The organism is Streptomyces sp. NPDC056600 (genome assembly GCF_042792855.1).
GTDB lineage: Bacteria > Actinomycetota > Actinomycetes > Streptomycetales > Streptomycetaceae > Streptomyces.
On sequence record NZ_JBHTVQ010000022.1, the window covers coordinates 1 to 56,817 of the forward strand.

At 73.4% G+C, this 56,817-nt stretch carries 50 protein-coding genes (1 of these 50 only partly in view); 19 read left to right on the forward strand and 31 right to left on the reverse strand.

Annotated elements, in window-relative coordinates:
* Positions 1–68 precede the first annotated feature (68 nt).
* Positions 69–422, reverse strand: a complete 354-nt coding sequence (locus tag ACFRAV_RS13690; protein WP_382554825.1) for a hypothetical protein — start codon at positions 420–422, stop codon at positions 69–71.
* Between the two features lie 377 nt (positions 423–799).
* Between ACFRAV_RS13690 and ACFRAV_RS13695 the strand changes: the two genes are divergently transcribed.
* Positions 800–1,927 (forward strand): NlpC/P60 family protein, encoded by a 1,128-nt coding sequence (locus tag ACFRAV_RS13695; protein WP_382554828.1) that lies wholly within the window; start codon positions 800–802, stop codon positions 1,925–1,927.
* Positions 1,928–1,978: 51 nt separating this feature from the next.
* Here ACFRAV_RS13695 and ACFRAV_RS13700 read toward each other — a convergent pair whose 3' ends face one another.
* A complete protein-coding gene (locus ACFRAV_RS13700; protein ID WP_382554831.1) occupies positions 1,979–2,731 on the reverse strand; it encodes a LuxR C-terminal-related transcriptional regulator in 753 nt (250 codons plus the stop codon).
* The gene (locus ACFRAV_RS13705; RefSeq protein ID WP_382554833.1) at positions 2,728–4,056 is read right to left on the reverse strand and encodes a PspC domain-containing protein; all 1,329 of its coding nucleotides are present in this window, start codon (positions 4,054–4,056) and stop codon (positions 2,728–2,730) included. The genes ACFRAV_RS13700 and ACFRAV_RS13705 overlap by 4 nt, the downstream gene beginning before the upstream one ends.
* Before the next feature lie 178 nt (positions 4,057–4,234).
* On the opposite strand from ACFRAV_RS13705, the gene ACFRAV_RS13710 reads away from it, so the two are divergent.
* The 3 genes from ACFRAV_RS13710 (at position 4,235) to ACFRAV_RS13720 (ending at position 6,613) form a co-directional block, all read left to right on the forward strand.
* On the forward strand, positions 4,235–5,668 hold the full coding sequence (locus ACFRAV_RS13710) for a PspC domain-containing protein (RefSeq protein ID WP_382554836.1): 1,434 nt from the start codon (positions 4,235–4,237) through the stop codon (positions 5,666–5,668).
* Positions 5,655–5,963 (forward strand): hypothetical protein, encoded by a 309-nt coding sequence (locus ACFRAV_RS13715; RefSeq protein ID WP_382554838.1) that lies wholly within the window; start codon positions 5,655–5,657, stop codon positions 5,961–5,963. The genes ACFRAV_RS13710 and ACFRAV_RS13715 overlap by 14 nt, the downstream gene beginning before the upstream one ends.
* Before the next feature lie 278 nt (positions 5,964–6,241).
* Complete coding sequence (locus ACFRAV_RS13720; RefSeq protein WP_382554840.1) at positions 6,242–6,613, forward strand: chorismate mutase; 372 nt, start codon at positions 6,242–6,244, stop codon at positions 6,611–6,613.
* A gap of 537 nt (positions 6,614–7,150) precedes the next feature.
* Here the strand turns inward: ACFRAV_RS13720 and ACFRAV_RS13725 are convergent.
* The 6 genes from ACFRAV_RS13725 to ACFRAV_RS13750 form a co-directional block, all read right to left on the reverse strand.
* Positions 7,151–9,016 (reverse strand): GMC oxidoreductase, encoded by a 1,866-nt coding sequence (locus ACFRAV_RS13725; RefSeq protein WP_382554981.1) that lies wholly within the window; start codon positions 9,014–9,016, stop codon positions 7,151–7,153.
* A 289-nt stretch (positions 9,017–9,305) separates the two neighbouring features.
* The gene (locus ACFRAV_RS13730) at positions 9,306–10,940 is read right to left on the reverse strand and encodes a succinic semialdehyde dehydrogenase (protein WP_382554843.1); all 1,635 of its coding nucleotides are present in this window, start codon (positions 10,938–10,940) and stop codon (positions 9,306–9,308) included.
* Positions 10,941–11,104: 164 nt separating this feature from the next.
* A complete protein-coding gene (locus ACFRAV_RS13735) occupies positions 11,105–12,883 on the reverse strand; it encodes a protein kinase (RefSeq protein WP_382554844.1) in 1,779 nt (592 codons plus the stop codon).
* 70 nt (positions 12,884–12,953) lie between these two features.
* The gene (locus ACFRAV_RS13740) at positions 12,954–16,010 is read right to left on the reverse strand and encodes a serine/threonine protein kinase (RefSeq protein WP_382554847.1); all 3,057 of its coding nucleotides are present in this window, start codon (positions 16,008–16,010) and stop codon (positions 12,954–12,956) included.
* 161 nt (positions 16,011–16,171) lie between these two features.
* Entirely contained in the window at positions 16,172–18,190 is a 2,019-nt protein-coding gene (locus ACFRAV_RS13745; RefSeq protein ID WP_382554848.1) for a serine/threonine-protein kinase, read from the reverse strand.
* Positions 18,191–18,372: 182 nt separating this feature from the next.
* Entirely contained in the window at positions 18,373–20,079 is a 1,707-nt protein-coding gene (locus ACFRAV_RS13750) for a glycerol-3-phosphate dehydrogenase/oxidase (RefSeq protein ID WP_382554850.1), read from the reverse strand.
* Positions 20,080–20,425: 346 nt separating this feature from the next.
* Between ACFRAV_RS13750 and ACFRAV_RS13755 the strand changes: the two genes are divergently transcribed.
* The gene (locus tag ACFRAV_RS13755; RefSeq protein WP_382554852.1) at positions 20,426–21,646 is read left to right on the forward strand and encodes a nucleotide sugar dehydrogenase; all 1,221 of its coding nucleotides are present in this window, start codon (positions 20,426–20,428) and stop codon (positions 21,644–21,646) included.
* Positions 21,647–21,760: 114 nt separating this feature from the next.
* The gene (locus ACFRAV_RS13760) at positions 21,761–22,363 is read left to right on the forward strand and encodes a hypothetical protein (RefSeq protein ID WP_382554854.1); all 603 of its coding nucleotides are present in this window, start codon (positions 21,761–21,763) and stop codon (positions 22,361–22,363) included.
* An 81-nt stretch (positions 22,364–22,444) separates the two neighbouring features.
* Here the strand turns inward: ACFRAV_RS13760 and ACFRAV_RS13765 are convergent, their stop codons facing one another.
* The 4 genes from ACFRAV_RS13765 to ACFRAV_RS13780 all read right to left on the reverse strand — a co-directional run bounded on the left by ACFRAV_RS13765 (position 22,445) and on the right by ACFRAV_RS13780 (position 26,894).
* A complete protein-coding gene (locus ACFRAV_RS13765) occupies positions 22,445–23,569 on the reverse strand; it encodes a GuaB3 family IMP dehydrogenase-related protein (RefSeq protein WP_382554856.1) in 1,125 nt (374 codons plus the stop codon).
* Positions 23,570–23,685: 116 nt separating this feature from the next.
* The gene (guaB, locus tag ACFRAV_RS13770) at positions 23,686–25,191 is read right to left on the reverse strand and encodes an IMP dehydrogenase (RefSeq protein WP_382554857.1); all 1,506 of its coding nucleotides are present in this window, start codon (positions 25,189–25,191) and stop codon (positions 23,686–23,688) included.
* A gap of 222 nt (positions 25,192–25,413) precedes the next feature.
* Positions 25,414–25,989, reverse strand: coding sequence for a sigma-70 family RNA polymerase sigma factor (locus ACFRAV_RS13775; RefSeq protein WP_108954763.1), 576 nt, complete (start codon positions 25,987–25,989; stop codon positions 25,414–25,416).
* Positions 25,990–26,282: 293 nt separating this feature from the next.
* Entirely contained in the window at positions 26,283–26,894 is a 612-nt protein-coding gene (locus ACFRAV_RS13780) for a response regulator transcription factor (protein WP_003948568.1), read from the reverse strand.
* A gap of 403 nt (positions 26,895–27,297) precedes the next feature.
* Between ACFRAV_RS13780 and ACFRAV_RS13785 the strand changes: the two genes are divergently transcribed.
* Positions 27,298–27,666: a WhiB family transcriptional regulator gene (locus ACFRAV_RS13785; RefSeq protein WP_382554858.1), complete on the forward strand. Its 369-nt coding sequence runs from the start codon at positions 27,298–27,300 to the stop codon at positions 27,664–27,666.
* Between the two features lie 101 nt (positions 27,667–27,767).
* On the opposite strand, the gene ACFRAV_RS13790 is transcribed toward ACFRAV_RS13785, so the two are convergent.
* Complete coding sequence (locus ACFRAV_RS13790; protein ID WP_382554860.1) at positions 27,768–28,772, reverse strand: LysR family transcriptional regulator; 1,005 nt, start codon at positions 28,770–28,772, stop codon at positions 27,768–27,770.
* Between the two features lie 82 nt (positions 28,773–28,854).
* Here ACFRAV_RS13790 and ACFRAV_RS13795 point away from each other — a divergent pair, with 82 nt between their 5' ends.
* From ACFRAV_RS13795 to ACFRAV_RS13805, 3 genes are all read left to right on the forward strand, one after another.
* The gene (locus tag ACFRAV_RS13795; protein WP_382554862.1) at positions 28,855–29,523 is read left to right on the forward strand and encodes an MOSC domain-containing protein; all 669 of its coding nucleotides are present in this window, start codon (positions 28,855–28,857) and stop codon (positions 29,521–29,523) included.
* A gap of 62 nt (positions 29,524–29,585) precedes the next feature.
* Positions 29,586–30,362 carry an SDR family oxidoreductase gene (locus ACFRAV_RS13800; RefSeq protein WP_351110600.1) on the forward strand — a complete coding sequence of 259 codons (777 nt, stop codon included), beginning with the start codon at positions 29,586–29,588 and terminating at the stop codon, positions 30,360–30,362.
* A gap of 145 nt (positions 30,363–30,507) precedes the next feature.
* Positions 30,508–30,690: a DUF6243 family protein gene (locus tag ACFRAV_RS13805; RefSeq protein WP_351110602.1), complete on the forward strand. Its 183-nt coding sequence runs from the start codon at positions 30,508–30,510 to the stop codon at positions 30,688–30,690.
* Between the two features lie 107 nt (positions 30,691–30,797).
* On the opposite strand, the gene ACFRAV_RS13810 is transcribed toward ACFRAV_RS13805, so the two are convergent.
* The 3 genes from ACFRAV_RS13810 to ACFRAV_RS13820 form a co-directional block, all read right to left on the reverse strand.
* Entirely contained in the window at positions 30,798–31,199 is a 402-nt protein-coding gene (locus ACFRAV_RS13810; protein ID WP_382554866.1) for a GNAT family N-acetyltransferase, read from the reverse strand.
* A gap of 17 nt (positions 31,200–31,216) precedes the next feature.
* Positions 31,217–32,647: an NAD(P)-binding domain-containing protein gene (locus ACFRAV_RS13815; protein ID WP_382554869.1), complete on the reverse strand. Its 1,431-nt coding sequence runs from the start codon at positions 32,645–32,647 to the stop codon at positions 31,217–31,219.
* Positions 32,648–32,715: 68 nt separating this feature from the next.
* The gene (locus ACFRAV_RS13820; RefSeq protein ID WP_382554872.1) at positions 32,716–32,880 is read right to left on the reverse strand and encodes a hypothetical protein; all 165 of its coding nucleotides are present in this window, start codon (positions 32,878–32,880) and stop codon (positions 32,716–32,718) included.
* Positions 32,881–33,064: 184 nt separating this feature from the next.
* Between ACFRAV_RS13820 and ACFRAV_RS13825 the strand changes: the two genes are divergently transcribed.
* Together ACFRAV_RS13825 and ACFRAV_RS13830 are read left to right on the forward strand one after the other, a co-directional pair.
* A complete protein-coding gene (locus ACFRAV_RS13825) occupies positions 33,065–33,499 on the forward strand; it encodes a hypothetical protein (protein WP_382554873.1) in 435 nt (144 codons plus the stop codon).
* 253 nt (positions 33,500–33,752) lie between these two features.
* Entirely contained in the window at positions 33,753–34,886 is a 1,134-nt protein-coding gene (locus ACFRAV_RS13830; protein ID WP_382554875.1) for a hypothetical protein, read from the forward strand.
* 294 nt (positions 34,887–35,180) lie between these two features.
* Here the strand turns inward: ACFRAV_RS13830 and groL are convergent, their stop codons facing one another.
* Complete coding sequence (gene groL, locus ACFRAV_RS13835) at positions 35,181–36,809, reverse strand: chaperonin GroEL (protein ID WP_382554878.1); 1,629 nt, start codon at positions 36,807–36,809, stop codon at positions 35,181–35,183.
* 197 nt (positions 36,810–37,006) lie between these two features.
* On the reverse strand, positions 37,007–37,315 hold the full coding sequence (gene groES / locus ACFRAV_RS13840) for a co-chaperone GroES (protein ID WP_031477499.1): 309 nt from the start codon (positions 37,313–37,315) through the stop codon (positions 37,007–37,009).
* 291 nt (positions 37,316–37,606) lie between these two features.
* Here groES and ACFRAV_RS13845 point away from each other — a divergent pair, with 291 nt between their 5' ends.
* Entirely contained in the window at positions 37,607–38,809 is a 1,203-nt protein-coding gene (locus ACFRAV_RS13845; protein ID WP_382554880.1) for a methyltransferase domain-containing protein, read from the forward strand.
* 470 nt (positions 38,810–39,279) lie between these two features.
* Here ACFRAV_RS13845 and ACFRAV_RS13850 read toward each other — a convergent pair whose 3' ends face one another.
* Complete coding sequence (locus tag ACFRAV_RS13850; RefSeq protein ID WP_382554883.1) at positions 39,280–40,482, reverse strand: LCP family protein; 1,203 nt, start codon at positions 40,480–40,482, stop codon at positions 39,280–39,282.
* A gap of 104 nt (positions 40,483–40,586) precedes the next feature.
* Positions 40,587–41,636 carry a LacI family DNA-binding transcriptional regulator gene (locus tag ACFRAV_RS13855; RefSeq protein WP_351110629.1) on the reverse strand — a complete coding sequence of 350 codons (1,050 nt, stop codon included), beginning with the start codon at positions 41,634–41,636 and terminating at the stop codon, positions 40,587–40,589.
* Between the two features lie 219 nt (positions 41,637–41,855).
* Here ACFRAV_RS13855 and ACFRAV_RS13860 point away from each other — a divergent pair, with 219 nt between their 5' ends.
* Genes ACFRAV_RS13860 through ACFRAV_RS13875 form a run of 4 tightly spaced genes read left to right on the forward strand, consistent with a single transcriptional unit; the run spans position 41,856 to position 47,289 of the window.
* Complete coding sequence (locus tag ACFRAV_RS13860) at positions 41,856–43,169, forward strand: ABC transporter substrate-binding protein (RefSeq protein ID WP_382554887.1); 1,314 nt, start codon at positions 41,856–41,858, stop codon at positions 43,167–43,169.
* Positions 43,166–44,071 carry a carbohydrate ABC transporter permease gene (locus ACFRAV_RS13865; protein WP_382554890.1) on the forward strand — a complete coding sequence of 302 codons (906 nt, stop codon included), beginning with the start codon at positions 43,166–43,168 and terminating at the stop codon, positions 44,069–44,071. The genes ACFRAV_RS13860 and ACFRAV_RS13865 overlap by 4 nt, the downstream gene beginning before the upstream one ends.
* Before the next feature lie 5 nt (positions 44,072–44,076).
* Complete coding sequence (locus tag ACFRAV_RS13870) at positions 44,077–44,940, forward strand: carbohydrate ABC transporter permease (RefSeq protein ID WP_382554892.1); 864 nt, start codon at positions 44,077–44,079, stop codon at positions 44,938–44,940.
* A gap of 18 nt (positions 44,941–44,958) precedes the next feature.
* Positions 44,959–47,289 carry a glycoside hydrolase family 3 N-terminal domain-containing protein gene (locus tag ACFRAV_RS13875; RefSeq protein WP_382554983.1) on the forward strand — a complete coding sequence of 777 codons (2,331 nt, stop codon included), beginning with the start codon at positions 44,959–44,961 and terminating at the stop codon, positions 47,287–47,289.
* On the opposite strand, the gene ACFRAV_RS13880 is transcribed toward ACFRAV_RS13875, so the two are convergent.
* From ACFRAV_RS13880 to tsaB, 6 genes are all read right to left on the reverse strand, one after another.
* Positions 47,286–48,110 (reverse strand): hypothetical protein, encoded by an 825-nt coding sequence (locus ACFRAV_RS13880; protein WP_382554894.1) that lies wholly within the window; start codon positions 48,108–48,110, stop codon positions 47,286–47,288. The two genes, ACFRAV_RS13875 and ACFRAV_RS13880, sit on opposite strands and share 4 nt — an antisense overlap.
* A 153-nt stretch (positions 48,111–48,263) precedes the next feature.
* Positions 48,264–48,554, reverse strand: a complete 291-nt coding sequence (locus tag ACFRAV_RS13885) for a hypothetical protein (protein WP_382554897.1) — start codon at positions 48,552–48,554, stop codon at positions 48,264–48,266.
* 617 nt (positions 48,555–49,171) lie between these two features.
* Positions 49,172–49,429 carry a hypothetical protein gene (locus ACFRAV_RS13890; protein ID WP_382554899.1) on the reverse strand — a complete coding sequence of 86 codons (258 nt, stop codon included), beginning with the start codon at positions 49,427–49,429 and terminating at the stop codon, positions 49,172–49,174.
* Positions 49,426–50,592 (reverse strand): tRNA (adenosine(37)-N6)-threonylcarbamoyltransferase complex transferase subunit TsaD, encoded by a 1,167-nt coding sequence (gene tsaD, locus ACFRAV_RS13895; RefSeq protein WP_382554902.1) that lies wholly within the window; start codon positions 50,590–50,592, stop codon positions 49,426–49,428. Before tsaD ends, ACFRAV_RS13890 begins: the two co-directional genes overlap by 4 nt.
* A complete protein-coding gene (gene rimI, locus ACFRAV_RS13900) occupies positions 50,585–51,133 on the reverse strand; it encodes a ribosomal protein S18-alanine N-acetyltransferase (RefSeq protein ID WP_382554904.1) in 549 nt (182 codons plus the stop codon). The genes tsaD and rimI overlap by 8 nt, the downstream gene beginning before the upstream one ends.
* Entirely contained in the window at positions 51,130–51,783 is a 654-nt protein-coding gene (tsaB, locus tag ACFRAV_RS13905) for a tRNA (adenosine(37)-N6)-threonylcarbamoyltransferase complex dimerization subunit type 1 TsaB (protein WP_382554907.1), read from the reverse strand. The genes rimI and tsaB overlap by 4 nt, the downstream gene beginning before the upstream one ends.
* Positions 51,784–51,935: 152 nt before the next feature.
* Between tsaB and ACFRAV_RS13910 the strand changes: the two genes are divergently transcribed.
* Positions 51,936–52,481, forward strand: coding sequence for a hypothetical protein (locus ACFRAV_RS13910; protein WP_382554909.1), 546 nt, complete (start codon positions 51,936–51,938; stop codon positions 52,479–52,481).
* A gap of 174 nt (positions 52,482–52,655) precedes the next feature.
* The gene (locus ACFRAV_RS13915) at positions 52,656–52,853 is read left to right on the forward strand and encodes a hypothetical protein (protein ID WP_382554912.1); all 198 of its coding nucleotides are present in this window, start codon (positions 52,656–52,658) and stop codon (positions 52,851–52,853) included.
* A gap of 280 nt (positions 52,854–53,133) precedes the next feature.
* Here the strand turns inward: ACFRAV_RS13915 and tsaE are convergent, their stop codons facing one another.
* The 4 genes from tsaE to ACFRAV_RS13935 form a co-directional block, all read right to left on the reverse strand.
* Complete coding sequence (tsaE, locus tag ACFRAV_RS13920) at positions 53,134–53,706, reverse strand: tRNA (adenosine(37)-N6)-threonylcarbamoyltransferase complex ATPase subunit type 1 TsaE (protein ID WP_382554915.1); 573 nt, start codon at positions 53,704–53,706, stop codon at positions 53,134–53,136.
* On the reverse strand, positions 53,648–54,952 hold the full coding sequence (locus ACFRAV_RS13925; protein WP_382554918.1) for an alpha/beta fold hydrolase: 1,305 nt from the start codon (positions 54,950–54,952) through the stop codon (positions 53,648–53,650). The genes tsaE and ACFRAV_RS13925 overlap by 59 nt, the downstream gene beginning before the upstream one ends.
* A gap of 88 nt (positions 54,953–55,040) precedes the next feature.
* Positions 55,041–56,207 (reverse strand): alanine racemase, encoded by a 1,167-nt coding sequence (gene alr, locus ACFRAV_RS13930; RefSeq protein WP_382554922.1) that lies wholly within the window; start codon positions 56,205–56,207, stop codon positions 55,041–55,043.
* A gap of 445 nt (positions 56,208–56,652) precedes the next feature.
* Positions 56,653–56,817: the 3' end of an NAD(P)H-hydrate dehydratase gene (locus tag ACFRAV_RS13935; RefSeq protein ID WP_382554925.1), read on the reverse strand. It continues 1,320 nt past the right edge of the window; the window shows 165 of its 1,485 coding nt (coding positions 1,321–1,485); its start codon lies beyond the right edge, outside the window — the gene reads right to left on this strand; it ends in the stop codon at positions 56,653–56,655.

Here is a 56,817-nt window from a genome sequence, read left to right on the forward strand (position 1 = left end):
CACGCTCGATGCGTGCGGGCCGTCCGCGTACCTGCCTCACCGGCGTCACCGGCGTCATCGGCGCCGGATCACGTCCACAGCACCGCGATGAAGATGTTCACCATGGTCAACGCGCCCACCAGGGCGAACTGCCCCTTGTCCACCCGCTCCTCGTCCCGCTTCACGTAGACCAGGCCGAGGATCACGATCAGCAGCAGCAGCTTGATGCCGATCTTGATGTGGTTGACCGAGCCGCCCTGGGCCTCGTTGAGGCCGACCAGCACGATGCCGGTGACCAGCATGGTGAGGGCGCCGTGCAGCATGCCCGGGGTGAAGCGGGCGGTGCCCTGACCGATGGCCTTCATCTGGTGGAAGAAGCCGCCGAGAAGCGCGGCGATTCCGATGATGTGAAGACCGACGAATATGTGCAGGAGAACGTCCATGGCGGGGAGCCTAGCCACCGCCGTCGAGGGCCTCGGCGGCGGGCCGCCCGTAGCACCCCGTCCGTCACATCCGCCCCATAAGTATGCATTCGGTCATCCCGCCCCACGGATTTACCAAGATCGAACCTGGGCTCGTCACCTCCGCACATCATCGTGACTCTTTGCATTCATCTGCGTACAAACCGTTACCGGACGGTGACGTACCGGATTAGCGTCCTCCTCCAGGTGCCCGACTCCCCCTCCGTCGTCCTGACCGGGACGGCGTCGGACACCGCATCGAAGGCTCCGGCGGCGGCCCGCCTCCCCTGTGCGGGTCGCCGCCGGATGCGTGACCGTCCCGCCCGGGGACGGGACGTACGGAAGGACATGGACTCGACGTGGCAGCGCACCGCAAACCCCCACAGCACAAGCGGAGCGGCAGCAGGGCACGTACCCTGCTCACCGCGGTTCTCGCGGGTGCGGCCGCGTCGGCGGGACTGGACGGAATCGGACACGCGGCGCCGAAGCCGACGCCGGAGCAGGTGCGCGAGGAGGTCGACCGGCTCTACCGGGAGGCCGAGGCGGCCACCGAGAAGTACAACGGTGCGAAGGAGCGGACCCAGGTCGCCGAACGGCGCGTCGACAAGCTGCAGGACGAGGCGGCCCGCCGCACCGAGGACCTCAACGCCGCCCGCGAGTCACTGGGGTCGGCCGCCGCCGCTCAGTACCGCTCGGGCAACGGGCTCGGCCCCACGATGCAGCTGGCGCTCTCCTCGGACCCGGACCGCTTCCTGCGGGACGCCGGGATGGCCGAGCGAGCCGGCGCCCTCCAGGCCACCGAGATCGCCTCCGTCTCCCGGCAGATCCACGAGCTGGACGAGGTGCGCGAGGAGGCCCGGACCGAACTGGAGAAGCTGCGGGACCAGCAGGAACGGGCGGAACGACACAAGAAGACCGTCACCACGAAACTGACCAAGGCCCGCCGCCTGCTCTCCCAGCTCACCGCCGAGGAGCGCCGGCGCCTGGCCGCCCGGACCGGCGGCGGCACCGCCGAAGGCCCGTCCCGGCAGAACGGCAACGGAACCGCTGTCGGAACCGGTGCCGGCACCGGAAACGGCTCCGCGGCCACCGGCCGGCAGACCTCCGGCGGTTCGGGCGGCAGGATCGCCGCGCCCAACTCGCGCACCGCGGCAGCCATCGCCTACGCCCAGCGGAAGCTCGGCAGCCCATACGTGTGGGGGGCCACCGGCCCCAACGCCTTCGACTGCTCAGGCCTCGTCCAGGCCGCCTACCGCTCCGCCGGCGTCTCGATCCCGCGCACCACCTACGCGCAGATCGGCGCCGGACAGCGCGTCACCCGGTCCCAGCTCCGCCCCGGCGACCTGGTGTTCTTCTACCCGGGGGTCACCCACGTGGGCATGTACATCGGCGACGGCAAGATGATCCACGCCCCCAACCCCTCGGCCCCGGTGCGCATCGCCCCGGTCGACGAGATGCCGTTCGCGGGAGCGACCCGGGTGGTGTGAGCGGGGCGGCCGGGTGACGGCCGGGCCGAGGTGACGGCCGGGCCGGGCCCCTCACACCAGTCGTCGCGCCGTGGCCCAGCGGGTCAGCTCGTGCCGGTTGGACAGCTGGAGCTTGCGGAGCACCGCCGACACGTGGGACTCCACCGTCTTCACCGAGATGAAGAGCTGCTTGGCGATCTCCTTGTAGGCGTACCCGCGGGCGATCAGCCGGAGCACCTCCCGTTCCCGCTGGGTGAGGCGGTCCAGGTCCTCGTCGACCGGCGGGGCGTCCGTCGAGGCGAAGGCGTCGAGGACGAAGCCCGCCAGCCGGGGGGAGAAGACGGCGTCGCCCTCCTGGACCCGGAAGATCGAGGCGACCAGGTCGGACCCGGTGATCGTCTTGGTGACGTAGCCACGGGCGCCGCCGCGGATGACGCCGATCACGTCCTCCGCGGCGTCGGAGACCGACAGGGCCAGGAACCGCACCGGACGCTCGGCGTCGGCCGCCAGCCCCGCGCACCGGCGCAGCACCTCGACACCGCCGCCACCGGGCAGATGGACGTCGAGCAGGACCACCTCGGGCCGGGTGGCGGTGATCACCTCGACGGCCTGGTCGACGTCGGCGGCCTCGCCCACCACCTCCACACCGGTGCGCTCCGTCTCGCCGATCTCGGCGCGCACCCCCGTGCGGAACATGCGGTGGTCGTCGACGAGCACGACCCTCACCCGGCGCCCGGTGTCCGGCGCGCCGCCCTGCTCCCCGCCGCCCCCCGCCGCCCCGTCGGCCGTGCCCTCTGCTCCGCCGGCTCCGGTCGCCTCGCTCATGACGTCTTCTCCGCCCTCTCCATCTCCAGTTCGACCTCGGTCCCTCCGTCGGGCGCGGCCCGAACCCGGGCCGTTCCGCCGTTGCGTTCCATCCGGCCGATGATCGACTCCCGGACGCCCATCCGGTCGGCGGGTATCGCGTCGAGGTCGAAGCCGGGGCCTCGGTCGCGGACGGACACGAAGACCGTCCTCCCCTCCACCTCGGCGTAGACCTGTACGGGCCCGCCGTCGCCACCGTACTTGGCGGCGTTCACCATGGCTTCCCGGGCGGCCTGGATCTGCGCGCCCAGTTTCTCGTCGAGCGGGCAGTCGCCGACGACCACGACCTCCAGCGGGACCCCGTGGTTGTCCTCCACCTCCGCGGCGGCGCCGCGGACCGCCTCGGCGAGCGTCTCCGGCTCCGCCTCCTCGTCCTTGCCCGAGCCCTCCGGCCGGTACAGCCAGGCGCGCAGCTCGCGCTCCTGGGCACGGGCCAGCCGGCGAACCTCGCCCGGGCTGTCGGCGTTGCGCTGGATCAGCGTCAGCGTGTGCAGGACCGAGTCGTGCACGTGGGCCGCCACCTCGGCGCGCTCCTGGGCCCGGATGCGCATCAGGCGCTCCGCGGAGAGGTCCTGCGTCATCCGCACCAGATAGGGACCGGCGAGCAGCGCCACCCCGACCAGGACGGCCAGCGCGGCCTGCAGCACCGAGCCGAGGTGGGCGGCCGACCCCTGCAGCACGAACATCCCCGAGACGCCGGCCGTCACCAGCAGGACTCCGGCCGCCGCGCGGGCGAGCGTCACCGTCCGCCGCCGGCGGCCCACCTCGACCCAGCGGGCCCGCCGCGCGTTGTCCGCCTGACGCCACACCAGGGCGACGCCGGCGCCGACCAGCACCGCGGGCCACAGGTAGGCCCGGGCGCCACCGCCCAGATCCACGCTGCCCACGAAGACCAGGGCGACCACGACCATCAGGAGGAGCGCGACCAGCTGGCCCCGGTCGGGCTTCCGCGGGGCCAGACGGCGGGGCGAGGAAGCTCCCGGCGCCGACGCGCCCCGCGGCTTCCCGCTGTCCGCGCCGCCCCTGACATCCGTGCCGCCCGGGCCGCCGAGGCCACCGACACCACCGACGCCCAGCGGCACGAAGAACCAGAAGGCCGCGTACAGCAGCGCGCCCATCCCCTGCGCCACGAACAGGCCCACGAAGGCCAGACGGACCCACGCCACGGGCAGCCCGAGGTGCCCGGCGAGCCCCCGCGCCACGCCCCCCAGCCAGCGTCCGTCGCCGCTGCGGTAGAGCTTGCGCGGCGGCCGCGGTTCGTCGAGTACTGCTGCGGCTTCCGGCATGCCCTGATCGTCACACGGCGCGGCCCCGAGGTCATCAGGGTCCACCCCCGAGACGTCCCTGATCCGGTCCACGGCGTGCCTCGAACAGTTCCCCCTGCACCGGTCCGGGGGCGATTTCAGGGTTCTCCCAGGGTCGTTCCCGCTCCCACGAAGCCGTCCCGCCCGTCACCATGAACACATGACGGATCACCACCACGCGCCGGCAGCCGCGTCCCCGGACGCGGAGCGGCGTCCCGGTGCGTCCGCGACCGATGCCGGGCCACCCGAGCAGGAGCCGCGGCCGCTGCGCCGGGACCGCCGCCACAAAGTGCTGGGCGGTGTCTGCGCGGGCCTGGGGCGGCACTGCGACATGGACCCGGTGATCTTCCGGATCACCCTCGCGGTGCTCTCGGCCACCGGCGGGATCGGTCTGGCCTTCTACGGCTTCGCCTGGCTCCTGGTCCCCTACGAGGACGAGGAGGAGAACGAGATCCGCCGTCTGCTCACCGGACGGGTGGACGGCCCCGCGCTGGCCTCCGTGCTGTTCGCGCTGGTGGGCTGCGGGGTGTTCCTCTCCATGCTCCGCAACGGAGGGCTGCTGACCTTCGGTGCGGTCCTCTCCCTGCTGCTGGCCGGCGCGGGCTACTGGTCCCGCCGCAGGACCGCCCCGGGGCCCGACCCGCTGGCCGCCCAGGCGGCCGCGGACGCCCCGCCGGAGGCGCAGGCTCCCCCGGTCGCGGCCTCCCTCCCCTCCTGGTGGCGGGAGCCGATCGTCAAGGACGGCACCTACGTCGGGGGCACGGGCTACCTCTGGGGCCCCTGGGACCTGGGGAAGGCTTCCGACCGCGACCTCGCGGCGGCCTTCGCCGTCTCCCGCAGTGCCGCGACCGCCACCGAGGACCGCACGGCCCGCCCGGAGGAGGAGGGGAGCGGCCGGAGCAAGGAAGGGGCCGGCCGCAGCAAGGTTCGCCCCCGTTCCCTCGGGGGGACGACGTTCCTGCTGGCCGTGGTGGCGGGTTCTCTGGCCACCGGTCTCACCTGGTCCGACGAGGCGCCGGTGACCGCCCTGCAACAGGGCCTGGCCTGCGCACTGCTCGTCTTCGGCGCCGGCTTGGTCGTCAGTTCCTTCCTGGGCCGGACGGGCGTGGGGACGATCTTCTGGAGCCTGGTCACCGCCGGCCTGCTCACGGTGACCGCAGCCCTCCCGCCGGACGCCGACGCGGACTGGATACGCGTGGAGTGGCAGCCCCACAACACCGCCGAGGTCCGCGAGAATTACCAGCTGGGAGCGGGCCTGGCCCGGCTGGACCTGACGGAGCTGCCGGTGAAGGACGGACGGACGGTGCCGGTGCGGGTCGAGTTGGGCGCCGGACGCCTCGAAGTGGTCGTCCCGGACGACGTGACGGTTCGGGCGAGGGTCGAGGTGGGCGTGGGCGACATCCACTCGCCGGCAGCCGTCGGCAAGGACACCGGCCCTGGAGGCGAGCTGCTCGAGGAGTACACGCTGCCCGCGCAGAGCGGCGGGGAGCGGAGCAGCACCGAGGACAGCAGGCGGGACGGGAAGGCGGGGACGCTCGATCTGTGGCTCGAGGTCGGCGCCGGGAGCGTGGAGGTGACCCGTGTGGCGTCATGAGTTCCAGCCGGGGCGCTGCATATCGGGCCTGGTCCTGGTCACCGCCGGTGTGCTCTACACGGGCGACGCCGCCGGGGAGTGGGAGGTTCCGTGGTTCGCGGCGATCCCCCTGGTCACCGTCGGGTTCTTCTTCGCCGCCGTGGCCGGGCTCACCGTCCACCTCATCCGCGGCGCACGACGGGACGCCCACGGCCGGCGCGGCCCCGCCGCGGACGACGGCGGCAGCGGCAGCGGCAGCGGCAGCAGTGGCGATACCGGTGACGGCCGGGGTGGGGGCGCCCACCTCGCGGGCTGAGTCGGGCAGGCGGCGCGGCCGTGAACTCCGGGTCTCACGATGCGAACCCCGGTGGAGACGACTCGCGTCCGCGGTCCATACTTGCCGCATGTCCGCATACTCGAGCTTCGCGTTTACCTATGGCACCCGGCCCGCCGGCTGCCATGGTCGTGTTGCTCACCGCGGATAACCGCAGAGCGACTTCCCAGGCGCCCCGGGCCGGCAAGGCCCGGGGCGCCTGTCGTTTCCCGGACCCGACCGGCGCCGGGGCCTCACCGCAGCAGACGGAGGAGACCCCCATGAGCATCAGCCCCACCACCACGCGCACGTCCGGCCCGTCGACCGCTTCCACGGACAGCCCGGCGTCCACGACGACCGTTACGGCCGTCGTCCCGGCCGTCGCCCCTGCCGCCGGCTCCGCGATCGATCCGGCCGCCGTCATCGCCGACGCCCGGTCGCGGATCGACGCGCTGGACGATCACATCCTGGGGCTGGTGCAGGAACGTATGGCCGTCTCGGCCGTCATCCAGCAGACCCGGATCTCCGCGGGCGGACGCCGAGTGAACCTGTCGCGTGAGATGGAGGTCCTCTCCCGCTACCGCGACGCGCTGGGCCGCCCGGGCACGTCCCTGGCGATGACCATCCTGGAACTCAGCCGCGGCCGCGTCTGAAGCCGCACCCACACGCGCACCCGCGCCGCGCCCCCGCCCGCACGCGCACGCACACCTGCGTTCGCCTCACCCCGGCCAGGGCGGGGCGGCCCCGGGACCACAACCGCCCCGGGCCGCCGCCCCGCCAAGAACCGCCGCGTCCTCGCCTCGCCCCCGCCCCGCGCCGCCCCGCCCCGCGCGCACACCGTCACCCGTCCGGGACCGTGACCGTCCGCCCGCGCGCTTCGTTTACCCGGTTGTCCGTGCCGGCCAGGCACGGCTCCCGAGAAAACCACGCGTGGCTTGCTGGAGCGGCGAGGCGTACGGATCACCATGCCGTGCGCCGTGGGACCGTCGCTCCAGGGTCGTGACCGGACGGCAGGGGACAGCAGCCCGGTCACCCAACAAAAAGCGGCCGGCTCCGGGGACGCCCGGAGCCGGCCGACGGGGCCGCCACCCACGGCCCCAGTCTGAGGGGTGTGCTGCGGAGCCGCGGCAGAGCGGTCAGGACCGCTCCACCTACCTCCGCCTACGCGGTGGTTCCCCCAGTCTCCACGGCTACTCGGTGCTCCCCGCGGCCTCCACCGCAGCCGGCGGGTCCGCCGGGCCCACCGGGTCCGCAGGGGCGGCCGGCTTCGGCATGGTGACCTCGGGCGTCGGGGCGTCCGCCCTCGGCGGCACCGTCGGCATCCCGAGGAACGGCAGCTTCAGTGCGGCGAAGGACTTCTCCGGCACCACCGGGGTCCGCGGCGGCACCGCCGACAGCCGCCGGTACGCCTCGCCCTGCGCCGGCCGCGGGTCGTCCTCGCCCTTGTTGGGCCAGAACGACATCGCCCGCTCGGCCTGTGCCGTGATGGTCAGTGACGGGTTGACGCCCAGGTTGGCGGAGACCGCCGAGCCGTCGACCACCGAGATCGCGGGGTGTCCGTACAGCCGGTGGTAGGGGTCGATGACGCCGGTCTCCGGCGAGTCGCCGATGGGGCAGCCACCGAGGAAGTGCGCGGTCAGCGGCATGCCGGTGAGCTCGCCGACGTTGCTGCCGGCGAAGCCGTTGATCTCCTCCGACAGCAGGGAGGCCGCCTCCACGGCCGCCTTGATCTGCTTCGGGTTGGGCGCACCGTGGCCCTGTCGGGCGGTGAGCAGCCCCTTGCCCAGGCCCTTGCGCTTGAGGTGGGTGGTGAGCGAGTTGTCGAGCGACTGCATGACCAGGCCGATGATGGTCCGCTCCGACCAGCGCCGGTTGGAGAGCGACCTCAAGGTCAGCAGGGGGTGGCGCAGTGAGTTGCCCAGCCAGCCCAGCAGCCGCGCGGTGCCGGTGTCCTTGGCCGCGTACGGCACCTGGAGGACGGTGAGGGCGCCCATGGCGTTGGAGCCCTTGCCGTAGCGCACCGGCTCGATGTGGGTGTTCGCGTCGGGGTGGATCGACGAGGTGATGGCGACGCCCTTGGTGAAGTCCGCCTTCGTCCCTCCGCCGACCCTGCGGTAGCGCCGGTCGTCGGTCTGCGCTCCCACCAGGGCCTCGGAGTTGGTGCGGGTGAGCATGCCGAGCTTGCCGGAGATGTGCGGCAGCTGCCCGCCTTCCTTCATGCGGTGCAGCAGCGTCTGGGTGCCGTAGGTGCCGGCGGCGATCACGACCTGGCGGGAGCGCAGGACGCGGCCTCGGTCGGCCCGCTTGCGGTCGGTGCCGGTGGTCTCGACGACGAGGCCGCCGTGGCCGTCCTCGGTGACGGACCGCACGGTGGTCATGGGGTGCACGGTCGCCCCGGCCTTCTCGGCGAGGTACAGGTAGTTCTCGTTGAGGGTGTTCTTGGCCCCGTGGCGGCAGCCCGTCATGCACTCGCCGCACTCGGTGCAGGCCTTGCGGGCGGGGCCGACGCCGCCGAAGTACGGGTCGGCGGCCTCCTGGCCGGGCCGCGCGGTGACGCTGCCGTCGGCGTCCTCGCCGTCACCGAAGAACACGCCCACCGGGGCGAGGTGGAAGCTGTCGCCCACGCCCATCCGCTCGGCGGTCGCCTTCAGGTGGACGTCGGACGGCGTCATGGTGGGGTTGAGCCGGACGCCGAGCATGCGCCGCGCCTGGTCGTAGTAGGGCGTGAGCTCGTCCTGCCAGTCCGTGATGTCCTTCCACTGGGGGTCCTCGAAGAAGGGCGTCGGCGGCACGTAGAGGGTGTTGGCGTAGTTCAGCGACCCGCCGCCCACGCCCGCGCCGGCCAGCACCATCACGTTGCCGAGCAGGTGGATGCGCTGGATGCCGTACATGCCCAGCTTGGGAGCCCACAGGAACTTCTTGAGGTCCCAGGAGTTCCGGGGCAGCGAGTCCCTGGTCCAGCGGCGGCCCGCCTCCAGGACGCCGACGCGGTACCCCTTCTCGGTGAGACGGAGCGCGGTGACGGAACCGCCGAAGCCGGAGCCGACGACGATCACGTCGTAGTCGTAGTCGTGGGGCGGACGGCCCTCGGTGCTGTCGGGAAGGCCGGCGGTCTTCTCCTGCGAAGCGTTCTCCTGCGACACGTGCGCGCTCCTCACTGAGAACGGTTGACCGGGAACGGTCAATAACCGGGACGGTCACGAACCCGGGCGGGCGGTGGATACGGCGGGCGATGGGTACGGCGGCGGCGGACTGCCGGGGCGGACGGTGGCCGCCCGGTGCGAGCAGGCGGCGGGCGGCGGGCGGGGCCGGTGGTCCGGGGACGCGGCCCCGCCCGGTGCGCGGTCAGCGGATGCGGAAGGCCTTCATCAGCTTCAGGCCGACGGTGAGCACGTTCGCGTACTGCTCGTCGCTCAGGCCGAACGACGGCGCCAGCGGCATCACCCGCTGCACGGCGACGGTCTGCGCCTCGGTGTACTTGAGGATGCCCTCCGAGCCGTGGCGGCGGCCGAGGCCCGAGTCCTTCATACCGCCCATCGGCGACCGGGCGCTTCCGTAGGCCGGCGCGAAGCCCTCGTTGATGTTGACGGTGCCGGTCTGGAGCCGGGCCGCGATGCGCCGTGCGCGGCGGGTGTCCTTGGACCAGACCGAGGAGTTGAGTCCGTACTCGGTGCCGTTGACCCGCTCGACGGCCTCGTCGGGGTCGTTGAAGCGGTAGACGGAGACGACCGGACCGAAGGTCTCCTCGGAGCAGACCGCCATGGGGGCCTCGACGCCGTCCAGGACGGTCGGCTCGTAGAAGTAGGGGCCGACGTCCGGCCGGGCGACGCCGCCGGTGAGCACCCGGGCGCCCTTGGCGACCGCGTCCTCGACGTGCCGGGTGACGGTCTCCAGCTGGCGCTCGCTGACCAGGGAGCCCATGTCGGCGCCGTAGCCGATGAAGTTGCCCAGCCGCACCGCGCGGGTGCGCGCGACGAAGCGCTCGAGGAAGGCGTCGGCCACCGCCTCGTGGACGAAGATCCGCTCGATGGAGATGCAGAGCTGGCCGGCGGTCGAGAAGCAGGCGCGGACGGCGCCCTCGGCGGCCTTGTCCAGGTCGGCGTCCTCCAGGACCACCATGGCGTTCTTGCCGCCGAGTTCCAGCGAGACGCCGACCAGGCGGGCGGCCGCACGTTCGGCGACCTCGCGGCCGGTGCGGGTGGAGCCGGTGAACGAGACGTAGTCGGCGTGCCGCACCACCTCGGGTCCGACCACCGGGCCCTCGCCGAGGACGACCTGCCAGACGTCGGCGGGCAGTCCCGCCTCGATCAGCACCTCGCGGGCCCACAGGGCGGTCAGCGCGGTCTCGGTGTCCGGCTTCATCACCACGGCGTTGCCCGCGGCGAACGCGGGCAGCGCGTCGCCGACGGACAGCTCCAGCGGGTAGTTCCACGGGGCGATCTGGCCGATCACGCCGCGCGGGTGGCGCAGCTCCTCGACCTTGGTGAGCAGCGGCACCGCGCCCAGGTGGCCCTTGGGGGCCAGGTAGGCGGGTGCCTTGCGTCCGTAGTGGCGGGCGGCCATGGCGACGGCCTGCAGCTCCTCGTGGGCGTGCAGGCGGGCCTTGCCGGTCTCTGCCTGGACGATGTCGAGGATCTCGCCCTGCCGCTGGAGCACCAGGTCGTGGAAGCGCAGCAGGACGGCGGCGCGGCGCCGTACGGGCACGGCGGCCCATGCCTGCTGGGCCACGCGGGCCCGCGCGAACGCCTCCTCGACCTCCGCCACGGAGGATTCCGGCAGCTCGGCGAGCCGCTCACCGGTGAACGGGCTGTGGTTGTACGTCCGGCCGGAGCCGGCCACGCCCTTGGTCAGCCGGGCCGCCAGTTCCGGCGTGACCGCCTCCCCGACGGCACGCGCGCCGGACGGGGCGGCGGCCACCGGATTGGCGCCGACGCCGTTGTGGTCTGTCTCCCGTGCCTGCGAGGCCTGCGTGTCCGTCATGAGGCGCAGGGTATGACGGCCGAAACACTTTGGGTACCCATCGGTAACCCCCCTTCACGTCGTGATCACATTGTGCCAGTGATCGCTGGCACAAAAGCGCTGATCAGGGGTTGTGTGACGGGAGACGCGTCCGTGGAAGTCTTTTCGGCGGCAGGCCCGGCATGTCAGGCCGGATCGAACTCCAGGGCCTCGATCACGTGCCGCGCCACTTCCCTGCCGCGTTCGGTGACGTCACCCTTGCCCGGATAGAGGATCACTGCCCGGTACATCTCGTTCTTGCTGTTCTCGTAGTAGAAGATCCGCATCTCCACCGGGCGCGGGTTGTTGTACTCGGTGCTCTTGAACCTGACCGTGTTCTCGGCGGCCGGGTGGCCCTGGTGCTCCTGATCGGCCGCGGGGCGGGTCTCCGGCTTCTCGGGCATCTGGAAGTCGGACTCGCCGGACTTCGCGAACTGTTCGTTCTCCGCGTACATCTGGGCCTGCGGACTGGCGGCGACGTCCTGGAGGCTGTTCTCCGGGGAGTACCGCTCGATCTCCACCATGATGACGCCGCTGGGGTCGGTGTACCTCACCCACTCCTCGTCCTCGTCCTGCTTCGGGTGGGTGACCTGGTACGCGCCGGGGACGCTGACGGTGAGGCCGAGGGCCTTCTGCGGGCGCGGCTTCCAGTCGTCCGGCAGGGACCCGCCGAAGGGATCGGTGAGCACCAGCCAGGTCGCCATCGCCGCGGCCACCACGGCGGCCACCGCGCCGAACAGCACCTTGCGCGGCACCCACACGCCGCCGGCGCGCGGGGACGCGGGACGCGGCGGGGCCGGCGGCACCGGGGGACGCAGCGCCGCCTCCAGCAGGCGGCGCGCGCCCGCGTGGTCGAGCCGGTGCGCGGGGTCCTTGCGCAGCAGTCCGGTGATCACCTCGGTGAGCGGGCCGGGGACGCCGGTGGGCGCGGGCGGCTCCGCGTTGAGGACGGCCTGCAGGGTGGCCGGGACGTTGCTGCGGCGGAACGGCGAGACGCCCTGGGTCGCCGCGTAGAGCACCACGCCCAGCGACCACAGGTCGGAGGCCTCCCCGGGGCGCTGCCCCAGCACCCGCTCGGGGGCGACGTACTCGGGGGAGCCGACGAAGGCGCCGGTGTCGGTGAGGCTGGTGTCGCCCTCGGCCTGGGCGATGCCGAAGTCGGTGAGCACGACCCGGTCGTGGTTGCCGAGCAGCACGTTCTCCGGCTTGACGTCCCGGTGCAGGATCCGCGCCGTGTGCACGGCCTCCAGCGCGCCCAGCACCTCGAGGCCGATCCGGGCCGCCTCGGGGGCGCCGAGCGTGCCCTCCCGCAGGATGTCGCCCAGGGAGCGGCCGCGCACCAGCTCCATCACGATCCACGGCCGGCCGTCGACCAGCGCCACGTCGTGAACGTTGACCACGGCGGGGTGGTCGGTGCGGGCGGCGGTGGTGGCCTCCCGCCGCATCCTGGTGTACAGGTTCTCCTGCTCGGCGGCGGGGAGGTGGTCCGGGACCCGGGGTTCCTTGACCGCGACCTCGCGGCCCACCGTCTCGTCCGTGGCCCGCCAGACGGTGCCCATGCCGCCGTGGCCGAGGCGGGAGAGCAGCCGGTACCGGCCCGCGATCAGCCGTCCCGCGCCGGGTTCCTGCGCGCCGGACTGCTGCGGCACCGCCTGGGTGGGCGTCTGCGGATGGGGCTGGGCCTGCGACGGGTACGGCGGAACCGGCCCGTGCGCCGCGGCCTGCTGCGGCATGGGCCGTACCGGAGGCTGCGACGCTGCGGCCCGCGCCGCCTGCCGGTCGACCTGCCGGTCCGCGGGATGCGGCGGGTGCTGCCCGGCCGCGTACGGTGACTGCGGGCGGCCGGCGGCCCGGGGTGCGGGCGGCTGCAGGCCGTAGCTGGTCGGTTCCTCGGGCCGGTTTCCGGCTCCCCCGTTGCTGCTCATGACACATCCCTATCGCGGCGGACCCCCACGGGGCCACAGCCTGCGGAGGGTGGTCACACAGCCGTGACCGTCAGCGGACGTACTCGTAGGTCGCGGACGCCTGCTCGAAGAGCCTGGTCACCTGGTCCTTCTCCGCCTCGGGACCGCGCAGCTGCACCACGTGGTAGCGGCCGCCGTCGAGGATCGCCAGGTTGCGCACGAAGAGCTTGCGGCCCTGGTCGTCGGTCCAGGTGAACTCGCCCTCGGCCATGACCTTGCCGCCCACCTCGATGCGGCGCAGCCCGCCGGAGCCGGCCCAGGTGGAGTCGCGGTAGGGCTGAAGCTCCGGCTCGTGCTCCTGCTGGTAGACCTGCGGGTCGCGGCCGTACTGCTCGGCGCTGTCCCGGCCCGGCACCACGATCAGCCGGAAGTCGCCCTTGGAGAACACCACTTGGCCCCGTCCGTTACGGGGTGCCCGCTGCCAGCCGCTCGCCACGGCGACCTGGAAGCCCTCGGGGTCCTTGCGCAGAGTGAAGCCCTCCGCCACCTCTCCGCCGGCCTCGCCGGCCTCGCCGGAGGACTCGGCCGGAGCCTTCTTGGAGGGGGACGCGGACGGGGTGCGCTTCTCGTCGGGGTCCTTGGCCTCCTCGGAGCCCCCGGTGTCCTCGGTCGGCGTCGTGTCCGCGGGGAACGAGTTGCCGGAACGGTCCTGACCGCCCGCCTGCTCCCCGGACCTGGGCATGAAGAACATCGCGTAGGCGATCGCGCCGGCCAGCAGGAGCAGGACCAGGGTCAGCAGCGTCCGGCCGAGCTTGCGCGGCGAACGCTCGGGGTCCCGCGGCTCCGGCCGGTCCATGCGGTCGACGCGCTCCGCGCGTGCGGAGCGGGCCGTCCGGTCCGCTCCGGCACGGCGGTGCCGGGCGCGCGATGCCGCCGCGTCACGGCGGGCGTCACGGCGGCGGCGCACCAGCTCGCCCTTGCGGCGCACCATCGGCAGCCGCTCGGGGTCGGCCGGCGGCAGCGCGACCAGGTGCGCGCCCGCCTCCGGCTCGGGCGCGGACCGCACCAGGGAACGCAGCCAGCCGCCGAGCTCCTCGATGTCGGGCCGGTCGGTCGGGTCCTGACGCAGCAGCGACTCCACGACGGGCCGCAGGGGCCCGCACTCCTCGGCGAACGCCGGGGGTTCGGAGCACACCAGCTGCACCAGCTCGGCGGTGGAGTCCTCGGGGTACGGGGCGTGCCCCTGGACGGAGCGGAACAGCAGCGCGCCCAGCGCCCACAGGTCCGTGGCGGGGCCGACGGGCGCGGCCAGCTGCCAGTGGTCGTGGACCGGGTGGGCCTGCTCGGGCGCCCACCGCTCGGTGACCGCGCCGACCACCGTCATCCGCGCCTGCCGGGCGCGTTCGGCGGCGAGGGGGGTCGCCGGGCCGCGGCGCGGAGCCGAGGGCGCGGGCGTCGCAGGGGACGCGGACGGCGCTCCCGGCGCGGACGCGGACACCGGCCCCCCGGACGAGGACGCGGACCCGGCCGAAGGCGCGAGTTCCGACGACGCCGCCTCGGGCAGGGCAGCGGGCATCGGTGCCGCGGGCGGCAGGGGAGCCGGCGCGGGCAGGGGCTGCCGGGCCTGCAGCGGCACGGGAGCGATGGCCGGGCGGGACCCCGGCCCGGCGGAGGGCGGGGAGTCCGGTGAGGCCGGCCACGTCGCGGGCGCGCCGCTGCGCGGGGTCGCGCCGTGCCAGGCGGGGCGTCCCTGGACGCCGTACGGGTCCGCGATCCGGCCGGGCGGGTTGCCCTGTTCCTGCGAGGCGGGCGCCCCCTCGACCGGCGTGCGCGCGCCCGGCAGCGCCGGACGGTCGCCGCCGCGTTCCTGGAGGGCCTCCCGCTGGGCCGCGCGGGCCTCCTCCACCCGGGCGGCGGCCGCGCGGACACCGTCCCGGTAGGCGGCGGCCGAGCCCGACGAGGGTCCGCGCCCCGGCTCGCCGTTCGGCCCGGAACCGGCCGGTGCGGGCCAGTAGGGCGGGACCGGGTTGGGGGACCAGCCGTCGGAGGAGGGTGAGGGGGCGGGCAGACCGGCGGCGGGAAGCGCACCGGCGGACGCCGACGCCTCGAGCTCCGTGCCACGAGCCCGGGACTCGGCCCCGTACGACCCGGCACCGAACGTCCCGACACCTGACGTCCCGACACCTGACGTCCCGACACCTGACGTCCCGACACCTGACGTCCCGGCACCTGACGTCCCGGAGCCGTACGACCCGGCCTCGGACGTCCCGGAGCGGTACGGCCCAGAGCCGTACTCCCCGGAGCCTGTCGGCCCGGTGCCGTACCCCCCGGCCCCTGTCGTCCCGGTGCCGTACGCCCCGGCCTCGGTGCCGTACGCCGCGGCGCCGTACGTCTCGTGCCCGGCGGCACCGGCCGTCCCCGATCCCGGCCCCAACTCACGGGCGCCGGCACCGGAACCGGCATCGACCCCGGCACCGCCGTCGGCCCCGAAGGTCTCGGGCTCCGCGCCGGGCGGTTCGGGGGCGTCCAGCGGCGGCGTCTCCGGCGGGACGGGGTCGTACCCGCAGAGCGCCTCCTCTGCGGCGCCGGCGGCGAGACCGGTGAGGACCACCCGCCCGTCCTCGCAGACCACGACGGTGCGCGGCGTGATGTTGCGGTGCACCCAGCCGTGACCGTGCAGCACCCGGATCGCCATCAGCAGGTCGGCGGCGACCTCGGCCGCACGGTACGGCGTCAGCGTCCGCTCGGCGAGCAGGTCGCCCAGCGGACGCCCGGGCACCGCCTCGCCGACCACCCACAGCGAGCCGCCCTCGGCGAACACGTCGTAGACCTGGTCGAGCCGGGGATGGTCGGCGATCCTGGCCGCCTCCCGGGCGGCCTCCAAGGCGCGCCGCACCGCCGGTTCGGCCGGCTCCCCGTCCTCGCGGCCGCCGCGCCCGTAAGCCGCGCTGTACCCCTCGGGCAGGCCGTCCGCGTCGAGCACCTCGGCCTCGACGACCTCGGGCAGCGGGATCTGACGGACCCGCACCTCCTGCCCGCTGTACGTGTCGAACGCCAGGCTCTCGGCGAGGTCGTAGCGGTCCTCGCCGGAGGGGTGCACGGGCAGGCGATAGCGATCGGCGAGTATCCGTCCCGCGTAGTCGTCCACCACACCCTCCCCGCTCCGCCCGGCCGGTCAAATCCGTTCGGTGTGCGCCGCGTTCCGGCCGTTCTGCCGTATGCGTACGGTCCGCGCTGGTTCACGATACGTGCCATGGCCGACACATGCCGCTCGGATGCGACATCCGGCCGTGCCACGATTCTGCGCGCTCAGGACTTCGGCTTGAAGGTGGCTGCCAGGGTGGCCCAGGTCTTCTTGCGCAGCTCGCCGTCCCAGTCGGCGGCCGGCGTCGTGTACATGAGCGCGTAGCCCTGGGTCGGACTCACCACGAAGCCGCGGTCGACGGTGCGCTGCTTGGTGCCGCTCCCGTCGACGTAGGTGAACTCCCAGTCGGCCGCCTCCCAGCCGCGGTAGTCCACCCCCGCTATCCGGATCCGCCGATACTGGTCGCGCACCATGGACTTCTCCAGCTGCTTCCAGTCGGCGACCGCGTCGTCCTTGGGGGTGCTGGTCCAGCCGATCAGCAGCTGCTGGCCGTCGGGGCCGGAGAAACGGTCACCGGCCGGGGATGTGGAGCGGTAGCGCCAGCCGGAGGGGAGGCCGACGGTGTACCCCTGCGCCGCCCGGTAGGTGGTCGTCTTCAGGAGGTCGTCGCTCTTGCCGGACCCCTTGCCCTTGTCCTCGCCGCCCTTGTCCTCGCCCTTGTCGTCGGCCTTGCCGCCCTTGTCGTCCTTCGCTCCGTCGTCGGCGCCCGAGGAGGCGGTGTCGCCGGGCTCGTCGGAGGCGTCGGCGGAACCGCTCTTCCTCCCGCCCGGATCGGGCTCGCCGCTGGCGGCCACGCCGCCCCCGCCGGACTTCTCCGAGTCCCCGCCGAGCGTGTTGACGAGCACGGCGATCAGCAGCACGAGGGCCGCCACCACGGCGACGGCGACCAGCACCGACTGTCGGGAGAACACGTCGCCCAGCGAGCCGCGGGGCTTCACGGGCCCGGACGGGGCGGGCCGGTCCGCCATGTCGGAGGGCGTGCTCATCAGGGGCCAGCCCGGACGGGCGGCCGGGGTGTCGGTCGGCGTCGCGGCCGGACCCGGCACCGAGGCCGCACCACCGGAGGCGGAGGACGCACCGGACGCGGAGGACGCGGAGGAGGCGCCGGACGCGGAGGACGCGGCGGGCGTGCCGGTCGGCGTGGACGCGGCTCCGGCGGCGGCACCCGCGGCCGCCCCGGCGGCGCCTGCGGCTCCGGCCGCCCTCGCGCCCGGTCCGGCGGCGGGCCGCGGCGTGGTGCCGGTGACGGGCAGCGCGGCCGAGCCCTTGCGCTCCTCGGGCAGCGGGACGGTCCGCACGGCGTCCACGGGGGTGGACTCGGCCTCGGCCGCCGTCCCGGAGACCACCGCGCCGAGCAGTGCCCGCGCCTTGGCGTCGTCCAGCCGCTTGGCGGGGTCCTTCTCCAGCAGTCCGAAGATGACCTCGCGCAGCGGCCCGGCGTGGCGCGGCTCGTCGACCGGTTCGGTCATCACCGCGGTGAGCGTGGCGATGGCGGAGCCCTTGTCGTACGGCGGCACGCCCTCGACCGCGGCGTACAGCAGGCCGCCCAGCGACCACAGGTCGGCGGCGGGCCCCGGCTTGTGCCCACGGGCGCGCTCCGGGGAGATGTAGGAGGGCGCGCCGACCAGCATGCCGGTGGAGGTGAGCGAGGGGTCGCCCTCGATCTGGGCGATGCCGAAGTCGGTGAGGACCACCCGGCCGTCCTCGGACATCAGCACGTTGGACGGCTTCACGTCACGGTGCAGGATGCCCTCGCGGTGCGCGGAGCGCAGCACGTCCAGGACGGCGAGGCCGACCTCGGCGGCGCGGCGGGGGTTGAGCGTGCCGTCCTCGCGGATCACCTCGGCGAGGGACTTGCCGTCGACCATCTCCATCACGATCCACGGGCGGTCGTCCTCGTCGACCACGTCGTAGACCGTCACCGCGCTGGTGTTGCGGATGCGCGCGATCGCCTTGGCCTCGCGCAGTGTCCGGGTGATCAGCCTGCGCTTCTCGTCGTCGTCGATGCTGACCGGGAACCGCAGTTCCTTGACCGCGACCGTCCGGCCCAGCGTCTCGTCCTTGGCCCGCCAGACCGTGCCCATGCCGCCTCGGCCGACGACCGACTCCAGCCGGTAACGACCGGCGAGGAGACGTCCGGTCCTGTCCTGACGAGGTGTCCCCGCCCGCTCCGTCTCCGACATGCGTCCCCTCATGCAACCCGCCCTGACAGAGCCTCCATTGTCCCTCACCCGACCAGCGGGCGGGTCGCCGGGTGCCCGGTGAACCCGTGTGCCGTGCTTACCCGATGACGGGCTGCCACCACACGTCTACCCACGCACCCGGCCACCCTCTCCACTCTTCTTCGGGCCCGCGCGGTTCCCGCTCAGGAACGGACGATGTCGGGCGCTCCGAGCCGTGCGGCGTCGGCCGTGAGGTCGTCCGGCTGCCGCTGCGACTCCCGCTCCGCCTCCACCCGCTTCTCGTAGTGCTCGATCTCCCGTTCCTTCTTCTCCTCGTCCCAGCCGAGGACCGGCGCCATCAGCTCCGCCGCCTCCCGCGCACTGCGGGTGCCCCGGTCGAAGGTCTCGATGGAGATGCGCGTCCGCCGGGTCATCACGTCGTCGAGGTGCAGCGCCCCCTCGTGGGTGGCCGCGTACACCACCTCGGCCCGCAGATAGTCGTCCGCGCCGCCCAGCGGCATGCTCAGCGACGGGTCCTGGGCGATCAGCTCCAGCACCTCCTCGGCCAGCGAGCCGTAGCGGTTCAGCAGGTGCTCCACCCGCACCACGTGCAGGCCGGTGCGGGCCGCGATCCGCGCCCGGGCGTTCCACAGCGCCCGGTAGCCCTCGGCGCCCACCAGGGGGATCTCCTCGGTCACGCAGGGCGCGACCCTGCGGTCCAGCCCGTGCACCGCGGCGTCGACCGCGTCCTTGGCCATCACCCGGTACGTCGTGTACTTGCCGCCGGCCACCACCACGAGGCCCGGCACCGGATGGGCCACCGTGTGCTCCCGGGACAGTTTGCTGGTGGCCTCCGACTCGCCGGCCAGCAGCGGCCGCAGACCGGCGTAGACGCCCTCCACGTCGTCACGGGTGAGCGGCACCGACAGCACCGAGTTGACGTGCTCCAGCAGGTAGTCGATGTCGGCGCTGGAGGCGGCCGGGTGCGCCTTGTCGAGGCTCCACTCGGTGTCGGTGGTGCCCACGATCCAGTGCCGGCCCCAGGGGATGACGAAGAGCACGGACTTCTCGGTCCGCAGGATCAGCCCCGTCGCGGAGTGGATGCGGTCCTTGGGGACGACCAGATGGATGCCCTTGGACGCCTTGACGTGGAACTGGCCCCGCTCGCCGACCATCGCCTGGGTGTCGTCCGTCCACACGCCGGTGGCGTTGACGATCTGCTGCGCGCGGATCTCGTACTCGCCGCCGCCCTCCAGGTCCGTCACCCGGGCACCCACCACCCGCTCGCCCTCGCGCAGGAACCCGGTCACCCGCGTCCGGTTGGCGACCTGGGCGCCGTAGGCGGCGGCCGTGCGCACCAGCGTGGCGACGTAGCGCGCGTCGTCCATCTGGGCGTCGTAGTACTGCAGGGCGCCGGTCAGCGCGTCCTTGCGCAGGCAGGGCGCGACGCGCAACGCGTGACGGCGGGTCAGGTGACGGTGGCCGGGCAGGCCCCTGCCGTGGCCGCGGGCCAGGGACATGACGTCGTAGAGCGCCACGCCCGTCCCCGCGTAGGCGCGCTCCCAGGCCTTGTGCTGGAGCGGGTAGAGGAAGGGCACCGGTTTCACCAGATGGGGCGCCAGCCGCTCCAGGAGCAGGCCGCGCTCCTTCAGCGCCTCCCTGACCAGGGCGAAGTCCAGCATCTCCAGGTAGCGCAGCCCGCCGTGGACGAGCTTGCTGGAGCGGCTGGAGGTGCCCGAGGCCCAGTCCCGCGCCTCGACCAGGCCCGTCACCAGCCCGCGGGTCGCCGCGTCCAGCGCGGTGCCGGCCCCGACCACCCCTCCCCCGACGACCAGGACGTCCAGTTCCCGCTCGGCCAGGGCCGCCAGGGACTCGTCACGCTGCTCCGGCCCGAGTGTCGCTGTCCTCACCGCTGCCTCCCACGCTGTGGTCGTGTTGCCGGTCGAACTGGGTGGGTCACCCGTGCTGATCGATTCTCACCGCCCGGCTGCGGATCGGCCACCACCCGTCCCCGGCCTGTGGACAACCTTCCCGGCATCGCCGCACGTCACCGGCGGCCCGTCACTCCTGAGGCTGATCCGCGTGATCAACACGCGCACGTCGCCCACAATCCCGCATAACGGTCATATTTACTCCTAGTCTGACAGTGCGTTCACATCGGGGGATATCCCCCGGACCGCCGGTCCCGCTCGGCCGGAGGGATCTCCCGGGTGGCGCACCTGTCCCCCTCCGGCTATCGGGAAGGACGGCCCACCCATGCCCGCAGATCTCGCCGTCATCGGACTCGGACCGCTCGGCCTGCCGCTGGCCCAGGCCGCCGTCGCCGCAGGTGTCCGTACGCTCGGCTACCGCTTCGGACCGGACTCCGGTTCCCTGACCGCCGCCGAACTCCGCCGCATGCTGGCCCGCGGCTTCCGCCCCACCACCAGCCCCGACGAGCTCGCCAAGGTCCGCACCGCCGTCATCTGCGCCCCCGTCACCGAGGCCCCCGACGGCGGGCTCGACCTGACGGAGCTGACCGCCGCGGCCCGCACCCTGGCCGCCCGGCTGCACCCGCACACCACCGTGATCCTGGAGTCGCCGGTCCACCCGGGGACCACCGAGGGCCTGCTGCGCCGCCTGCTGGAGGAGGGTTCCGGCCTGGCGGCCGGCCGGGACTTCCACCTCGCCTACTCCCCCAGCCGTGTGGACCCCGGCAGCCGCACCTGGACGCCCGCCAACACCCCGACCGTGGTCGGCGGCCTCACCCCGGCCTGCACCGAGTCCGCCCTCGCCTTCTACTCCCGGATCACCGACCGGGTGGTGCGCGCCCGCGGCCTGCGCGAGGCCGAGACGGTGCAGCTGCTCGAGACCAACTTCCGGCACGTCAACATCGCCTTGGTCAACGAGATGGCGGCGCTCTGCCACGACCTGGGCGTCGACCTGTGGGACGTGATCCGCTGCGCCGAGACCAAACCGTTCGGCTTCCACGCCTTCCGCCCCGGCCCCGGCGTCGGCGGTCACGGCCTCCCCCGGGACCTGACCGCGCAGCCCGCCGGCCACGCCGCGCCCGCCCTGCGCATGGTGGACCTCGCCCGGCGGGTCAACGCCGACATGCCCCGGTACGTCGCCCGGCGGGCCGCCGCCCTGCTCAACGAGCACGGCAAGTCCGCCCGCGGCGCACGGGTCCTGCTGCTGGGGGTCACCTACAAGCCCGACCTCGACGACGCGCATCGCTCCCCCGCCGAGGAGATCGCCGTGCACCTGGGCGAGCTGGGCGCACAGGTCGTCTTCCACGACCCCTACGTCGGCGAATGGCGCGTTCACGACCGGCCCGTGCCGCGCGCCGACTCGCTCCTGGAGGCCGCGGCCAACGCGGACCTGACCGTCCTCCTCCAGCAGCACCGGGCCTACGACCTGCAGAGTCTCGCGGTGAAGGCCCAGTTGCTGCTGGACACCAGGGGGGCGACGCCGACCGGTGCGGCTCACCGGCTCTGACGGCTGCCGCGGGGCGGTCGGGCGACCGGTGGCCGGAATCCCTCGAAGGTGAAGCGGCTCCACTGCTACTCTGCCGAGTCCTCGCACACCCGCTCGTATCCCCGGGGGAACGTCATGACGCAGCCAACTCCGCCGCAGCAGCCGGCCCAGAACAACCCGTACGCGGCCGCCCCGGGCGTCCCGCCGCAGGGCCCGCCGCAGGGCGCTCCGTACGGCGCCCCCGAGGGTGCGCCGCAGGCCTACCCCGGTGCCGGCCCGGCGGCGCCGTCCTACACCGCCCCCGCGATTCCCGCGCTGCCCTCCGGCGGCAAGCTGGCGCTGGGCGCCGTGGCCGCCCTGGTCACCGGCCTGGTGGCCGCGGTGATCTACGGGATGATCATGGGCAAGGCCGAGGTGGAGGTCGGTTACGCCGCGGTGGGCGTGGGCGCGCTGGTCGGCCTGGTCAGCGGCAAGGTCGCCGGTGGCAACCCGGTGACCGCGATCATCGGCGCGATCGTCTCCCTGGGCGCCGTCTACCTCGGCCAGTTGATCGGCTACTCCGTCAGCGCCGCGGACCAGACGACGTTGCTCGGCGCCAACTTCTTCGAGGTCCTGACCGGGAACTTCGGCATCATCCAGGAGGTCTGGAGCGAGAATCTCGACCTCCTGACCATCGCGTTCATCGCCTTCGGCGGCTTCGCCGCGTTCAGCGTCGCCAAGAAGTTCGGCGACGACTGAGCCTGCCGGCCGTCACGCGACGAGGGCCCGCCCACCGGAATCGACCGGGGGCGGGCCCTCGTTGCGTGACGCGTGCGGCGGTCAGCGGCGGTGCTGGGAGTCCCCGACCGTCACCTCGACGCGCTGGAACTCCTTGAGCTCGCTGTAGCCCGTCGTGGCCATGGCCCGCTTCAGCGCGCCGAAGAAGTTCATCGACCCGTCCGGCGAGTGCGAGGGACCGGTGAGGATCTCCTCCAGCGTGCCCACGGTGCCCAGGGCGACCTTCTTGCCGCGCGGCAGCTCGGCGTTGACGGCCTCCATGCCCCAGTGGTGGCCGCGGCCCGGCGCGTCGGTGGCGCGCGCCAGCGGGGAGCCGATCATGACGGAGTCCGCGCCGCAGGCGATGGCCTTGGGCAGGTCGCCGGACCAGCCCACGCCGCCGTCCGCGATCACGTGCACGTACCGGCCGCCGGACTCGTCCATGTAGTCCCGGCGCGCCGCCGCCACGTCGGCGACCGCGGTGGCCATCGGCACCTGGATGCCCAGCACGTTGCGCGTGGTGTGCGCGGCGCCGCCGCCGAAGCCGACCAGCACTCCGGCCGCACCGGTGCGCATCAGGTGCAGCGCGGCCGTGTAGGTGGCGCAGCCGCCGACGATGACCGGCACGTCGAGCTCGTAGATGAACTGCTTGAGGTTGAGCGGCTCGTGCGAGGAGGACACGTGCTCCGCCGACACCGTGGTGCCGCGGATCACGAAGATGTCCACGCCGGCGTCCACGACCGTCTTGGAGAACTCGGCGGTGCGCTGCGGGGAGAGCGCCGCGGCGGTCACCACACCGGCGTCGCGCACCTCCTTGATGCGCTGCCCGATCAGCTCTTCCTTGATCGGGGCGGCGTAGACCTCCTGGAGGCGGCGGGTGGCCGCCTCGGCGGGCAGCTCGGCGATCTCGTCGAGCAGCGGCTGCGGGTCCTCGTACCGGGTCCACAGGCCCTCGAGGTTGAGGACGCCGAGGCCGCCCATCTCGCCGATGCGGATGGCGGTGGCCGGGGAGACGACCGAGTCCATCGGCGCGGCCAGGAACGGCAGCTCGAAGCGGTAGGCGTCGATCTGCCAGGCGATCGAGACCTCCTGCGGGTCCCGCGTACGGCGGCTCGGGACGACGGCGATGTCGTCGAAGGCGTACGCCCGGCGGCCGCGCTTGCCGCGCCCGATCTCGATCTCAGTCACGTCTGTGGCCTTTCCCTCTGCTTGTCAGGCGTCATCCAGTATCGCCGACGCCCACGAAGAGGGCGGCACCCGCACCCGGCGGGGCCGCCCTCTAGGAACTGTTCAGGTACCGCGGGTCAGATCTGGCCGCTGTAGTTCGGCGCCTCGACCGTCATCTGGATGTCGTGCGGGTGGCTCTCCTTGAGACCGGCCGAGGTGATCCGGACGAACCGGCCCTTGGACTCCATCTCGCCGATGGTCGCCGCGCCCACGTAGCCCATGGTCTGGCGCAGACCGCCGACCAGCTGGTGCAGGACGTTGGAGAGGGGGCCGCGGTAGGGCACCTGGCCCTCGATGCCCTCGGGCACCAGCTTCTCGTCGGAGCTGACCTCGGCCTGGAAGTAGCGGTCCTTGGAGTAGGACTTGCCCTGGCCGCGGGACTGCATCGCGCCGAGCGAGCCCATGCCGCGGTAGGACTTGAACTGCTTGCCGTTGATGAACTGCAGCTCACCGGGGGACTCCTCGCAGCCGGCCAGCAGGCTGCCCAGCATGACGCTGTCCGCGCCGGCCGCCAGGGCCTTGCCGATGTCGCCGGAGTACTGCAGGCCGCCGTCGCCGATCACCGGCACACCGGCCGAGCGGGCGGCGAGGGACGCCTCGTAGATGGCGCTGACCTGCGGGACGCCGATGCCGGCGACCACGCGGGTGGTGCAGATGGAACCGGGGCCGACGCCCACCTTCACGCCGTCGGCGCCGGCGTCGATGATCGCCTGCGCGCCGTCACGGGTGGCGACGTTGCCGCCGATCACGTCCACGTGCACCGCGGACTTGATCTTCGCCATCCAGCTCAGGGCGTTGCTGTTGTGGCCGTGGGAGGTGTCCACGATGAGGAAGTCGACACCCGCGGCGGCCAGCGCCTGGGCGCGCTCCAGCGCCTCGGGGCTCGCGCCGACGGCGGCGCCGACGAGCAGCCGGCCCTCCGCGTCCTTGGCGGCGTGCGGGTACTGCTCGGCCTTGACGAAGTCCTTGACCGTGATGAGGCCCTTGAGGACGCCCGCCTCGTCGACCAGCGGAAGCTTCTCGATCTTGTGCTTGCGCAGCAGCTCCATGGCGTCGGCGCCGGAGATGCCGACCGTGCCGGTGACCAGCGGCATCGGCGTCATGACCTCGTGCACCTTGCGGGTGCGGTCGGACTCGAACGCCATGTCGCGGTTGGTCACGATGCCGAGCAGCTTGCCCGCCGGGTCGGTGACCGGGACGCCGCTGATGCGGAACTTGGCGCACAGCGCGTCGGCCTCGGCGAGGGTGGCCTCCGGGTGCACGGTGATCGGGTCGGTCACCATGCCGGACTCGGAGCGCTTCACGAGGTCGACCTGGTTGACCTGGTCCTCGATCGACAGGTTGCGGTGCAGCACGCCGACGCCGCCCTGGCGGGCCATCGCGATGGCCATCCGGGACTCGGTGACCTTGTCCATCGCCGCGGACAGCAGCGGGATGTTCACCTTGATGTTCCGGGAGATCCGGGTGGAGGTGTCGACCGCGTTGGGGAGGACGTCGGACGCTCCCGGTAGCAGCAACACGTCGTCGTAGGTCAGCCCGAGCGTCGCGAATTTGGCGGGCACTCCGTCGACGTTTGCAGTCATGACACCTTCCCCATGGCCTTGATCGGTGCGGATGTCCATGCTAACGGGATCCGGCGGCGCGGCATTCCACCATTCGTGGGCGCGGCGGGTGACAGGGCGGCACCGCGTTCGGTTACGAGGGGTGAGCGGGCGACCGGCCGGCGCGCGCGAGGACGCCTCGCACCGGGCAGGAACCGCGCCGTGGCCGGAAAACGCCGGTACGGCCGTCGCAGGCCGTGACCGTCACTGCTCGGCGAGCGCCCGCAGACGGCTCAGCGCACGGTGCTGGGCGACCCGGACGGCACCGGGTGACATTCCCAACATCTGGCCGGTTTCCTCCGCCGTCAGGCCGACGGCGATGCGGAGCAGCAGCAGTTCACGCTGGTTCTCCGGGAGGTTGGCCAGCAGTTTCTTGGCCCATTCGGCGTCGCTGCTGAGCAGCGCGCGCTCCTCGGGACCGAGCGAGTCGTCGGGCCGCTCGGGCATCTCGTCGGACGGCACCGCCGTGGACCCGGGGTGGCGCATCGCGGCCCGCTGCAGGTCGGCGACCTTGTGGGCGGCGATGGCGCAGACGAAGGCCTCGAAGGGCCGGCCGGTGTCCCGGTAGCGCGGCAGCGCCAGCAGCACCGCGACGCAGACCTCCTGCGCCAGGTCCTCCACGAAGTGGCGGGCGTCGCCGGGAAGCCGGGACAGCCTGGTGCGGCAGTAGCGCAGGGCCAGCGGGTGCACCCGCGCCAGCAGGTCGTGCGTCGCCTGTTCGTCCCCGTCGACGGCACGATGGACGAGAGCACCGATCACCGTCGTCTCGTCGTCGCGCATCGCTCCATGGTGCACCGGAGCCCGCGAGGCGGGTCCGCCGCGGCCCTGGTTGTGCACCGAAGCGTTATGAGCAGGTGCGCCGGCACTCATCCGCTGCGCCCTCCCCTTCCGCTCGACCGACTCGTCCCCGAGAACTCCACATCTCAAGGATGCGGCATCCGCGGCGAAACGAGCATCGGGCACCCGTCAGGAGGTTCTGCAGTCTCCGTCACGGGTGCGGCAGGCGGGGTCCGCCGGAGGAATCTCCGGTACCCCGCCCTGACGCAGTCATCGAGGCGACCCACCGGCGGGTCCTAACGGACCAGACCCCACCGGAAGCCGAGTGCCACGGCATGGGCCCGGTCCGAGGCGCCGAGCTTCTTGAAGAGCCGGCGGGCGTGGGTCTTGACCGTGTCCTCGGAGAGGAACAGCTCGCGGCCGATCTCGGCGTTGGAGCGTCCGTGGCTCATGCCCTCGAGGACCTGGATCTCGCGCGCCGTGAGCGTGGGCGCGGCGCCCATCTCGGCGGAACGGAGCCGGCGCGGGGCCAGCCGCCAGGTCGGGTCGGCCAGGGCCTGCGTCACCGTGGCGCGCAGTTCGGCCCGGGAGGCGTCCTTGTGCAGGTAGCCGCGGGCGCCGGCGGCGACGGCGAGCGCCACGCCGTCCAGGTCCTCGGCGACCGTCAGCATGATGATGCGGGCCCCGGGGTCGGCGGAGAGGAGGCGGCGGACCGTCTCGACACCGCCCAGGCCGGGCATGCGGACGTCCATGAGAATGAGGTCCGAGCGGTCGGCACCCCAGCGGCGGAGGACTTCCTCGCCGTTGGCCGCCGTCGTCACGCGCTCGACGCCGGGCACGGTCGCGACCGCGCGGCGGAGCGCCTCTCGGGCAAGCGGGGAGTCGTCACAGACGAGGACGGAAGTCATGACCGCCCTCCGCAGCTGATGCGCGTCACCTTGAGCCTCCAGGCTGGTACGAAATCGTCACCTGTGCGGTCGATCCTTCGTGGGCCTCTCGGATCATCCACCCGAGCGCTTGTTCCGTCGACCGCCTCGCCCTCTCAACGACGGTCACTCGAAAGAGTTACGGGGAGAAAGGCCGCCTTCAGCACTCTACGTGAGGGGGTCATCACCTCTCGGTCACACACAGCATGCACACAAGTTTTCCTCAGGCCGTCTGACCTGATTGGCCCCATTTCTTCCGTTTTGCGGGTGTCTGTGACTAGATTCGCAATGAGTCATATTTTCATCTCCTTAGATCGTTCGTAGATCTTCATTGATCGCGGGTACGCGGTCGCCGAACCGGCAACCAGCACCAAGGGGACACGTCATGGCTGATTTCTCCCGCCTTCCCGGTCCTAACGCGGACCTGTGGGACTGGCAACTCCACGCCGCCTGCCGCGGGGTCGACAGTTCGCTCTTCTTCCATCCGGAGGGGGAACGCGGGGCGGCGCGCAGCGCCCGTGAGAACTCGGCCAAGGAGGTGTGCATGCGGTGCCCGGTCCGGGCGGAGTGCGCGGCGCACGCCCTGGCGGTACGCGAGCCCTACGGGGTCTGGGGCGGCCTCACCGAGGACGAGCGCGAGGAGCTGATGGGGCGGGCACGCCACCGCCTGGTGCCGGTGCCGGACCGCGGGGGCCACGCGGCGCACGGCGGCCACGGCATGGGGCCCGACGGCGACGGCGAGGGCATCGACTAGGGGCACGGTCGCCGGTCACGAGTGAAACGTTTCTGCGGTGCGGGCGCGGTGCAGGCGCGGCGCGGGTGCGGGCGCGGCGCGGTGCGGGTGCGCCCCCGGGCTCAGCCCCGGGCGGCCGCCGCGCGCTCCAGCTGGCGGAGGGTGGCCGCCACGGCCGGGACGTGCTCCAGGTCGGCGAGGGTGAGGGCGACGACCTCGCGCCGCACCGCCGGTTCGACGCGGACCTCCCGCACGCCCCGCCCCCGCACCGCCTCCACCGCCAGCCGGGGCAGCACCGCCACCCCGAGCCCGGCGCCGACCAGCCCGACCACCGCCGGGTAGTCGTCCGTCGCGAAGTCGATCCGCGGCGTGAAGCCCGCCTGGGCGCACACCTCCACCAGCTGCCCCCGGCACCGGGGGCAGCCCGCGATCCACGGCTCCCCGGCCAGCTCGCCGATGCCCACGGACTCGGCGGCCGCCAGCGGATGCCCCTCGGGCACCAGACCCACCAGGCGGTCGCTCAGCAGCGGCCGCACCACCAGGTCGTCCCACTCCTCCGACTCGGACCGCGTTGCCTGGCCGGCTCCCGTTCGCGTTCGGACGCCGTCGGCTCCCGTCCCCGGTCCGGTCCCCGTTTCCGTCCCCGTTCCCGGCTCCGGGGAATCTCCCGCGCGGCCGTACCGGAAGGCCAGCGCCACGTCGCAGTCGCCGGCGCGGAGCATCTCCACCGAACGCGGCGGCTCCGCCTCCTCCAGCGACACCTGGGTGCCGGGATGCTCGGCCCGCAGCGCGGCCAGCGCCGTCGGCACCAGGGTGGAGCTTCCGCTGGGGAACGACACCAGCCGTACCCGCCCGGCCCTCAGCCCGGCGATCGCGGCGACCTCCTCCTCCGCGGCGGTCAGGCCCGCGAGGATGCCCGCCGCGTGGCGTACCAGCGCCTCGCCCGCCTGGGTGAGGCGCATGCCCCGCCCGGCGCGGACGATCAGCGGCGTGCCCGCCGAGGACTCCAGCGCCTTCATCTGCTGGCTCACGGCCGGCTGGGTGCAGCCCAGCTCCCGCGCCGCGGCGGAGAAGGAACCGGTGGCGGCGACGGCACGCAGGACACGGAGATGACGAGCTTCGATCACCCTTCCGAGCATAAGCCAGCCTTGGAGTGCGACGGGAAAAACTCTCTCCCGCTTTGGGGGACCGGCGCTACCGTTGCCGCTTATGAAGGTCCTCTCGATCAATCTCGGCTCCGCCTCCGCCGTCCCCTACACGGGCCAGCGCGACGGCCTGACCGGCATCGACAAGCGGCCGGTCGACGGCCCCGTCCAGATCTCCGCCCCCGGCCCCAAGGGGACCGGGGCGAGCGGCGTGACCGGCGACGCCATCTGCGAACTGCGTCATCACGGCGGCGACGACCAAGCGGTCTACGCCTTCGCCCGCGAGGACCTGGACGAGTGGGAGCGCGAGCTCGGCCGCCCGCTGCGCAACGGGGTCTTCGGCGAGAACCTCACCGTCTCCGGCCTCGACGTCTCCGGCGCGCGCCTCGGCGAACGGTGGCGCGTCGGGCCGGACGTCGTCCTCCAGGTCACCTCGCCCCGGATCCCCTGCAACACCTTCCAGGGCCACATGGCCGAGCCGCAGTGGGTGAAGCGCTTCACCGCGAAGGGGGCGCCCGGCGCCTATTTCCGCGTGGTCACCCCCGGCGAGGTCCGCGCCGGCGACGCCGTGGAGGTCGTCCGCCGCCCGGACCACGAGGTGACGATCGCCCTGTGCTTCCGCGCCCTGACCCTGGAGCGCGCCCTGCTGCCCCGCCTGCTGGAGGCGGGCGAGGACCTGCCCGATGAGGAGCGCGCGGCCGTCCACAAGTACATGGCGCGGCAGTCCTCCTGACCCGCGTTCCCCACCGGCCGCCCCGCCTCCCGGACGCTTCACCGCCTGCATAACCTGACCCCATGACTACGGCTCTGATCACAGGTTCGACGGCCGGCCTCGGGGCCGCCTTCGCACGACGGCTGGCGGCCCGCGGGCACAACCTGGTGCTGGTGGCCAGGGACACCGAGCGGCTGCGCACGCAGGCGACCGAACTCCACGACCGGCACGGCATCGAGGCCGAGGTGCTCACCGCGGACCTGGCCACCGACGAGGGCATCGACGCGGTGGCCGTCCGCCTCGCCGACCGGCGCCACCCGGTGGACCTGCTGGTCAACAACGCGGGCTTCGGCAACAAGGGCCGCTACCTGGAGGTCCCGGTCGCCGACGAGCTGCGGATGCTCAAGGTCCACTGCGAGGCCGTGCTGCGGCTGACCACAGCGGCGGTCGAGGGGATGCGCGAGCGAGGACGGGGCGGTGTGATCAACGTGGCCTCGGTCGCGGCCTTCGTCCCGCGCGGCACCTACGGCGCGTCCAAGGCCTGGGTCGTCCAGTTCACCCAGGGCGCGGCCCGCGACCTGGCCGCCGACGGCGTCCGGCTGACGGCGCTGTGCCCGGGGTTCGTGCGCACCGAGTTCCACGAGCGGGCCGGCATGGGCACCGGCAACATCCCGGGCTGGATGTGGCTGGACGCCGACAAGGTCGTCACCGCGGCGCTGGACGACTTCGCACGCGGCCGGACCGTCTCCATCCCGGACCCCCGCTACAAGGCCCTGCTCGGCCTGACCAAGCTGGTCCCGCGCAACCTGCTCGGCGGCGTCTCCTCCTCGGCGGGCCGCAAGTACGGCCCCGGCCGCTGAGGCCCCGTCCGGAGCGGGCGGTCCCGCACGAAGGGCGGTCCCGCGACGGGGCCGGTTAGGCTACGGGCAGCCGGGGCAGTTCCGATTCCGGTGGGCGTCATGACCCAGCCGTGTTGCAGCCCACCACTCACCGATGGGGATCCCCATGGCCAACCGACGCAACGACATGCTCGGCGTCGGCGGACAGCGCAAGAAGCTGTCCCGTTCCGACCAGCAGGCCTCCGTCACCGCGAGCTCGAACAGCCGGCAGACGGCCGCCGAGCAGAAGCGTGAACTGCTGCGCAAGATGCGCGAGCGCACGCAGCCGGGGCAGGGCACGCAGCAGTGACGCGCTGACACCCGTGGGGCCGCCTCCTTCTTCCGGAAGGAGGCGGCCCCACGCGTTCACCCCGCGCACCGCCGCACCGCCGCGCGGCCGCGTCCGCGGGTTCGTCCTCAGGACGTCAGGTCGAGCAGTCCCGCCGCGGTCGTCCGGAAGCCGCAGGCGTCGAAGTAGAACGTCCGCAGCGGCTCCTCGAAGTCGACGTGGAGCCACCCGCACCCCGCGCCCCTGGCCTCGTCGGCCGCCCTGCGGACCACGGCGGCACCGATGCCTTCGCCCTGGCGGTCCGGGGCCACGGCCGTGTCCAGCAGGAACGCGTGCGTGCCGCCGTCCCAGGCGGCGTTGACGAACCCCACCAGGGTCCCGCCGTCACGGGCGCAGACCCAGCCGAGACTGTGCCGCCGCAGCTGCTCCGTCCATCCGCTCTCCCCCGGCGGACGGCCGAACGCCGCGGCGTGCAACGCCTCCAGCTCCGCCTCCCCGACCTCACCGCGCCACTCGTACGTGATCGTCATGCGGGGAGGCTAGGGCCTCAGCCGCAGCAGCCGCCGCCGTTTTCGGCCGGGCTCGCGCTCTCCTGCGGGCGCTTGCCGAGCGCGACGACCTGCGGTGCCTGGACGACGGCGGAGGCCGGGGAGCAGCAGCCGCTCTCAGCGAACTCCGCGGACTCGGCGGATCCCCTGGACTCGGCGGCGGGGGTGTCGAAGAGGCCCGCGCCACCGCAGACCCCGGTCTCGGGGAGGACCAGTTCGACGCGGTCGGCGGACTCGGTGTCGCCGGCCAGCGCGGCGACCACCGAGCGGACCTGCTCATACCCGGTGAGCGCCAGGAACGTCGGGGCGCGGCCGTAGGACTTGGCTCCGACCATGTAGAAGTCCCGCTCGGGGTGGCCGAGTTCGCGGTGTCCGTGCGGGTAGACCGTGCCGCAGGAGTGCTGGTTGGGGTCGATCAGCGGGGCCAGCTCGACGGGGGCCTGCAGTCGTTCGTCGAGGCCGAGGCGGATCTCGGAGAGGAACGACAGATCGGGACGGAGCCCGGTCAGGACGATCACCTCGTCGACGGCGTCGAGGCGGCGGCCGTCCTCGGCGGTGAGCACGAGGCGCCCGTCGCCGTCGCGCTCGACGGAGGCGGTGCGGAAGCCGGTGACGGCGGAGGCGTGGCCCTGCTCCACGGCGGCCTTGGCGGCGAGGCCGAGGGCGCCGCGGGCGGGGAGCTGGTCGGCGGTGCCGCCGCCGAAGGTGGAGCCGGAGATGCCACGGCGCAGGATCCAGGTGGCGTGCGTGCCGGCGCCGTCCTCGGCCCGGGCCAGCTCGGCGAGGGCGGCGAGGGCGGTGAAGGCCGAGGCGCCGGAGCCGATCACGGCGGTGCGGCGGCCTGCGTACCGGGCGCGCGCCGCGGGGTCGTTCAGGTCGGGCACGCGGTAGGCGACGCGGTCCGCGGCGGCCTTCTCCCCCGGGGCGGGCAGGCCGTCGCCGCCGGCCGGGCCGGGCAGGGTCCAGCTGCCGGAGGCGTCGATCACCGCGGCGGCCAGGAGCCGCTCCTCGCTGCCGTCGGCGTGGGTGACGTGCACGGTGAACGGCTGGTCCTCGCGCTCGGCGTCGACCACCCGGTCCCGGCCGACGCGGGAGACCCCGGTGACGGTGGCCCCGTAGCGGACCGTCTCGCCCAGGACGTCGGCCAGCGGCCGCAGGTACCGCTCGGCCCAGTCGCCGCCGGCGGGGTAGGTGGTGGGGTCCGGGCGGGTCCAGCCCGTGGGGGCGAGGAGCTTCTCGGCCTCGGCGTCCACCAGCTCGCTCCAGGTGGAGAAGAGCCGCACGTGGGCCCACTCCCGCACCGCCGCCCCGGCGGCCTCCCCCGCCTCCAGCACGAGCGGGGTGAGCCCGCGCCCGGTGAGGTGCGCGGCGGCAGCCAGGCCGACGGGGCCGGCTCCGATGACGACGACGGGAAGCTGCTGCTCGGTCATGACGACTCCAGGTGCTGCGGGTGCGGGCGGTGGGTGACGGAACGTGCGCGAGCGGGCGACGCGGGCGGTCAGTGGAATCTGAGCGCGAGCGTCATGGCGCGTTCCCGGGCCGCCTCCGCGCGGCACGACCGGGTGCAGACCTCGCCGGTGCGCTCCGAGTAGCTGACCCGGACCAGGTCCGCGGTGGTGCGGCGCACGCGGGCGGCGGCAAGAGCGGTACGCAGGGAAGACATGGCCGAGCACTCCTCATATCGACAGACATCGATCTCTTGACAGATCCAGCATGGCAGAGTGATTCGACGAACGTCAACATAGACGTTCATCGAATCTGCGGCCGGGGCGACCAGCCGGAAAACCGGAGGATTCCGCAGCCGAGACCGTGTCACCATGCGGCCATGACTCCGACCCGAAAGGGCGATGCCGCGTAGGCCGCCCGGCGCCGTCCGCGCCCGCACCTGGTCCGCCTCCGTCCGGACCCGCCCCTTCAGCCGCGTCCCCGGCCTGCGGAGGGACGCCGAGACAGCCGTCCGACGCCTCGAAGCGCGGAGGTTCTCACCCGGCTTCCTCACCGAGGCGCTGCTGACCTACGAGGCCTTCCTGCGCCGCCCCGGCCGGTGGCTCTACGTACCCCCCGGCGACTGCCCGTGCTGCGACCCGGTCCAGGCGCGGGACGACGTGGAATCCCTCCTCCATGCCCTGCCGTCCGGCCCGCGCCGCCAGCTGGCCCGCATCGTGGCCGCGCTCGACGCCGAGTTCGAACGCCGCACCCTCCCGGACCCGGCGGCCGCCCACCGCCGGCCGCTCCCCGCCTCACCGCGCCCCTGGTGGCACCTCCGCCTGGCGGGCGCGTAGCCCGACGCCCGCTCCGCCCGCTGAAGCGGTGGGCCTGGAGCGGGCGTTACCCCTGGGAGTGAATCAGCCGCGGGAAAGCGCCCCAGACTCGGGCATATTCACCGAACGCACCCTAAGCACTACGCACTGTGCAGTAGCGTCGTCTCGTCAACCTGCCCCAGGCCGGGTTCGGTTGGCGCACAAGAGAACGGCCCCCGGGACGGTTGCACCCGTCCGCGAGGGCCTGAACCACGACGGGAAAGAGGCTCCCACGGTGATCTGCCGCAACTTTATCGCGCCCACGCGCGCGTTCACCCAGCTCGCCAACGAGATCATCCGGCACCCACGGCTGTCCTCGGACGCGGCTCGCGTCCTGACCTGGCAGCTCTCCCTTCCGCCCGGGGCGGCGGAGACGCTGTCGGAGACCGCGAAGCGCGCCCGCATCGGCGGGTCGGCCTTCACCACCGCCAAGCGTCAGCTCATCGCCGAGGGCTACGTCCACGAGCGGCGCGTGCAGATCGAGCGCGGGCGCTGGGCCACCCGGCAGCTCGTCTCCAGCGTGCCGCTACGGGCGGCCGAGGCGGACAAGTTCCTCGCCGCCCTGCCGACGCAGGGGAGGGACACCATTCACCGGGTGTCGCCGCAGGTGGCGCCGAGTGGCCGTCCTCCGGCCGCCGGTGGGCCGACCACCCCGCCGACCGACGGTCCTTCCCTCCGCAATACGAATGAGCTGGGCAACACTTCCCACCATCCGGGGGCGACACCGGACGCGGACGACAGAGCGGACGCGGACGCAGAGGTCGGCAACGCGGAGGCAGAGGCCGGCGACGCGGAGGCACGCGCAGGTGTGGACGTGGCGGGTGGGCCCGGCTCACACCATGCCCCTGCGGCTGCGGCTGCGGCTGCGGAACAGGAGCCCGCGCCCGAGGGGCCCGAATGCGCCCAGGTACCGGAACCCGCGCCCGCCCGGGAGGAGGAAGCCGCCCCCGACTGCGCCCAGGAGACGCTCGACCTCGCCTGGGCACTCGTCGCAGCGTTCCCGATGCTCGATCCGGAGCTCCGCGGCATCCCCCGCGCCATGCGCCCGGAGCTGACCCGGCTCACCGCCCGCTGGCTGGCCGCGGGCCACACCCCCGGCGACATCCGCACCCACATCCTGCGCGGCCTGCCCACCGACGGCGCCCCCGTACTCAGGCCCGGCGGCCTCTTGCGCTACCTGCTCACCGAGGTGCCGCCGCGCTCCGCCTCCCGCACGGGCGGCCCGCCGCCGGAGACTCCCCCGAAGCCGTCGCCGCTCCGCGAGTGCGAAGGCACCCGCCACGACGTCCCGATGATGTTCCGGCCCGTCGAGGACGAATCCCTCTGCCCGGGCTGCCTCGACGCGATCGTGGAGGCGGCCCGGTTCTGACCCACGTCGGCAACAGCGAGCGACGCAAGACCACTTCGGGATCGCGACAGGTGATCGGGTTCCCCCCGGACACTCCCCGGACCCGGGTCGTCGTCGCCGCCGGGCAGCCACCGCACGCTCAGGAGTACGCCGAGCTCTCCTGGGAGCCGGCCGCGAACGGAAGCTGTCAGTGGCGGGCTTCCGCCTGGTATCACCCCTTCGGCGCAGCTCGGGAACGCGCAGGTCGGCCACGCGCCGAGGCCCGGCGTCCCGCGGGGAGCGGGAGGCCGGGCCTCGGTGGGAGAGCGGGGTGGCTCAGTGGGAGTGGCCGTGGCTGTGGCCGTGGCCCGCCGGGGCCTCTTCCTCTTCCTTCTTCTCGACGACCAGGGTCTCGGTCGTGAGGAGCAGGGAGGCGATGGAGGCGGCGTTCTCCAGGGCGGAGCGGGTGACCTTGACCGGGTCGATGACGCCGGACTTCACCAGGTCGCCGTACTCGCCGGTGGCGGCGTTGTAGCCCTGGCCCTTGTCCATCTCCTGGACCTTGGAGACGATCACGTAGCCCTCGAGGCCCGCGTTCTCGGCGATCCAGCGCAGCGGCTCGACGACCGCGCGGCGGACGACGGAGACACCGGTGGCCTCGTCGCCGGACTTGTCGAGGTTGCCCTCGAGGACCTTGGCGGCGTGGACCAGCGCGGAGCCACCACCGGAGACGATGCCCTCCTCGACCGCGGCGCGGGTCGCGGAGATGGCGTCCTCCAGACGGTGCTTCTTCTCCTTCAGCTCCACCTCGGTGGCGGCGCCGACCTTGATCACGCACACGCCGCCGGCCAGCTTCGCGAGACGCTCCTGGAGCTTCTCGCGGTCCCAGTCGGAGTCCGTGGACTCGATCTCGGCCTTGATCTGGGCGACGCGGCCGTGGACGTCCTCGGAGGAGCCGGCGCCGTCGACGACGGTGGTGTCGTCCTTGGTGACGGTCACGCGGCGCGCGGAGCCGAGCACCTCGAGGCCGACCTGGTCGAGCTTGAGGCCGACCTCCTCGGCGATGACCTGGGCGCCCGTGAGGACGGCCATGTCCTGGAGCATCGCCTTGCGGCGGTCGCCGAAGCCCGGGGCCTTGACCGCGACGGCGTTGAACGTGCCGCGGATCTTGTTGACGACCAGGGTCGACAGGGCCTCGCCCTCGACGTCCTCGGCGATGATCAGCAGCGGACGCGAGGCGTTCGACTGGATGATCTTCTCGAGCAGCGGCAGGAGGTCCTGGATGGAGGAGATCTTGCCCTGGTTGATGAGGATGTACGGGTCCTCGAGGACGGCCTCCATGCGCTCCTGGTCCGTCACGAAGTACGGGGACAGGTAGCCCTTGTCGAAGGCCATGCCCTCGGTGAAGTCCAGCTCCAGACCGAAGGTGTTGGACTCCTCGACGGTGATGACACCGTCCTTGCCGACCTTGTCCATCGCCTCGGCGATGAGCTCGCCGACCTGCTTGTCCTGGGCGGACAGCGCGGCGACGGCGGCGATGTCGGACTTCTCCTCGATCGGGCGGGCGGTCGCCAGGAGGTCCTCGGACACGGCCTTCACCGCGGCGTCGATGCCCTTCTTCAGGGCGGCCGGGGAGGCGCCGGCGGCGACGTTGCGCAGACCCTCGCGGACCAGGGCCTGGGCGAGCACGGTCGCGGTGGTCGTACCGTCACCGGCGATGTCGTTGGTCTTGGTCGCGACCTCCTTCACCAGCTGGGCGCCGAGGTTCTCGTACGGGTCCTCGATCTCCACCTCGCGGGCGATGGTGACGCCGTCGTTGGTGATGGTCGGGGCGCCGAACTTCTTGTCGATGACGACGTTGCGGCCCTTCGGACCGATCGTCACCTTGACCGTGTCGGCCAGCTTGTTGACGCCGCGCTCGAGGGCGCGACGGGCGTCCTCGTCGAACTTCAGGATCTTCGCCATGGGAGCGGTTCAGCCCTCTCGGGAGAATGCGGTGTATCGCCGTCTGTCGGAGCAATACGAAGTCTTGAAAAAGCGAACTGCGCCCCGGCGCCCGGCTTATGGCGCGGGAGTCCGGGGCGCAGCTCGATGCTTCTTGGAGAAGCGGGCTTCGGCGGAAGCGAGCATCTGTCGAGCAGGCTTCGGCGAAGCGGGGTGAACTACTTCTCGATGACCGCGAGGACGTCGCGGGACGAGAGGACGAGGTACTCCTCGCCGTTGTACTTCACCTCGGTGCCGCCGTACTTGCTGTAGAGCACGATGTCGCCGACCTTGACGTCGAGCGGCAGGCGCTCGCCGTTCTCGAAGCGACCCGGGCCCACGGCCAGGATGACGCCCTCCTGGGGCTTCTCCTTGGCGGTGTCCGGAATGACCAGGCCAGAGGCCGTGGTCTGCTCGGCGTCGAGCGGCTGGACCACGATGCGGTCCTCGAGCGGCTTGATGGCAACCTTGGAGCTGGCGGTCGTCACGATCCGACCTCCCCCTTCGGAGATCTCACGGGGTTAACTGTCTGAGGTGGCGACCAGGTCGATCCGTCGTCGCGGGTGCCGGACCTGCCCGTCGCTGTGTTGGCACTCACCGGGGGCGAGTGCCAAGGCTGAGACTATGACCGGGGTTAGCACTCGGTCAAGCGGAGTGCCAATTTCTCGGCGGGTTGCGTGAAGCCCCGCCCCCGTCGGACGTGCGCGGGGCGGCTCGCGAGGCTCCTCCGGCCCCGGGGCGGGGACCGTCCCGCGGCCCCGGGCAGGGACAATGGGGCGGTGAGTGAGACCGCTGATCCGTCGGCCGCGTTCGCGGCGCTGTTGACCGCCGAGGGCCGTGCCCTGCTGGACGAGGTGCGGGACGTGACGCCTGGCGAGGAGCTGGCCGTGGCCACCAGGCTGCGGCGGGACCACTCCCCCGGGCTGGTGTCGTCCGCCCTGGCCCAGGCCCGTCTGCGCAACCGCGCCGCCGCGAAGTTCGGCGCGGACGACGCCCGGCGGATGTTCTTCACCCCGCACGGCGTCGAGCAGTCCACCCGCGCCTCGGTGGCCGCGCACCGGGCCGCGCGGTTCGCCGGGCTCGGCGTGCGGTCCGTCGCCGACCTGTGCTGCGGGATCGGCGGCGACGCGATCGCGCTGGCGCGGGCCGGCGTCCGCGTCCTGGCCGTCGACCGCGACCCGCTGACCGCCGCCGTCGCCCGGGCCAACGCGGAGGCGCTGGGCCTGGCCGGCCTGATCGAGGTGCGGGAGGCCGACGTCACCGAGATCGACACCGCCCCGTACGACGCCGTCTTCGTGGACCCGGCGCGCCGCGGCGGCCGGGGCCGGATCTTCGACCCGGAGGCCTACTCCCCGCCGCTCTCCTGGGCGGTCGGGGCCGCCCGCGGCGCCTCGCGGGCCGCCGCGCTGAAGGTGGCCCCCGGCATCCCGCACGAGGCGGTGCCCGAGGACGCCGAGGCGGAGTGGATCTCGGACGGCGGTGACGTCAAGGAGGCGGTCCTCTGGTTCGGCGAGACGGCCCGCCCGGGCGCGGTGTGCGCCACGCTGCTGCCCGGCCCGCGCCGGCTGCTCGGCCGGGGGCTGCCCGACCCGGAGGTCCGGCCGGTCGGCCGGTACCTGTACGAGCCGGACGGCGCGGTGATCCGCGCGCACCTGGTCGCCGAGGTCGCCGAGGAGGTCGGCGGCGGGCTGATCGACGAGACCATCGCCTTCGTCACCGCCGACGAGCCGCGGCCCACCGCGTACGCCACGGGGTACGAGATCACCGACACGCTGCCCTTCAACGTCAAGAAGCTGAAGGCCCTCCTGCGGGAGCGGCAGGTCGGCACGCTCACCGTGAAGAAGCGCGGGTCGGCGGTCGAGCCGGAGGAGCTGCGCCGCAAGGCGCTTCCCAAGCCGCAGGGGCGGAACGCGGTCACGGTCTTCCTGACCCGGGTCGCGGGCGCCCCCACGATGCTCCTGGGGCACCCGCTCCCCCGCTGAGACCTGCCGCCGGCCCCCGATGCCCGGGACGGCCCGTCGGGCACCGGAGCGGCCGTCGGAGCGGCCGTGGCGCGCCGGAGCGGCGTCGGGTACCGGACGACGGCGTCACCACCCGGCGCCGGGGATCAGGCCCCGTGGATCACCGCCGGCACCCTCCGCGGGAGGCAGACGGTCACGCCCTGCGGCACGGCGCCACCCTCCCCGCCCTAGCCGCGCCCCGCGCGGGAAAGGGCGCCCCGCGCGGGCAGCGCGGGCGACGGGCCCCGCCGCCCCTCGGCCATGGCTACCGCCGCGCATTCCCCGCAGCGGCCCCCGCCGCCCACCTCGCGCCCACCGCCACCGTCATCCGCCTCCCACGCGCCCTCCGCCGCGCGACGGTGTCTGCCGTACCGGTGAGGCGCCCCGGCCCGCCCCCTGGCCCGGGATCAGGACCTGGCCTCAGGGCCCGGCGGCCGGGTCCTGAGGGAACGTCACTGCACCGGAACGTCCCGACGGGGCGACGAGGGGGACGACGACGGGGCCGCGGTCGAAGGCGGCGTCGAGGCCGACGTCGGTGTGGGCGTCGGCGTCGGATCGGGGAACGGCTCCGCGCCCGGGAGCAGGGAGGCCCACAGGTCGCCCGCCTCCGGTTCGTCCGGGACCAGCCGGTTGCGGTCGCTGGGGGCGGGGACCACCGGGAGGGTCACCGTGCGGACGGCCTCCGGGGTGAGGTCGCGCAACGTGCGGGCGAAGGCGGCCAGTTCGGACAGCGAGTCCAGCCCGGTGTCCGCGGTGAGCCCGGAGGTCGCCGCGTCCGCCACCTGGTACAGCCGCACCGGGTCGGTCAGCAGGTCCGCCTCGGCGACCTGTTCGAGCAGCGCCGTCACCAGCTTCTGCTGCAGGCCTATGCGGCCCAGGTCGCCGCCGTCGCCGATGCCGTGGCGGGTGCGGGCCAGTGCCAGGGCGTCCTCCCCGTACAGGCGTTGGACGCCGGCGTCGACGGTGAGGTGGCTCTTGTCGTCGTCGATGGGCTGCTCCAGCTCGACCGTCACGCCGCCCAGCGCGTCCACCAGATCCGCGAAGCCCGCGAAGTCGATCTCCAGGTAGTGGTCCACCGGCACACCGGACATGGCTTCCACCGTCTTGACCGCGCAGACCGGACCGCCCACGGCGTAGGCGCTGTTGAACATCACGCCCTGCGCGACGGCCGTGGTGCCGCCGTCCGGCAGCGGACAGGCCGGGCGGGTCACCAGGGTGTCGCGCGGGACGGAGACCACCGTCGCCGAGGCCCGTTCCTCGTCCAGGTGCACCACCATCGCGGTGTCCGAGCGGGCGCCGCCCGGAGGCCCGCCGCCCAGACGGCGGTTCTCCTCGCCGTCACGCGAATCGGTGCCCAGCACCAGGATGTTCAGCGCCCCGCCGCCCGCCCCCTCACCGGCCGCGGCGGACGCCGACGGCCCGCCGGACCCCACCGGCATGCCGACCGGCGCGTGCGGCCGCTCGTCCCCCAGCGCGGCGTCGAGATCGACGCTGCGGATGTTGTCGTTCAGATGCCGGTAGACCCAGCCGCCCCCCACGGCGCCGAGCACCAGCACTCCCCCGAGCGTGTATCCCACGGCCCTCTTCCAGCGCCTGCGCGGCACCTGGACGGCGGCCCCCCGGCCACGCTCCCCGTTCCCCTCGTTGTCACTCACGGGCAGAACATAAGTCCGAATGCCGTCAGGACGGAATTCACGGTCCGTGAGGTCCACCGAAAAGCTTTCGAAAGTTTCGAAGGCGAACAGTGAATTCCGGTCTCTCAGACGGCCGGTGGGGCCGTGCTGCTGCGCACCACCAGGCTCGTCGCCAGCTCCATGCGGGCTCCCGCGGTCGGCTTCTCCTCGCGCCCCAGCTCGAGGACCATCCGGGTCGCCGCCTCGGCCATCTCGGTCAGCGGCTGCCGCACGGTGGTCAGCGGCGGACCCACCCAGCGGGCCACCGGCAGGTCGTCGAAGCCGACCACGCTCAGGTCGTCGGGGATCCGCAGACCGAGCTCGCGGGCCGCCTCGTAGAGGCCCAGCGCCTGCAGGTCGTTGCCGGCGAAAACGGCCGTGGGCCGGTTGTCCCGGCGCAGCAGGTCCAGGCCGAGCCGGTAGCCCGCCTCGTGGTGGAAGTCGCCGTCCAGGATCAGACCGGGGTCGACGGCCAGCCCCGCGGTCTCCAGGGCGGCCCGGTAGCCGTCCACGCGGGCGCGGGCGCACATCATCCGGGTGGGGCCGCTGATGGCCCCGATCCGGGTGTGGCCGAGCTCCACCAGGTGGCGGGTGGCGGAGAGGCCGCCCTGCCAGTTGGTGGCGCCCACCGAGGGCACCTCCGCCCCCGGGTCGCCGGCCGGGTCCATCACCACGAACGGGATCGACCGGCTGGTCAGCAGCGTGCGCTGACCCTCGTCGAGCCCGGACAGGACCAGGATCACGCCGTGCGGCCGCCGCGCGGCCACCTGGTCCGCCCAGCTGCCGCCCGGCGTGTGACGTCCGGCGCTCTCGGAGAGCACCACGCTCAGGCCGGCGCGGCGCGCGGCTCGCTCGACGCCGCGGATGACCTCCATGGCCCAGGCGCTCTCCAGCTCGTGGAAGACGAGTTCGATCAGCGGGGACCGGGAGGCGTCCGCGCGACGCCTGCGGTAACCGTGGCTGCGCAGCAGGCGTTCGACGCGCGAGCGGGTGGCTGGGGCCACGTCGGCCCTGCCGTTGAGAACTTTCGAAACTGTTGGCGCGGACACACCCGCCGCCCGCGCGATCTCGGCAAGCGTCGCTGTGCGTCCCTGCCGGGGCACGGAAGGGGTTTCGGCGGATTCCGGTGAGGTCATGGTTCGGGATCGTATATCTGCCCAGGGTCTTGACGAACCCCTCTGACGCGCTTAGGTTCCCAAAACATTCGCGGCAACGATCGAAAGCTTCGGAGGAAGCCCCCCAAGCGCCCCCACACCTCGGTGCTGTGAGTCACACACAGGGCATCTCCCCCAAATCGCCCTGAAACCGTAGATTTGCGGTCAACGAAGACCGCTTCCCCCGAGGAGTACTTGTCCATGGAGCACCTCAGCAGGCGTTGGTTCCTGGGCGTCAGCGGCGCCACTCTGCTCACCGCCGGCCTCACGGCGTGCGGCTCCGGCGACGACAGTGGCGAGGACGGCAAGGGCGGACCGCTCACCGCCTTCGTCTGGGGCGACGATGCCGCCAGGATCCAGGAAGACGCGATCAAGCGCTTCAACACGTCCCCGGCCGCCAAGAAGACCAACGGCACGATCAAGCTGCAGCGCATACCGGGCAGCGACTACCCCGCCAAGCTGCGCACCGCCATGGGCTCGCCCAGCGCGCCGGACCTGTTCTTCAACTGGGGCGGCGGCTCGATCAAGGCGTACGTCGACGAGAACCAGCTCATCGACCTGCACGACATCATCGAGTCGACTCCTGAGCTGAAGAACGGCTTCCTGCCGTCGATCATCCAGTCCGGAGCCCTCGACGGCCGCCCGTACGGCATCCCGATGCGCGGCATGCAGCCCGTCCTGCTCTTCTTCAACAAGAAGGTCTTCAAGGAGAACGGCCTCCAGGCCCCCACCACCTGGGACCAGCTCCTGGAGACCAACAGGAAGCTGAAGGCCCGCGGCATCCAGCCCTTCGCGCTCGGTGGCGCGGACAAGTGGACCGAGCTCATGTGGGTGGAGTACCTGGTGGACCGCATCGGCGGCCCCGAGGTCTTCCGCAAGATCCAGAACGGCGACGCCGCCGCCTGGGGCGACCCGGCGGTGCTGCGCGCGGCCGAGGAGATCGAGAAGCTGATCGACGGCGGCGCCTTCGGCAAGGGCTTCAGCTCCGTCCAGTACAACAACGGCGGCGCCTCCGCCCTGCTCGCGCAGGGCAAGGCCGCCATGCACCTGATGGGCTCCTGGGAGTACTCCACCCAGCTCGGCAAGTTCAAGAAGTTCGCCGAGAAGGACCTGGGCTGGATCGCCTTCCCCGAGTACACCGGCGGCCAGGGCGACATCAAGAACGTCGTGGGCAACCCGACCAACTACTGGTCGCTCAGCGCCCGCACCAAGAACCGGGACGCGGCGATCGCCTTCCTCAAGACCTGCGCGTCGGAGGAGTACGCCAAGGCGCTGGTCGCCAACGGCGACATCCCCACCACGTCCAACGCGGGCGCGCTGCTCGACGCCTCCCCCAACCCGGAGTTCGCCAAGTTCCAGTACGGACTGGTCCAGGACGCCCCGGCGTTCACCCTCAGCTGGGACCAGGCCGTCAAGCCGGAATGGCAGACGCCGATGCTCACCGAAATCGACAAGCTCTTCCTGGGCCAGTCCTCGCCCAAGGAGTTCGTCAATGCACTGAAGGGGCTCAAGTGACCTATCCGGTCACCAAGTCCGCCGCCGCAGCGCCCAAGGGCGACGCTCGGGCCACCCGTGTGGGTCGCCCGAACGCGTCCTGGGCGCTGCCCGGCGTCTTGTTCTTCACGTTCTTCGCCGTCGTTCCGATGGCTCTGGCCGTCTACCTGTCGTTCACCGACTGGAACGGCCTCGGTGATCCGGGCTTCGTCGGCCTGGAGAACTGGAAGAACCTGTTCACCGATCCACAGCTCATGCACTCCCTGTTCATCACCGTGCTCCTCACGGTGGTCAGCTGGGCCTTCCAGACCGTGATCTCCCTGCTCCTCGGAGTGTGGGCGGCGGGCAAGCAGCGCAACCGCGCGGTGCTCTCGGCGATCTTCTTCGTCCCGTTCCTGCTGTCCTCCACGGCGATCGCGCTGCTCTTCTTCGCCCTGCTCGACCCGAACTACGGCGTCATCAAGGGCGACACCCTCGGCACCACCTCGGGCGCCTTCCTGGCGATCGTGTTCGTCGGCGCCTGGCAGTTCATACCGTTCCACACCCTGATCTACCAGGGCGGCGCCCGTCAGATACCCGAGGTCCTGTACCAGGCCGCGGCGATCGACGGGGCGAGCGGACTGCGCCAGTTCTTCTCCATCACGCTGCCCCAGCTGCGCCACACGATGGCCATGTCCGGCGTGCTGATGGTGGTGGGCTCCCTGACCTACTTCGAGACCGTCCTGATCCTCACCCAGGGCGGCCCCGGCACCGACACGAAGATCCTGCCCTACCTCATGTACGAAGCCGGATTCCGTTCCTACGACTACGGCTACGCGAGCGCCGTCGCCACCTTCCTGGTGATCGCCGCCACCGGCCTGTCGCTGCTGCTGATCCGTCTCACGGGCTTCGGCAAGATGAACAGCGTCCGGGAAGGGATGTGACCGCCATGTCCCACCGCAGCAACACCCTCGCGTCGTCCGGCCGCCGACACCGGACGAAGCGCTCCAACCCGATCGCCGGCCTGGCGTCCTTCGTCTGGCTGCTGATCGTGCTGATCCCGCTCTACGCGATGATCACCACCTCGCTGGCCGGCCCGGAGGAGGCGATGGGCCGGGGCGCCCTCACGCCGCCGAAGAACCCGACGCTGGACAACTACAGCCTGGTCCTCGACTCGGGCTTCTCGCACTACCTGTGGAACACGACGCTGACCGCGATCGGTGTGGTCGTCATCGTGGTCTGCCTCTCGGTGCCGCTGTCCTACGTCGCGGTCCGCAACCGCGGCTTCTGGTCCGGCAGCGCCTTCCGGCTGTTCCTCCTCGGCGTGGCCATCCCGGCCCAGGCCGTGGTGGTGCCGCTGTTCCTGCTGATCACCAAGCTGGACATCTACGACACCCTCTGGGCGATCATCCTTCCGACCGCCGCGTTCGCCATGCCGGTCTCGGTCCTGGTCCTCACCGGAACCCTCCGCGACATCTCGGAGGAGTCCTACGAGGCCATGGCCCTGGACGGCGCCTCCCCGACCCGGATGCTCTTCCAGCTGGTGATCCCCCTCGCCAAGGGCGGCATCAGCACGGTGATCATCTACTCTGCGCTGCAGGCCTGGAACAACTTCCTGTTCGCGCTGATCTTCACCCAGTCCGAGGAGCCTCGCGTCCTCACCCTGGGCCTTTACAACTACGTCAGCCAGTTCGGGGTCAACATCCCCGCGCTGCTGGCTTCCGTCGTCCTTTCCGGCGTGCCGATCTTCGTCGTTTACCTCGTGGCCCGACGGGCCCTGGTGAGCGGGTTGATGGGCGTCGGCGGCAAGTAACACCTTTCCCTCAGGAGCATCATGACCGCCCCCTGGCGTGATTCCGCACTTCCCGCCGAAGCCCGTGTCGAGGATCTTCTCTCCCGGATGACCCTGGAGGAGAAGACCGCACAGCTCTACGGAGTGTGGGTCGGCGCCTCGACGGATGCGGAAGCCGGCGTAGCCCCGCACCAGCACGAGATGGCCACCGACTGGGACTGGGACGAGGTGATCTCCCACGGCCTCGGCCAGATCACCCGTTCCTACGGCACCGCCCCGATCGACCCCGACGAGGGTGCGCGCGCGCTCGCCCGCGCCCAGCGGACGATCATGGCGGCCAACCGGTTCGGCATACCCGCCGTCGCCCACGAGGAATGCCTGGCCGGCTTCACGGCCTGGGGCGCCACCGCGTACCCGGTGCCGCTCGCCTGGGGCGCCTCCTTCGACCCGGAGCTGGTCGAGGAGCTCGGCCGTCGCATCGGCGCCGACCTCGTCGCCGCCGGCGTCCAGCAGGGCCTCGCGCCGGTGCTGGACGTGGTCCGCGACCTGCGCTGGGGCCGGGTCGAGGAGACGATCGGCGAGGACCCGTACCTCGTCGGCACCGTGGCCGCCTCCTACGTCAAGGGCCTGGAGACCGCAGGCATCGTCGCCACGCTGAAGCACTTCGCCGGATACGCCTCCTCCGCGGGCGCCCGCAACCACGCGCCGGTGCGCGCGGGCGTGCGCGAGTTCGCCGACGTCACGCTCCCGCCGTTCGAGCACGGCCTGCGGCACGGCGGGGCGCGCTCCGTGATGGCCGCGTACACGGAGATCGACGGCGTTCCCTCGCACTCCGACCCCTGGCTCCTGACCGAGCTGCTGCGCGGCACGTGGGGCTTCGAGGGCACCGTCGTCGCCGACTACTTCGGCGTGGGCTTCCTGGAGAACCTTCAGCGGGTGGCCGACGGCCTCGGCGACGCGGCCCGGGTGGCGCTGGAGGCCGGCGTCGACGTCGAGCTGCCGACGCTGCGCTGCTTCGGCAAGCCGCTGATCGAGGAGGTGCGCGCGGGCCGGGCCTCCGAGGACCTCATCGACCGGGCGGCGCGCCGGGTGCTGCTGCAGAAGTGCGAGCTGGGCCTGCTCGACGAGGACTGGTCGCCGGAGCCCAAGGGCTCCCTCCATCTGGACTCGGACGCCAACCGCGCGCTGGCCCGCCGGATCGCCGAGGAGTCGGTGGTGCTGCTGGCCAACGACGGCGGCACGCTGCCGCTCAGCGCGTCCGGCCCCTCGGCCGTCCGCCGCATCGCGGTCGTCGGTCCGCGGGCCGACGACGCGATGGCGATGCTCGGCTGCTACTCGTTCCCCTCCCACGTGCTGCCGCACCACCCCGAGGTCGCTCTCGGCGTGGAGATCCCCACGGTGCTCGAGGCCGTGCGGAGCGAGTTCCCGGACGCGACGGTGGAGTTCGCCCTCGGCTGCGACACCTCGGAGACGGACACCGCCGGGTTCGCCGAGGCGGCCGCGCTGGCCTCGTCCTCGGACGTGGTCGTGGCGGTGCTGGGCGACCGGGCCGGCCTCTTCGGCCGTGGCACCTCGGGCGAGGGCTGCGACGCCGCCGACCTGGCCCTGCCGGGTGTCCAGGGCGACCTGCTCGACGCGCTGCTGGAGACCGGCAAGCCGGTCGTCGCGGTGCTGCTCACCGGGCGTCCCTACGCGCTGGGCCGCTGGGCGGACCGGCTCGCCGGCATCGTCCAGGGCTTCTTCCCCGGCGAGGAGGGCGGCCCCGCCGTGGCGGGCGTGCTCTCCGGGCGGGTGACCCCGTCCGGCCGTCTGCCCGTCAGCGTGCCGCGCGACCCGGGCGGTCAGCCGTGGACCTACCTCCAGCCGCCGCTCGGCCTGGCCAACGAGATCACCAACCTGGACCCGACGCCGCTGTACCCCTTCGGCCACGGCCTGTCGTACACCGCCTTCGAGTGGGACGGCTTCGAGGCCCCGGCCTCCGGCACGGAGATCGGCACCGACGGCACCTACGAGGTGTCGGCGACCGTCCGCAACACCGGTGACCGGGCCGGCGCCGAGGTCGTGCAGATGTACCTGCACGACCCCGTCGCCACGGTCACCCGCCCGGACGTGAAGCTCGTCGGCTACCAGCGCCTGGAGCTCGCCCCCGGCGAGGCCCGCCGGGTGACCTTCCGGTTCCACGCCGACCTGTCCTCCTTCACCGGGCGCGACAACGTTCGCGTGGTCGAGCCCGGGAAGCTGGAGCTGCGACTCGCCGCCTCCTCGGCGGACGTGCGGCACGTCTTCCCGCTCACCCTCACCGGTGAGACCCGGGTGGTCGGGCACGAGCGCGAGCTGCTCTGCCGGACGGAGGTCACCAAGGCCGGCTAGGCCCTGTCGGCCTCGTCCGCCCGGCCGGCCTCGCAGTAGGCGAACGCCACGCCGCTGATCCGCTCGTCGGTCGGGTTGTCGAAGACGACGCGCCAGCCGTCCTCGCCGAGCCGCTGGGAGACTCCCGGCACCAGGCCCGGCTCGGAGGTCGACCAGCCGCCGGCGACGGCGACCGTGCCGCGCGGGCAGGTGGCGACGCTGACGGCGCTGCCGCCGTTGGGCGGCACGTCCACCAGCTCGCCGGTCACCTCGGTCCAGCCCTCCGGCGTCTCACAGGTACCGCCCCGCGTGATCCCGCGCGGGGCGGTACCTGTGCGTGTACCCGCCTGTGCTCCGGCGGCGTCCGCGGCGGGGCGGGAGGCCTCGCCCCGCCGGGCGTCGTCGGGGCGGCCCGTGCCTTCGGGGCGGCCGGCGTCGTCGAAGCCGTCCGTGTCGCCGGGGCGGCCGGCATCGTCGGGGCGGCCCGTGTCGTCAGGGCGGCCGGCGCCGGGCTGCCGGTCGGGGTCCGGGAGCGGTCGCTCCCGGCACCTGTCCCACTCGCCGTCGCAGCCATGCACGGCGCGGTCGCCGAGGCCCCAGTTCGACAGCCACGACGACAGGACGTCGGACCCCAGGCCGCCGTCCTCCTCCTCGCACCGGTCGCCCGGGCCCGCGGCCGCCACCGGCCCCGGGCGCGTGGCCTCACGCGGCTCCGCGGCCACGGCGCCGGCCGCCGCGCTCCACGTCAGCGTGACGGCGAGCGAGGCGGACAGGCCGCCGGTGACCCATGCGGCGCGGCGATGCCGACGCCGTAGCCGTTGCCCTGTGCTCCCGGATGTCATCTGGTCTCCCGCGTCTCGTTCGAGTCGGTCTGCGGGAAAGCTGTGACCCCCGGGGCGCCGGGTCAGTCCTGACGACTGGGCCGGTGGAGGTAATTGGTCATCTGATCGGCCCGGTTGCGTCCCTCGTTCGGCGGACGGGCCGGGCCGGTGGTCTCATGCCGCCGAACGGTTGGGGCAGGCGCCGGCCGCGGCCGCGCCTGGCCCCGTCCGCGGGCGGCGCCCCGGTATCGCGCGGGCGGCGCGGCGCGTCTCCGCGCCGCACTCCCCGCACCGGGGCCCCGGCATCATGGCCTCCGCCGCGGATGCCGTCGCCGGCGCGGTGGCGGCTGCCGCCACGGCTTCGGCCTCACGCGAGGCCTGGTGCAGCGCCGCGGTGGTCGCCGCCAGCACGTCGCGCAGCAGCACCGGTTCGCGATCGCGAGTCGTACTCCGCTCGTCCCACATCGCCGACCCCCTTACGGGCGGCCCGGCACTCGGTCCGGGCCTTCGACAGAACCTCCCAGGATCTTCGCACCCGCCACTGACAACGCCCCCAACACCGAACGAACACCGTCGAACACCCCGCGGGGCGCCGCCCCGCGGAACAGTTGCCCTCCCGCCCTCTTGCGGGCAGTCGTAGTCCCGCGCCCCCTGCGGGCAATCGTGCCGCTGAGGCGATGGGGGTCCTCCCCCAGACTTCGTCCGGGGGTACCCCCACCTGCTCGAGCGAAGCCGAGAGCTTGGGGGTGGGGGTACCCCCTGGACGAAGTCCTTGGGGGAGGTGGGCGCAGGGGCCCACGTCCTCGCAGGACGGCTCGCTCCATGGAACGAAAGTCCTCCCGGGCAGGGGGCGGGTCGGGGGATCAAACAGTGCTGCCCACCGGGGCTTGGCCTTGGGCCGCGCTGCGGTCAGGGTCCCGTGTGTACGGTGCCGTCGGCTTGGGCGGAGTGGTGGAAGCCGCTCGCCGCGGAGGTCGGGGCCTGCGCCCGCCTGTGCCGCCCGCAGCAACGTCAGGCATGCCGCCCGTGGGACGGCAGCGCGCGGACCGTCGCGCGAAGGCGGCGGCACGGGCCCCGAGCGGTCAGGTGAGGCCGAGGCTTTCGAAGCGCCAGCGGTGCGGCGGGCGGGCGGTGAGGACGTCGGGCGGCGCGGGGAGCTCGGGGAGGGTGTCGTGGAGAGCGGCGTCCCACCAGGTGACGACGAGCACCCGGTCCCCCGGCGCCCGGAACGTCTCCCGCCGCACCGGCTCCCGCGGCAGCCCCTGCCCCCGCGCCCACGCGAGCAGTTCCTCCCCGCGGCCCTCGGCCGCCCGGGCCTCCCACATCAGCGCCACCGTCACGAGTACAGGTTCTCCTTGGACACCTCGTGCACGTGATCGTGCGAGTGCGAGTGCGTGTGCCCGGTCCCGGTCCCGTGCCCGTGCGTGTGCGCGTACCCCTCCGCCCCCTCGGGCGCCGGCACGTGCGGTTCGGTCACCGGCAGCGAGGAGTCCGCGGACAGGTCCCACGCGGACGCGTCCCGCCCGCGCGCCACCATCTCGGCCCCCAGCGCCGCGACCATCGCCCCGTTGTCGGTGCACAGCTTCGGCCGCGGCACCCGCAGCCGGATGCCCGCCGCCTCGCACCGCTCCTGGGCCAGCGCCCGCAGCCGCGAGTTCGCGGCGACGCCGCCGCCGATCATCAGGTGGTCGACGCCCTCGTCCTTGCAGGCGCGCACCGCCTTGCGGGTGAGGACGTCCACCACCGCCTCCTGGAAGGACGCGGCGACGTCACGGACCGGCACCTCCTCGCCCGCCGCCCGCTTCGCCTCGATCCAGCGGGCCACCGCCGTCTTCAGGCCGGAGAAGGAGAAGTCGTAGGCGGGGTCGCGCGGGCCGGTGAGGCCGCGCGGGAAGGAGATGGCGTTCGGGTCGCCCTCCCTGGCGTACCGGTCGATCACCGGGCCGCCCGGGAAGCCCAGGTTCAGCACCCGGGCGATCTTGTCGAAGGCCTCGCCGGCCGCGTCGTCGATGGTGGCGCCCATCGGCCGCACGTCGGAGGTGATGTCGGAGGACAGCAGCAGCGAGGAGTGGCCGCCGGAGACCAGCAGCGCCATCGTCGGCTCGGGCAGCGGCCCGTGCTCCAGCTGGTCCACGCAGATGTGCGAGGCCAGGTGGTTGACGCCGTAGAGCGGCTTGCCGAGCGCGTACGCGTACGCCTTGGCGGCGGAGACGCCGACCAGCAGGGCGCCCGCGAGGCCGGGTCCGGCGGTGACCGCGATGCCGTCGAGGTCCTTGGCGGTGACGCCCGCGTCCTTCAAGGCCCGCTGGATCGTGGGGACCATCGCCTCCAGGTGGGCCCGGGAGGCCACCTCGGGCACGACGCCGCCGAAGCGGGCGTGCTCGTCGACGCTGGAGGCGACGGCGTCGGCCAGCAGGGTGGTGCCGCGGACGATGCCGACGCCGGTCTCGTCGCAGGAGGTCTCGATGCCGAGGACGAGGGGCTCGTCCCGCAGGTCAGCCATGGTTCCGGGTTCCTTGTGCAGCGGAGGGAGTGACGGCGGTGGGCGCGGAGGCCGGGTCGGTCAGGCGCATGACGAGGGCGTCGACGTTGCCCGGCTGGTAGTAGCCGCGGCGGAAGCCGATCGGTTCGAAGCCGAACCTCTCGTACAGCCTCTGGGCGCGGACGTTGTCGACGCGGACCTCGAGCATCACCTCGTGGCACTCGAAGTCGGTGGCGGCGCGCAGCAGTTCGGAGAGCAGCCGGCTGCCGAGGCCGGCGCCCTGGTGGGCGGGGGCGACGGCGATGGTCTGGACGTCGCCCTGGTCGCCGGCGGCGGCGAGCCCGGCGTAGCCGGCCAGCTCACCCGCCGGGGTCTCGGCGACCACGTACCGACGGGTGGCGCCGGGCCCGCGGGCGTGGGCGAGTTCGGACCAGAACATGCCCCGTGACCAGGCGTCCTCGGGGAACAGTTCCTTCTCCAGCGTCAGCACGGGGTCGATGTCCCACCAGCGCATCTCACGGAGTTCCGCGGCGGGGGCGGTGACGTTCGCCGCCGCGCTCACCGGGGGGTGACCACCTTGTAGTTCTTGGGCACCTGGGCGTCCGGGCGCCGCAGGTACAGCGGGCGCGGGGGCGCGAGCTCCTCGCCGTCGGCCAGCCGCTCGGCGGCGAGCGAGGCCAGCGCGGCGGCGGAGACGTGCTCGGGGGCGTGCACGTCGGGGAAGGCGTCGGGGTAGAGCAGCGCGCCCGCGCCGACCGCGGGGAGCCCGGCGACCTCGTCCGCGAGGTCGGCCGGGCGGTCGACGGCGGGGTCGGTGAGGCGGGTGCGGGAGTCGGCGTAACGCGCCCAGTAGACCTCCTTGCGCCGGGCGTCGGTCGCCACGACGAAGGGGCCGTCGAGGTCTGCGGCGTAGGCCAGCCCGTCCAGCGTGCACACGCCGTGGACGGGGACGCCGAGCGCCAGGCCGAAGGTGTCCGCGGTCATCAGGCCGACGCGCAGACCGGTGTACGGGCCCGGTCCGACGCCGACGACGATGCCGGTGACGGCGTCGAGGCCGACGCCCGCCGCACCGAGGACACGGTGGACGGTGGGCAGCAGCAGCTCTCCGTGGCGGCGCGCGTCCACCTGGCTCGACGAGGCGACGACGTCCGTCCCGTCGTGCAGGGCGACGGTGACGGCGGGGGTTGCGGTATCCAGAGCGAGCAAGAGCACGCGAACAGCCTACGGCTCCCCGGGCCCGCGCACGGCCTCGCCGGGCTCCGCGCACCTCCGCTGCTAACGTCTCGCACACGCACGGGTGCGCTGAGTGACGAATGGCGCGAGCGGCCAAGAGTGCGAGTGACGACGAGCGAGGGAGACCGGCGGTGGCGGTCCGCAGCGGGGTGCTGGTGGCGGCGTTGACGGGCGCGGCGCTCACGACGGTGGTGGTGCTCGGGCTGCAGGCCCACGCGAAGGTGCCGCCGGCGCTGCGGTCGCCGGGCGCGCCGGCCGCCTCCCGGGCCGCCGCCCCGCCGGAGCGGCCGGGTCCGCTGGGGCTTCCGGCGCGGTCGGGCGCCGGGGAGCGGGTCGTCTATTCGCTGGGGCAGGACCGGGTGTGGCTGGTTGACGCGCGGGGCCGGGTGCGGCGGGTGTTCCGGGTCGTCCCCGGCGCGGTGGACCCGGCGCCCGGCAGGTACGCGGTGACCTCGCGTTCGCTGCGGGGGACGGGGGCGGACGGGGCGGCCATCGAGCACGTGGTGCGTTTCGCGAAGGTACGAGGGGTGGTCGTCGGGTTCAGCGCCTTTCGCGGCGGCGGCCCGGTGGCGGGGAGCCCGGCGCCGGGGACCGGCGGCATCCGCGAGGCGCGGCCGGACGGTGCGGCGATGTGGGACTTCGCGGAGCTGAGGGCGGGCGTGGTGGTCGTTCCCTAGGCATCCCCAGGGACGCGGGGCCGCCGGGCCACCCGGCGGCGCCCGAGGAGCGCCGGGGGCGTCGAACGCCCGCACGGGGTTTCCGACACCGCGTCGGGAAGATATTGCGCGGCGACCGGCGGGCGTGGTTAGGTCTACCTAACCACGCCCGTCCTCGGGATGTCAGGAGGCGTCATGCTCTTTCCGGTTGCCGGCCACGGCCGTCCCGATGCCACGGAGCAGCACCAGGGCGGCGCGGGTGCGCGCGGCGCCGGCGCGGTGTCGATGCGGGACCTTCTGGCCTCCTGCGCCGCGGCCCGGGCGGTCTCGGTGCCGCCGGCCCCGGCCTCCCCGGCCACCCGTGAGGGCCGGCCTGCGCGCGAGGCCGCGTAGCCGCCTGCCGCGCCTTGCGGGGGAGCACTGTTCCGCCCCCCTGCCGGGAGCTTGCGCCCCGTGCTGCGAGCCGCCCCGCAAGAACGTGAGGCCCTGCGCCCACCCTCCCCGAGACTTCGTCCGGGGGACCCCCATCGCCCAGCGGCACGATCGCCCGCAGGACGATCGGCACGTGTGCCGGCACCGACCACGGCCCCGGCTCTGCACGGCACGTGCGCCTGCCCTCCGGCTGCCCGCACGGTGTCGGGGGTGGGCCCCCTGCCGGGTGGCGAGGGGCGGCTCAGGCCTCGAGGGGGCTCAGGTCGGCGGTGGTCCAGCGGGGGCCCACGGCGGTGACGGTCAGGCGGCGGACGTCGTCGTCGGCGTCGCCGGAGGCGTCGTCCCCCGTGGCGCGGGCGATCAGGATCTGGAGGCGGTCCTCGGTGAGGTCCTCGACCTTGCCCTCGCCCCACTCCACGACGATCACCGACTCCGGCAGCGAGACGTCGAGGTCGAGGTCCTCCATCTCGTCCAGCCCGCCGCCCAGCCGGTAGGCGTCGACGTGGACCAGCGGCGGCCCGTCGCCGAGGGAGGGGTGGACGCGGGCGATCACGAACGTCGGCGAGGTGACCGCGCCGCGGACGTTCAGGCCCTCGCCGAGGCCCCGGGTCATCGTGGTCTTCCCGGCGCCGAGCTCGCCGGTGAGCATCACGAGGTCGCCGGCGCGCAGCAGGCCGGCCAGCCTACGGCCGAGGTCCAGCATGTCCTCGGGTGAGGTGACGGTCAGTTCCAGCGTCCGCCGGGCTCCGGCCGGCTCACTGGGACCGTGGGGGTTCTGCTCGCTGTGGTCGTGCGGTGCCGCGGGTGCTTCCATGGGACCCCACGGTAGCCGCCCCGGACGGTGCTCCCGCGCGGGCGAGCAGGTCGGCGAGCCGGGCGTTGACGATCTCGGGGTGCTCCAGCATCACCAGGTGGCCGGCGTCCGGCACCCGCACCAGTTCCGCCTCGGGCAGCTCCCGGGCCATCGCCTCGCTGTGGCCCACCGGGGTGACCAGGTCGCCCTCCCCCGCGACGATCAGCACCGGCAGCCCGTGGAAGCGGGCCAGCGCAGCCGTCTTGTCGTGCGCGTCGAAGGCCGGGTAGAACTCGGCGACCACGTCGATCGGCGTGGACTCGATCATCCGCTCGGCGAACCGGGCGACCACCGGGTCGACGTCGGCGGAGGCGAACGAGTACCGGGTGACGATCCCGGCGAACACGTCGGCGGTGGCCTGCCGTCCCCGCTCGACGAGGTCCGCCCGCCGCCCCAGCGCCCGCAGCACGCCCGGCAGCAGGCGCCGCACCGCGTTCACCCCGACGGCGGGCAGCCCGAAGTGGACGTCGGCGAGCCCTCCGGACGACGTGCCCACCAGGGCGATCCCGGCGACCCGTTCGCGGACCAGGCCGGGGAACTGCTCGGCCAGCGCCATCACCGTCATCCCGCCCATGGAGTGCCCGACCAGCACCAGCGGACCGGTGGGCGCGGCGGCGTCGATCACGGCCTTCAGGTCGCGGCCCAGCTGGTCGATGGTGACCGGCGGCCCCTGCTGGGCCCGGGTGACGCCGCGTCCGGAGCGGCCGTGGCTGCGCTGGTCCCAGTAGACGGCGCGCACGCCGGCGGCACGCAGGGCGGCGCGCTGGAAGTGCCAGGAGTCCTGGTTGAGGCAGTAGCCGTGGCTGAACACCACCGTCACCGGGGCCGGACGCACGGCCGCCTGCTCGCGGCGGCCGCCGAACAGCCGGCGGCGGCGCGGCGGCGCCGGCTCGGGCACGGCGACGGGGGCCTCGTCGACCTCGTAGTGCAGGGCGGTGCCGTCCTCGGCGAGGGCGGTGCCGGGGGTCCCGCGCAGGGTGCCGTAGGGGCCGCCGAACTCCAGGGCGAGGCGGGCCCTGCGGCGGACGCCGCCGCCCATGGCGAGCCGCTCGACGACGACCCCGGCGGCCGCGCCCGCGGCGAGCACGCCGATCGCGGCGCCGGCCAGGCCGGTGGGGCGGCGCCGTGCCCGGGGGGCGGGGGCGGTGGCGCCCGTGGCGGCGACCACCAGCTCCGTGACGGTCACCGCCGGGCTCTCCTCGCTCACTCGGCGCTCCCTCTTCTCCGGTCTCCCGGGTTCGTCGCGGCGAACGGCCCGCCGCCGCGCACGCGCCGCCGGGCCTCCTGCCGTTCGATTACCCGGTGGGGTGCTCGTTCACGTACACGCGGGGCACCCGGCTGCCGATCCTGGTCACGATCTCGTACGCGATCGTCCCGCAGGCCTGCGCCCAGTCCTCGGCGGTGGGCTCGCCCCGGTCCCCCGCTCCGAACAGCACGGCCTCGCTGCCTGCCTCCGGCAGGTCGCCGCCGAGGTCGACCACGAACTGGTCCATGGCGACCCGCCCGGCGACGGTGCGGAGCTTGCCGTCGACCAGCACCGGGCCGGTGCCGGAGGCGTGCCGCGGGATGCCGTCGGCGTATCCGGCCGGGACGAGGCCGAGGGTGGTCCGCCCCGGGGTGACGTAGTGGTGCCCGTAGCTGACGCCGTGCCCGCCGGGCACCTCCTTGACCAGCACCAGGTCCGCGGACAGCCGCATCACGGGACGCAGGCCGAGGTCGGCGGAGGAGCCGAGCTCGGGGGCGGGAGAGACGCCGTAGGTGGCGATGCCGGCCCGCACCAGGTCGAAGTGCGCGTCGGGGCGGGTCAACAGGGCGGGCGAGTTGGCGATGTGCCGCACCTCCGGGCGGACGCCCTGGGCCTCGGCCTGGCCGACCATCTCGCGGAAGCGGGCCAGCTGGGCGTCGGTGGCCGGGTGGTCCGGCTCGTCGGCGCAGGCGAAGTGCGACCAGAGGCCGACGATCTGGATCAGCCCGTCCCGTTCGGCGGCGAGGGCGTCGGCGACCAGGTCCGGCCAGTCGGCGGGCTGGCAGCCGCCCCGGCCGAGACCGGTGTCCGCCTTCAGGTGCACCCGGGCCGGGCGGCCCTCGGCGCGCGCCGCGTCGGTCACCTCGCGCAGGGACCACGAGGCGCTCACCGAGACGTCCACGTCCGCCGCGATCGCCTCCCGCCAGGGGCCGCCGGGGGCCCACAACCAGCACAGGACGCGGCCCGGGAGGCCGGCGGCGCGCAGGGCCAGCGCCTCCTCGGGGGTCGCCGTGCCCAGCCACTCGGCGCCCGCCTCCTTGGCGGCACGGGCGCAGCGCACCGCGCCGTGGCCGTACCCGTCGGCCTTCACGACGGCCATCAGGGCGGCGCCGGAGACCCGGGCGCGCAGGGACCGCACGTTGGCGCGCAGGGCGTCCAGGTCGATCTCGGCTCGCACGCGGGGGGTGGTGCGGGGGCGCGGAACACGTTCACTCATGGTCCCCCCAGTCTGACAGAGCCCCTTCCGACCGCCGGGGAGGGCGGCCCGCGGAGGGCCCGGGCCGTGAGCGGCGGGCGCGCGGATGACGGGTAAGGGCGCGTGGATGACGGGTCACGCGGCGACGGGAGCACGGGCGACGGCGCGGAGGACGCACCCAGGGTGAGGTGACCGGGCGCGGGGCACGACGCGCGACGGGGATCTCCGCGTCCCGCCCGGAAACGCGAGGCCCGCCGCCCGGCGGCCCGGCGGGTCCCCGGGCCGCCGGGCGCGGGGCACGACGCGCGGACCGCCCCGCGGAGTCCAGCCCACGGGCCCGTCACGGAACGGCGGACCGGCCCCCGGACCGGCCCCGCGCACCGTCGGACCAGACCCGCCCCGCGCACCGTCGGACCGGACCCGCTCCGCGCACCGTCGGACCAGGCCCGCCCCGCGTGCCGTCCCGTCAGGTACCGGAGGCGATGTCGCGCCAGACGTCGGGGACGGCGGACGCGACGTCCTGCGCGGCGATCGGCGCCCCCGCGGCCGCGCGCCGCGCGGCCAGCCCGTGCAGGTACGCCCCCACGCTCCCCGCGTCCCGCGCGGACAGCCCCGACGCCAGCAGCGACCC

Coding starts and splice junctions, on each gene's coding strand:
- ACFRAV_RS13915 (WP_382554912.1), top strand. CDS start 52,656: ATGCTCTTTCCGGTTGCCGGCCACGGCCGTCCCGATGCCACGGAGCAG.
- ACFRAV_RS13860 (WP_382554887.1), top strand. CDS start 41,856: ATGGAGCACCTCAGCAGGCGTTGGTTCCTGGGCGTCAGCGGCGCCACT.
- ACFRAV_RS13870 (WP_382554892.1), top strand. CDS start 44,077: ATGTCCCACCGCAGCAACACCCTCGCGTCGTCCGGCCGCCGACACCGG.
- ACFRAV_RS13720 (WP_382554840.1), top strand. CDS start 6,242: ATGAGCATCAGCCCCACCACCACGCGCACGTCCGGCCCGTCGACCGCT.
- ACFRAV_RS13880 (WP_382554894.1), bottom strand. CDS start 48,110: ATGACATCCGGGAGCACAGGGCAACGGCTACGGCGTCGGCATCGCCGC.
- ACFRAV_RS13775 (WP_108954763.1), bottom strand. CDS start 25,989: ATGCGCGACGACGAGACGACGGTGATCGGTGCTCTCGTCCATCGTGCC.
- ACFRAV_RS13805 (WP_351110602.1), top strand. CDS start 30,508: ATGGCCAACCGACGCAACGACATGCTCGGCGTCGGCGGACAGCGCAAG.
- ACFRAV_RS13820 (WP_382554872.1), bottom strand. CDS start 32,880: ATGTCTTCCCTGCGTACCGCTCTTGCCGCCGCCCGCGTGCGCCGCACC.
- ACFRAV_RS13785 (WP_382554858.1), top strand. CDS start 27,298: ATGGCTGATTTCTCCCGCCTTCCCGGTCCTAACGCGGACCTGTGGGAC.
- ACFRAV_RS13780 (WP_003948568.1), bottom strand. CDS start 26,894: ATGACTTCCGTCCTCGTCTGTGACGACTCCCCGCTTGCCCGAGAGGCG.
- ACFRAV_RS13755 (WP_382554852.1), top strand. CDS start 20,426: ATGCCCGCAGATCTCGCCGTCATCGGACTCGGACCGCTCGGCCTGCCG.
- ACFRAV_RS13760 (WP_382554854.1), top strand. CDS start 21,761: ATGACGCAGCCAACTCCGCCGCAGCAGCCGGCCCAGAACAACCCGTAC.
- ACFRAV_RS13855 (WP_351110629.1), bottom strand. CDS start 41,636: ATGACCTCACCGGAATCCGCCGAAACCCCTTCCGTGCCCCGGCAGGGA.
- ACFRAV_RS13795 (WP_382554862.1), top strand. CDS start 28,855: ATGAAGGTCCTCTCGATCAATCTCGGCTCCGCCTCCGCCGTCCCCTAC.
- ACFRAV_RS13810 (WP_382554866.1), bottom strand. CDS start 31,199: ATGACGATCACGTACGAGTGGCGCGGTGAGGTCGGGGAGGCGGAGCTG.
- ACFRAV_RS13825 (WP_382554873.1), top strand. CDS start 33,065: ATGCCGCGTAGGCCGCCCGGCGCCGTCCGCGCCCGCACCTGGTCCGCC.
- ACFRAV_RS13735 (WP_382554844.1), bottom strand. CDS start 12,883: ATGAGCAGCAACGGGGGAGCCGGAAACCGGCCCGAGGAACCGACCAGC.
- ACFRAV_RS13710 (WP_382554836.1), top strand. CDS start 4,235: ATGACGGATCACCACCACGCGCCGGCAGCCGCGTCCCCGGACGCGGAG.
- groL (WP_382554878.1), bottom strand. CDS start 36,809: ATGGCGAAGATCCTGAAGTTCGACGAGGACGCCCGTCGCGCCCTCGAG.
- guaB (WP_382554857.1), bottom strand. CDS start 25,191: ATGACTGCAAACGTCGACGGAGTGCCCGCCAAATTCGCGACGCTCGGG.
- tsaD (WP_382554902.1), bottom strand. CDS start 50,592: ATGGCTGACCTGCGGGACGAGCCCCTCGTCCTCGGCATCGAGACCTCC.
- ACFRAV_RS13700 (WP_382554831.1), bottom strand. CDS start 2,731: ATGAGCGAGGCGACCGGAGCCGGCGGAGCAGAGGGCACGGCCGACGGG.
- ACFRAV_RS13745 (WP_382554848.1), bottom strand. CDS start 18,190: ATGTCGGAGACGGAGCGGGCGGGGACACCTCGTCAGGACAGGACCGGA.
- ACFRAV_RS13730 (WP_382554843.1), bottom strand. CDS start 10,940: ATGACGGACACGCAGGCCTCGCAGGCACGGGAGACAGACCACAACGGC.
- ACFRAV_RS13800 (WP_351110600.1), top strand. CDS start 29,586: ATGACTACGGCTCTGATCACAGGTTCGACGGCCGGCCTCGGGGCCGCC.
- ACFRAV_RS13705 (WP_382554833.1), bottom strand. CDS start 4,056: ATGCCGGAAGCCGCAGCAGTACTCGACGAACCGCGGCCGCCGCGCAAG.
- ACFRAV_RS13885 (WP_382554897.1), bottom strand. CDS start 48,554: ATGTGGGACGAGCGGAGTACGACTCGCGATCGCGAACCGGTGCTGCTG.
- alr (WP_382554922.1), bottom strand. CDS start 56,207: ATGAGTGAACGTGTTCCGCGCCCCCGCACCACCCCCCGCGTGCGAGCC.
- tsaE (WP_382554915.1), bottom strand. CDS start 53,706: ATGGAAGCACCCGCGGCACCGCACGACCACAGCGAGCAGAACCCCCAC.
- ACFRAV_RS13815 (WP_382554869.1), bottom strand. CDS start 32,647: ATGACCGAGCAGCAGCTTCCCGTCGTCGTCATCGGAGCCGGCCCCGTC.
- ACFRAV_RS13690 (WP_382554825.1), bottom strand. CDS start 422: ATGGACGTTCTCCTGCACATATTCGTCGGTCTTCACATCATCGGAATC.